Source organism: Microbacterium sp. 70-16 (assembly GCF_001898315.1).
Classification (GTDB): domain Bacteria; phylum Actinomycetota; class Actinomycetes; order Actinomycetales; family Microbacteriaceae; genus Microbacterium.
This window is the reverse complement of sequence record NZ_MKTQ01000010.1, coordinates 57672-114090: the sequence shown is the minus strand read 5'-3', so window position 1 is coordinate 114090 and position 56419 is coordinate 57672. Positions and strand designations below refer to the sequence as shown.

General features: G+C 69.9%; 55 protein-coding genes (2 of these 55 only partly in view). 21 read left to right on the top strand and 34 right to left on the bottom strand.

From position 1 onward, the window contains the following. Nucleotides 1-30 carry the 3' portion of a sensor histidine kinase gene (locus tag BGO46_RS03415; protein WP_292673334.1) on the top strand. 1269 nt of this gene lie to the left of the window's left edge, so only the last 30 of its 1299 coding nucleotides appear in the window; the start codon falls outside the window, past its left edge; its stop codon occupies nt 28-30. Beyond that, nucleotides 27-764, top strand: a complete 738-nt coding sequence (locus tag BGO46_RS03410; RefSeq protein WP_292673336.1) for a response regulator transcription factor — start codon at nt 27-29, stop codon at nt 762-764. The genes BGO46_RS03415 and BGO46_RS03410 overlap by 4 nt, the downstream gene beginning before the upstream one ends. A gap of 27 nt (nt 765-791) precedes the next feature. On the opposite strand, the gene BGO46_RS03405 is transcribed toward BGO46_RS03410, so the two are convergent. Continuing rightward, entirely contained in the window at nt 792-1361 is a 570-nt protein-coding gene (locus BGO46_RS03405; RefSeq protein WP_292673339.1) for an NADPH-dependent FMN reductase, read from the bottom strand. 224 nt (nt 1362-1585) lie between these two features. Between BGO46_RS03405 and BGO46_RS03400 the strand changes: the two genes are divergently transcribed. Further along, on the top strand, nt 1586-2470 hold the full coding sequence (locus BGO46_RS03400) for an ATP-binding cassette domain-containing protein (protein WP_292673342.1): 885 nt from the start codon (nt 1586-1588) through the stop codon (nt 2468-2470). A gap of 23 nt (nt 2471-2493) precedes the next feature. Next, a complete protein-coding gene (locus BGO46_RS03395) occupies nt 2494-3594 on the top strand; it encodes an ABC transporter permease (RefSeq protein WP_292673559.1) in 1101 nt (366 codons plus the stop codon). Nucleotides 3595-3672: 78 nt separating this feature from the next. Here BGO46_RS03395 and rraA read toward each other — a convergent pair whose 3' ends face one another. Then, complete coding sequence (rraA, locus tag BGO46_RS03390) at nt 3673-4143, bottom strand: ribonuclease E activity regulator RraA (protein WP_292673344.1); 471 nt, start codon at nt 4141-4143, stop codon at nt 3673-3675. Nucleotides 4144-4307: 164 nt separating this feature from the next. On the opposite strand from rraA, the gene BGO46_RS03385 reads away from it, so the two are divergent. Continuing rightward, nucleotides 4308-4889 carry a nitroreductase family protein gene (locus tag BGO46_RS03385; RefSeq protein WP_292673346.1) on the top strand — a complete coding sequence of 194 codons (582 nt, stop codon included), beginning with the start codon at nt 4308-4310 and terminating at the stop codon, nt 4887-4889. Between the two features lie 24 nt (nt 4890-4913). On the opposite strand, the gene BGO46_RS03380 is transcribed toward BGO46_RS03385, so the two are convergent. Then, a complete protein-coding gene (locus tag BGO46_RS03380) occupies nt 4914-5414 on the bottom strand; it encodes a winged helix-turn-helix domain-containing protein (RefSeq protein ID WP_292673348.1) in 501 nt (166 codons plus the stop codon). A gap of 55 nt (nt 5415-5469) precedes the next feature. Here BGO46_RS03380 and BGO46_RS03375 point away from each other — a divergent pair, with 55 nt between their 5' ends. Next, complete coding sequence (locus BGO46_RS03375; protein WP_292673350.1) at nt 5470-6828, top strand: MFS transporter; 1359 nt, start codon at nt 5470-5472, stop codon at nt 6826-6828. 72 nt (nt 6829-6900) lie between these two features. Here BGO46_RS03375 and BGO46_RS03370 read toward each other — a convergent pair whose 3' ends face one another. From BGO46_RS03370 to BGO46_RS03350, 5 genes are all read right to left on the bottom strand, one after another. Next, on the bottom strand, nt 6901-9150 hold the full coding sequence (locus BGO46_RS03370; protein ID WP_292673352.1) for an AAA family ATPase: 2250 nt from the start codon (nt 9148-9150) through the stop codon (nt 6901-6903). 110 nt (nt 9151-9260) lie between these two features. Continuing rightward, the gene (locus BGO46_RS03365; protein ID WP_292673355.1) at nt 9261-10229 is read right to left on the bottom strand and encodes a helix-turn-helix domain-containing protein; all 969 of its coding nucleotides are present in this window, start codon (nt 10227-10229) and stop codon (nt 9261-9263) included. Nucleotides 10230-10664: 435 nt separating this feature from the next. Beyond that, complete coding sequence (locus BGO46_RS03360) at nt 10665-11780, bottom strand: glycosyltransferase (RefSeq protein ID WP_292673358.1); 1116 nt, start codon at nt 11778-11780, stop codon at nt 10665-10667. Nucleotides 11781-11787: 7 nt separating this feature from the next. Then, nucleotides 11788-12990, bottom strand: coding sequence for a glycosyltransferase (locus tag BGO46_RS03355; RefSeq protein WP_292673361.1), 1203 nt, complete (start codon nt 12988-12990; stop codon nt 11788-11790). 656 nt (nt 12991-13646) lie between these two features. Continuing rightward, entirely contained in the window at nt 13647-14867 is a 1221-nt protein-coding gene (locus tag BGO46_RS03350) for an endonuclease/exonuclease/phosphatase family protein (protein WP_292673365.1), read from the bottom strand. Between the two features lie 35 nt (nt 14868-14902). Here BGO46_RS03350 and BGO46_RS03345 point away from each other — a divergent pair, with 35 nt between their 5' ends. Further along, on the top strand, nt 14903-15508 hold the full coding sequence (locus BGO46_RS03345; RefSeq protein ID WP_292673368.1) for a hypothetical protein: 606 nt from the start codon (nt 14903-14905) through the stop codon (nt 15506-15508). A gap of 31 nt (nt 15509-15539) precedes the next feature. Here BGO46_RS03345 and BGO46_RS03340 read toward each other — a convergent pair whose 3' ends face one another. Next, a complete protein-coding gene (locus tag BGO46_RS03340; RefSeq protein WP_292673370.1) occupies nt 15540-16622 on the bottom strand; it encodes an AI-2E family transporter in 1083 nt (360 codons plus the stop codon). Nucleotides 16623-16675: 53 nt separating this feature from the next. Between BGO46_RS03340 and BGO46_RS03335 the strand changes: the two genes are divergently transcribed. The 3 genes from BGO46_RS03335 to BGO46_RS03325 all read left to right on the top strand — a co-directional run bounded on the left by BGO46_RS03335 (nt 16676) and on the right by BGO46_RS03325 (nt 18574). Next, complete coding sequence (locus BGO46_RS03335) at nt 16676-16834, top strand: hypothetical protein (protein ID WP_292673372.1); 159 nt, start codon at nt 16676-16678, stop codon at nt 16832-16834. Then, on the top strand, nt 16831-17055 hold the full coding sequence (locus BGO46_RS03330) for a hypothetical protein (RefSeq protein WP_292673375.1): 225 nt from the start codon (nt 16831-16833) through the stop codon (nt 17053-17055). Before BGO46_RS03335 ends, BGO46_RS03330 begins: the two co-directional genes overlap by 4 nt. Before the next feature lie 160 nt (nt 17056-17215). Next, a complete protein-coding gene (locus BGO46_RS03325) occupies nt 17216-18574 on the top strand; it encodes a DUF2252 domain-containing protein (protein ID WP_292673377.1) in 1359 nt (452 codons plus the stop codon). 55 nt (nt 18575-18629) lie between these two features. Here the strand turns inward: BGO46_RS03325 and rbsD are convergent, their stop codons facing one another. The 4 genes from rbsD to BGO46_RS03305 all read right to left on the bottom strand — a co-directional run bounded on the left by rbsD (nt 18630) and on the right by BGO46_RS03305 (nt 23258). After that, complete coding sequence (gene rbsD, locus BGO46_RS03320; protein WP_292673379.1) at nt 18630-19034, bottom strand: D-ribose pyranase; 405 nt, start codon at nt 19032-19034, stop codon at nt 18630-18632. Nucleotides 19035-19036: 2 nt separating this feature from the next. Beyond that, nucleotides 19037-20668: a fucose isomerase gene (locus tag BGO46_RS03315; protein WP_292673381.1), complete on the bottom strand. Its 1632-nt coding sequence runs from the start codon at nt 20666-20668 to the stop codon at nt 19037-19039. Continuing rightward, nucleotides 20665-22173, bottom strand: coding sequence for an FGGY-family carbohydrate kinase (locus BGO46_RS03310; protein WP_292673383.1), 1509 nt, complete (start codon nt 22171-22173; stop codon nt 20665-20667). The genes BGO46_RS03315 and BGO46_RS03310 overlap by 4 nt, the downstream gene beginning before the upstream one ends. Before the next feature lie 110 nt (nt 22174-22283). Further along, nucleotides 22284-23258: a LacI family DNA-binding transcriptional regulator gene (locus BGO46_RS03305; RefSeq protein ID WP_292673385.1), complete on the bottom strand. Its 975-nt coding sequence runs from the start codon at nt 23256-23258 to the stop codon at nt 22284-22286. Between the two features lie 80 nt (nt 23259-23338). Here BGO46_RS03305 and BGO46_RS03300 point away from each other — a divergent pair, with 80 nt between their 5' ends. After that, nucleotides 23339-24133: a DeoR/GlpR family DNA-binding transcription regulator gene (locus tag BGO46_RS03300; protein ID WP_292673387.1), complete on the top strand. Its 795-nt coding sequence runs from the start codon at nt 23339-23341 to the stop codon at nt 24131-24133. A 14-nt stretch (nt 24134-24147) separates the two neighbouring features. On the opposite strand, the gene BGO46_RS03295 is transcribed toward BGO46_RS03300, so the two are convergent. The 16 genes from BGO46_RS03295 to dnaK all read right to left on the bottom strand — a co-directional run bounded on the left by BGO46_RS03295 (nt 24148) and on the right by dnaK (nt 41429). Next, entirely contained in the window at nt 24148-25107 is a 960-nt protein-coding gene (locus BGO46_RS03295) for a ketose-bisphosphate aldolase (protein ID WP_292673389.1), read from the bottom strand. A 7-nt stretch (nt 25108-25114) separates the two neighbouring features. Next, entirely contained in the window at nt 25115-25768 is a 654-nt protein-coding gene (locus BGO46_RS03290; RefSeq protein WP_292673392.1) for a class II aldolase/adducin family protein, read from the bottom strand. Next, nucleotides 25765-27270: an FGGY family carbohydrate kinase gene (locus tag BGO46_RS03285; RefSeq protein ID WP_292673394.1), complete on the bottom strand. Its 1506-nt coding sequence runs from the start codon at nt 27268-27270 to the stop codon at nt 25765-25767. Before BGO46_RS03285 ends, BGO46_RS03290 begins: the two co-directional genes overlap by 4 nt. Further along, nucleotides 27267-28163: a carbohydrate ABC transporter permease gene (locus tag BGO46_RS03280; protein WP_292673397.1), complete on the bottom strand. Its 897-nt coding sequence runs from the start codon at nt 28161-28163 to the stop codon at nt 27267-27269. The genes BGO46_RS03285 and BGO46_RS03280 overlap by 4 nt, the downstream gene beginning before the upstream one ends. Next, nucleotides 28160-29050 (bottom strand): sugar ABC transporter permease, encoded by an 891-nt coding sequence (locus BGO46_RS03275; RefSeq protein ID WP_292673400.1) that lies wholly within the window; start codon nt 29048-29050, stop codon nt 28160-28162. Before BGO46_RS03275 ends, BGO46_RS03280 begins: the two co-directional genes overlap by 4 nt. Nucleotides 29051-29109: 59 nt before the next feature. Further along, nucleotides 29110-30426, bottom strand: a complete 1317-nt coding sequence (locus BGO46_RS03270) for an extracellular solute-binding protein (protein ID WP_292673403.1) — start codon at nt 30424-30426, stop codon at nt 29110-29112. Nucleotides 30427-30798: 372 nt separating this feature from the next. Beyond that, entirely contained in the window at nt 30799-32316 is a 1518-nt protein-coding gene (locus BGO46_RS03265; protein ID WP_292673406.1) for an FAD-dependent oxidoreductase, read from the bottom strand. An 80-nt stretch (nt 32317-32396) separates the two neighbouring features. Then, entirely contained in the window at nt 32397-33689 is a 1293-nt protein-coding gene (locus BGO46_RS03260; protein WP_292673408.1) for an extracellular solute-binding protein, read from the bottom strand. A 40-nt stretch (nt 33690-33729) separates the two neighbouring features. Continuing rightward, nucleotides 33730-34617 (bottom strand): carbohydrate ABC transporter permease, encoded by an 888-nt coding sequence (locus tag BGO46_RS03255; RefSeq protein WP_292673411.1) that lies wholly within the window; start codon nt 34615-34617, stop codon nt 33730-33732. Next, on the bottom strand, nt 34610-35572 hold the full coding sequence (locus BGO46_RS03250; protein WP_292673413.1) for a sugar ABC transporter permease: 963 nt from the start codon (nt 35570-35572) through the stop codon (nt 34610-34612). Before BGO46_RS03250 ends, BGO46_RS03255 begins: the two co-directional genes overlap by 8 nt. A gap of 19 nt (nt 35573-35591) precedes the next feature. After that, nucleotides 35592-36485, bottom strand: a complete 894-nt coding sequence (locus tag BGO46_RS03245; protein ID WP_292673416.1) for a dihydrodipicolinate synthase family protein — start codon at nt 36483-36485, stop codon at nt 35592-35594. Further along, on the bottom strand, nt 36482-37192 hold the full coding sequence (locus BGO46_RS03240) for a GntR family transcriptional regulator (RefSeq protein WP_292673418.1): 711 nt from the start codon (nt 37190-37192) through the stop codon (nt 36482-36484). Before BGO46_RS03240 ends, BGO46_RS03245 begins: the two co-directional genes overlap by 4 nt. A gap of 239 nt (nt 37193-37431) precedes the next feature. Beyond that, entirely contained in the window at nt 37432-37863 is a 432-nt protein-coding gene (locus tag BGO46_RS03235) for a MerR family transcriptional regulator (protein ID WP_292673420.1), read from the bottom strand. Between the two features lie 104 nt (nt 37864-37967). Next, nucleotides 37968-38948, bottom strand: coding sequence for a DnaJ C-terminal domain-containing protein (locus tag BGO46_RS03230; protein WP_292673422.1), 981 nt, complete (start codon nt 38946-38948; stop codon nt 37968-37970). Between the two features lie 15 nt (nt 38949-38963). Further along, nucleotides 38964-39560 carry a nucleotide exchange factor GrpE gene (locus BGO46_RS03225; RefSeq protein WP_292673424.1) on the bottom strand — a complete coding sequence of 199 codons (597 nt, stop codon included), beginning with the start codon at nt 39558-39560 and terminating at the stop codon, nt 38964-38966. 6 nt (nt 39561-39566) lie between these two features. Then, complete coding sequence (dnaK, locus tag BGO46_RS03220; protein WP_292673427.1) at nt 39567-41429, bottom strand: molecular chaperone DnaK; 1863 nt, start codon at nt 41427-41429, stop codon at nt 39567-39569. 196 nt (nt 41430-41625) lie between these two features. Between dnaK and BGO46_RS03215 the strand changes: the two genes are divergently transcribed. Next, nucleotides 41626-41916, top strand: coding sequence for a SelT/SelW/SelH family protein (locus BGO46_RS03215; RefSeq protein ID WP_292673429.1), 291 nt, complete (start codon nt 41626-41628; stop codon nt 41914-41916). A 212-nt stretch (nt 41917-42128) separates the two neighbouring features. Here the strand turns inward: BGO46_RS03215 and BGO46_RS03210 are convergent, their stop codons facing one another. The 4 genes from BGO46_RS03210 to BGO46_RS03195 all read right to left on the bottom strand — a co-directional run bounded on the left by BGO46_RS03210 (nt 42129) and on the right by BGO46_RS03195 (nt 45746). Next, nucleotides 42129-43949 carry a DEAD/DEAH box helicase gene (locus tag BGO46_RS03210; protein ID WP_292673431.1) on the bottom strand — a complete coding sequence of 607 codons (1821 nt, stop codon included), beginning with the start codon at nt 43947-43949 and terminating at the stop codon, nt 42129-42131. Nucleotides 43950-43974: 25 nt separating this feature from the next. Next, a complete protein-coding gene (locus BGO46_RS03205; protein ID WP_292673434.1) occupies nt 43975-45240 on the bottom strand; it encodes a cation:proton antiporter in 1266 nt (421 codons plus the stop codon). A gap of 17 nt (nt 45241-45257) precedes the next feature. Further along, on the bottom strand, nt 45258-45482 hold the full coding sequence (locus BGO46_RS03200) for a TrkA C-terminal domain-containing protein (protein ID WP_298044687.1): 225 nt from the start codon (nt 45480-45482) through the stop codon (nt 45258-45260). Nucleotides 45483-45548: 66 nt separating this feature from the next. Then, a complete protein-coding gene (locus tag BGO46_RS03195) occupies nt 45549-45746 on the bottom strand; it encodes a hypothetical protein (RefSeq protein ID WP_298044684.1) in 198 nt (65 codons plus the stop codon). A gap of 146 nt (nt 45747-45892) precedes the next feature. On the opposite strand from BGO46_RS03195, the gene BGO46_RS03190 reads away from it, so the two are divergent. Beyond that, a complete protein-coding gene (locus tag BGO46_RS03190; protein WP_292673439.1) occupies nt 45893-47302 on the top strand; it encodes an MFS transporter in 1410 nt (469 codons plus the stop codon). Between the two features lie 574 nt (nt 47303-47876). On the opposite strand, the gene BGO46_RS03185 is transcribed toward BGO46_RS03190, so the two are convergent. Beyond that, nucleotides 47877-48551, bottom strand: a complete 675-nt coding sequence (locus BGO46_RS03185; RefSeq protein WP_292673442.1) for a MarR family winged helix-turn-helix transcriptional regulator — start codon at nt 48549-48551, stop codon at nt 47877-47879. 142 nt (nt 48552-48693) lie between these two features. On the opposite strand from BGO46_RS03185, the gene BGO46_RS03180 reads away from it, so the two are divergent. The 8 genes from BGO46_RS03180 to cobA all read left to right on the top strand — a co-directional run. Then, entirely contained in the window at nt 48694-49473 is a 780-nt protein-coding gene (locus tag BGO46_RS03180) for a hypothetical protein (RefSeq protein WP_292673445.1), read from the top strand. Nucleotides 49474-49675: 202 nt separating this feature from the next. Then, nucleotides 49676-51409 carry a nitrite/sulfite reductase gene (locus BGO46_RS03175; protein WP_292673447.1) on the top strand — a complete coding sequence of 578 codons (1734 nt, stop codon included), beginning with the start codon at nt 49676-49678 and terminating at the stop codon, nt 51407-51409. Next, nucleotides 51406-52149: a phosphoadenylyl-sulfate reductase gene (locus tag BGO46_RS03170; protein ID WP_292673449.1), complete on the top strand. Its 744-nt coding sequence runs from the start codon at nt 51406-51408 to the stop codon at nt 52147-52149. Before BGO46_RS03175 ends, BGO46_RS03170 begins: the two co-directional genes overlap by 4 nt. Beyond that, nucleotides 52146-53060: a sulfate adenylyltransferase subunit CysD gene (cysD, locus tag BGO46_RS03165; RefSeq protein ID WP_292673451.1), complete on the top strand. Its 915-nt coding sequence runs from the start codon at nt 52146-52148 to the stop codon at nt 53058-53060. Before BGO46_RS03170 ends, cysD begins: the two co-directional genes overlap by 4 nt. Beyond that, nucleotides 53061-54410: a GTP-binding protein gene (locus BGO46_RS03160; protein WP_292673453.1), complete on the top strand. Its 1350-nt coding sequence runs from the start codon at nt 53061-53063 to the stop codon at nt 54408-54410. A 47-nt stretch (nt 54411-54457) separates the two neighbouring features. Beyond that, a complete protein-coding gene (locus BGO46_RS03155) occupies nt 54458-55309 on the top strand; it encodes an ABC transporter ATP-binding protein (protein ID WP_292673454.1) in 852 nt (283 codons plus the stop codon). Beyond that, nucleotides 55302-56195: an ABC transporter permease gene (locus tag BGO46_RS03150; protein WP_292673457.1), complete on the top strand. Its 894-nt coding sequence runs from the start codon at nt 55302-55304 to the stop codon at nt 56193-56195. The genes BGO46_RS03155 and BGO46_RS03150 overlap by 8 nt, the downstream gene beginning before the upstream one ends. Before the next feature lie 59 nt (nt 56196-56254). Further along, nucleotides 56255-56419: the start of a uroporphyrinogen-III C-methyltransferase gene (cobA, locus tag BGO46_RS03145; protein ID WP_292673459.1), read on the top strand. 738 nt of this gene lie beyond the right edge of the window; only the first 165 of its 903 coding nucleotides appear in the window; its start codon is at nt 56255-56257; its stop codon lies off the right edge, out of view.

Below are 56419 nucleotides of genomic sequence, written 5' to 3'. Positions count from 1 at the left end.
GCCGGCGTCGAAATCGGGGCGCAGGCATGATCGCGCCACTGCGGGTGCTGCTGGTCGATGACCACGCCGTCATGCGGGCGGGGTTCCGGATGATCCTCGAGGCAGAGGGCGACATCGACGTCGTCGGTGAAGCGACGACGGGCGTCGAGGCGGTGACTGCGGCATCCGCCCTGTTGCCCGACGTGATCTGCATGGACGTGCAGATGCCCGACATGGACGGCCTCGAGGCGACGCGGCGCATCGTCGCCGATCCGGAGGTCTCAGCCAGCGTCGTGGTCGTGACCACGTTCGACCGCGACGACTACCTGTTCCAGGCGCTGGCGGCGGGTGCCAGCGGGTTCCTGCTGAAGAACGCGGGGCCGGAAGACCTCGTCACCGCCGTCCGCGTCGCGGCGGCGGGTGACGCGCTGCTCGCGCCGGCGGTCACCAAGCGCGTCATCGAGCGGTTCACGCGCGCGGACGGCGTGCCCGCGGGCGGAGCGGCGGGCGGCACGGCGCCCGGCGCGGGCGCGGTGCCGGTGCCGGCGGCGGGCGAGGCGCCACGCCACGGGGCATCCACCCCGCCGATCGGCGTCGAGCTGACCGACCGCGAGCGCGACGTGCTGGGCCTGCTCGCCGACGCTCGCAGCAACGCCGAGATCGCGGCGGCCCTGTTCATCGGCGAGGCGACCGTGAAGACGCACGTGTCGAACCTGTTGCAGAAGCTCGGCGTGCGCGATCGCGTCGCCGCCGTCGTCTACGCGCACCGCCACGGGCTGGGCTGAGCCCGTGGCGATGCGTGAGACGCAGCCTCAGGCCGCGACACTCTCCGTGACGTAGCGGTCGATCAGCACCAGGAACGCGTCGAGGTACGAGCGCAGGAACGCGGCCGTCTCCTCATTGGTGACCTCGCCGTCCTCGGTGAACAGGCCGGGCAGCGACTGGATGTAGCCCTCGGGCTGACCGAGCGTCGGCGCGTTGTAGTGGCTCAGGATCGCCTTCAGATGCTGCTGCGCGGCGGCCGTCGCGATGCCGCCGCCGGAGGTGCCGATGACCGCGGTCGGCTTGCCGTCGAAGGATGCCTGGCCCCACGGGCGCGCCGACCAGTCGAGCGCGTTCTTGAGCACACCGGGGATCGAGCGGCTGTACTCGGGCGTCACGATGATGACACCGTCGACATCGGCGATCGCCTGCTTGAAGTCGCGCGCCACCTGCGGGTAGTCGGCGTCGTAGTCGGGCGAGTATAGCGGCAGGTCCTTGATCGGGATCTCGACGAGGGTGGCGTCCTCGGGCGCCAGGCGTGCCAGCGCGAGGGCGAGGCGACGGTTGATCGAGCTCGACGAGATGCTGCCGACGATGTAGCCGATGGTGCGTCCGGTCATGGTTCCTCCAGTGGTTTTGGGTTTGCGGGGCGCCCTCGACGAGGAGGCCCAGAAGGAAAAAGCGCAGGATGCCTGGGTCTATTCCGCCGCATGTACTTGCGGTCCGCCGCCCTCCCCCGTTCGGCGCCCGCGATCTCCCCCCTCGGGGGGAAGACGCACCCACGCCACTCGCCTAGCGTCGAAGCAGCACCGGACAGTTCCGGACGACTCCACAGGAGGAACGCATGCTCGAACTGAGCGGTATCACCAAGAGTTACGGCGCCGCGCGCGTGCTCGACGAGGTCGGGTTCCAGGTCGCCTCGGGGCGCCTGACCGGTTTCGTCGGCGGCAACGGCGCCGGCAAGACCACGACGATGCGGATCATCCTCGGCGTCCTCGCCCGCGACAGCGGAACCGTCACCCTCGACGGCGCACCCGTCACGGCATCCGATCGGCGCCGTTTCGGCTACATGCCCGAAGAGCGCGGCCTGTACCCCAAGATGCGGGTGCTCGAGCAGATCGTGTACCTCGCGCGGCTGCACGGGTTCGGCAAGGCCGAAGCGACCGCGCGAGCCGAAGCGCTGCTGGTCGAGCTCGGCCTCGGCGAGCGCCTGCAGGAAAACGTCGAGACGCTGTCGCTCGGCAACCAGCAGCGTGCGCAGATCGCGGCGGCGCTCGTGCATGACCCGCGCGTGTTGATCCTCGACGAGCCGTTCTCGGGCCTCGATCCGCTCGCTGTCGACGTCGTCGCGAGCGTGCTGCAGCGTCGCGCCGCCGACGGCGCAGCTGTGCTGTTCTCGTCGCATCAGCTCGACGTCGTCGAGCGGCTGTGCGATGACCTCGTCATCATCGCGGGCGGCACGATCCGCGCCACGGGATCACGCGACGAACTGCGCGCCGAGCACGCGCAGCGGCGGTTCGAGCTCATCTCCGGCGGGGATGCCGGGTGGCTGCGCGACGAGCAGGGCGTGACGGTCGTCGAGTTCGACGGCGGGTACGCCCTGTTCGACGTCGACAGCGACGAGGTCGCCCAGCGGGTGCTGCGCCGCGCGGTCGCCGCCGGCGACGTCGCGAGCTTCGCCCCGCAGCATCCTTCGCTCGCCCAGATCTTCAAGGAGGTCATCCAGTGACCACGTCCGCCACCCCCTCCGTCATGCCTTCCGCCACTCCCTCCGTCACGCCCTCGTTCGCGCAGAGCGTCTGGCTCGTCGCCGAGCGCGAGGTCGGATCGAAACTGCGCAGCAAGGCCTTCCTCATCTCGACGGGCATCCTGTTCGTCATCGCCCTCATCTCGGTCGTGTGGGGCGGTTTCGCCGCACAGACGAGCGACGCGATCCCCGTCGCGGTGACGGCAGACACGGCATCCGCCGTCGCCGGCAACGACCTCATCGACGCAACGCAGGTCGCCTCCGCCGACGCCGCGCGCGATCTCGTCCGCTCGGGCGACGTCGATGCCGCCCTCGTGCCGAGCGACGCGCAGCCGTTCGGCTACACGGTCGTTGGCGAAGACGGCGTCCCGTCCACGCTGCTGAGCCTGCTGAGCGTCACCCCGACCGTCGAACTGCTGAACCCGGATGCCACCGACGGCATGCTCCGCTACTTCGTCGCGCTCGGATTCGGGCTCGTCTTCTTCATGGCGGCGCTCACGTTCGGCTCGACGATCGCTCAATCGGTCGTCGAAGAGAAGGCGACCCGCGTCGTCGAGCTGCTGATCTCGGCGATTCCGGTGCGGGCGCTGCTTGCCGGCAAGGTCATCGGCAACACGATCCTCGCGATGGGACAGATCATCGGACTCGCCGCGATCGCGATCATCGGCTTCACCGTGACAGGGCAGAGCGACCTGCTGGCAGGGCTCGGTGCGCCGCTCGCGTGGTTCGCGGTGTTCTTCCTGTTCGGGTTCGTGCTCCTGGCATCCCTCTTCGCCGCCGCAGGAGCCATGGTGTCGCGGCAGGAGGACATCGGCTCGACGACGACGCCTCTGACGCTGCTCGTGATGGCGCCGTACTTCTTGGTGATCTTCTTCAACGACAACGACCTGGTGATGTCGATCATGTCGTACGTGCCGTTCTCGGCCCCCGTCGCGATGCCGGTGCGGATCTTCCTCGGTGGGGCGCAGTGGTGGGAGCCGTTGCTGTCACTCGTGGTCATGCTCGCGACCTGCGCCGTGGCGATCTGGGTCGGCGCGAAGATCTACGAGAACTCGATCCTGCGCATGGGCGCCCGCGTCAAGCTCGCCGAGGCGCTGTCGGCCTGACCGTCTCGCTTTCGAGGAGCGCACATGGCTCCGTTTCGGCGCGGAACGCGACCATTTGCGTGCGCTCCTCGAACGGCGTCAGCGCTCGACGAGCACACCGTCGGCGTCGGCCCACACGTGCGCGCCGGGGCGGAAGACGACGCCCGCGATCTCGACCGGCACGTCGAGCTCGCCGACGCCGTCCTTCGCGCTCTTGCGCGGGTTCGAGCCGAGGGCCTTCACGCCGAGCGGCAGCTGCCCGATCGCGACGCGATCGCGGATCGCGCCGTGCACGATGATGCCCGACCACCCGTTCGCGACCGCGGATGCCGCGATCAGGTCGCCCACCAGGGCCGATTCGAGCGAGCCGCCGCCGTCGACGACGAGCACGGCGCCGTCACCGGGGGTCGCGAGCGTCGCCTTGACGAGGGCGTTGTCGCGATGGCACCGGACTGTGCGGATCGGCCCGTCGAAGGCGACGTGGCCGCCGATGTCGTGCAGCTGCAGCGCGAGCGAGTCGAGCTCGTCGCCGCGCTCGTCGTACAGGTCGGCCGTGAGGATCGTCGTCATGACGCCACGCTAATGCGCCGATCGCCGGCTCAAACAGGCATCCACGCAGGAACTTCGTGTGACCTTCTGTGAACGGCAACTCATCGGGAACACAGCCGCGCGGCGTAGCGTTTCAGCGATCGGGACGACGGCGTCCCTCGTGAAAGAAGTCTGAAGGAGACGCCATGAGCCTTGTTGCTGTGCACCCCGCCGAAACGAATGCCCCGATTCTCGACGTGCTCGCCGAGCGCTGGAGCACCCGCATCTTCGACCCCACAACCCCGATCGACGAAGACGCCCTCGCGAGCGCCCTCGAGGCGGCCCGCTGGGCGCCGTCGGCCAGCAACACCCAGCCGTGGCGCTTCGTCGTGGCTCGCCGCGGAACGGCCGCGCACGAGACGATCGTCGCGTCGCTCATGGGCTTCAACCAGGCCTGGGCCGCCGATGCCGCCGCGCTCGTCGTGTTCGCCACCGCCGCGTCGCTGGACGGAAAGCCGCTGCCGTGGGCGGCGTATGACACCGGCCAGGCTGCCGCGCACTTCACCGTGCAGGCGCACGCGTCGGGCCTGCACACGCACCAGATGGGCGGCTTCCACCGCGACGCGATCGGTGAGGCCTTCGGCTTCGGCGACGACCTCAGCGCCGTGACCGTGATGGCCGTGGGCGCGCTCGGCGACTTCGACGCGGCTCCCGAGGCCCTGCGTGAGCGCGAGCTCGCGCCGCGCACCCGCCGCCCGATCTCGGACTCGCTCATCCTGAACGTCTGACCGCGCCGGCTGCGCGCATGCCGGTTACCGCGCCGCGGGCGGGTTCAGGTCGGGGTGCGTGATCACGACGAGCGAGTAGGGGTCGCCATCGGCATCCGGCGTCTTGTCCTTGTACTCGACGAGCAGGTCACGCAGGCGCTGATCGAGCTCCGCCTTGTGCTCGGCGTTCAGGCGCAGGCCGAGCCAGCCGAGCAGCACCGCGTCGGGATCGGCGAGCGCGACCTGCTGGCGCACCGTCTCCATCAGGACCGGAATCTGGTCGTCCATCGACGCGTTCCACGACCGCCCCGTCGCGAGGTAGGGCACCTCGCGCGCACCCTGGGCGCCGCTGCGCTCCGGCTGCGCCTCGAGGAAGCCCGCGTCGACGAGCATCCGCACGTGGTGCAGCGTCGTGCCGGGGTTGACTCCCAGCAGGTCGGCGAGTTCCTTGTTCGTGCGGGCGTCAAAGCGGCACAGCCGCAGGATCCGCATGCGCAGCGGCGAGCTGAGGGCGCGGGATGCGGAACGGGTCGACGCGTCGTCCATGCGGGCATCCTAGCCGACTGATTGACATTCTCAATCTATTTGTCATACTGATTGTGTGTCTCAATCAGTCGACGTGACGGATGCCCCGGTGCAGCGCTCGCTGTGGCGCGACGGCAACTTCCTCACGCTGTGGACCGGGCAGGCGTTCAGCCACTTCGGCGCCCAGGTGTTCGAGCTCGCGCTGCCGACCCTCGCCGTGCTGCTTCTGCACGCGACCGAAGCGCAGGTCGGCTATCTGAACGCGGCGGCGATGGCGGCGTTCCTCGTCGTGGGTCTGCCGGCCGGAGCCTGGATCGACCGCATGCGCAAGCGGCACGTCATGATCTGGGCGGATGCCGTGCGCGCGCTCGCCCTCGCCACGATCCCCCTTCTGCACCTGTTCGGCCACCTGGAGATGTGGCATCTCTACCTCGTCGCGCTCGTCGTCGGCGTCGCGACCGTGTTCTTCGACGTCTCGTACCAGAGCATCGTGCCGTCGCTCGTGCGCACCGATCAGATCGCCGAGGCGAACGGCAAGCTCGAGTCGACCAACCAGATCGCGGGCCTGGCCGGCCCCGCCGTCGGCGGCGGGCTCGTCTCGCTCGTGACGGCGCCGCTGGCGATCGTCGTCACGGCGTGCACGTACGTCATCTCGATGGTGGCGCTGCTCCTCACCCGCGATCACGAGCAGCTGCGCGCGCCCGAAGACCACGCGCCGCTGCACCGCGAGATCGGCGAGGGCCTGCAGTGGGTGTTCGGCAATGCACTGCTGCGCCGCATCGTCGCGACGACCGCGATCTCGAACCTGTGCTCGACGCTCGTGTTCACGCTCATGCCGATCTTCTACCTGCGCATCCTCGGGTTCACTCCCGCCGTGATGGGCCTGCTGTTCTCGCTCGGCGCCGTCGGCGGGCTGCTCGGAGCGATGGCGACGCCGCGCATCGTCGCGCGCATCGGCGAGGCGCGCACGATCCCGATCAGCGCGCTGGCGTTCTCGATCGCGATGGTGCCGCTGCCGCTCGCGGCCGTGCTGCCCCAGCCAGCGGCGTTCGCCATGCTGGTCGTGCAGGCGTTCGCGATGAGTTTCGGTGTGCTGGTCTACAACATCACGCAGGTGACCTTCCGCCAGCGGATCACCCCGTCGCGGCTGCTCGGGCGCATGAACGCCTCGATCCGGTTCTGCGTGTGGGGCGTGATGCCGCTGTCGGCCCTGGCCGCGGGATGGCTCGGCACCGCGCTCGGCACGGTGCCGGCCCTGTGGATCGGCTCGCTCGGCGGCCTGGTGTCGGCTCTGCCCGTCGCGCTCGGCCCGTTCTGGCGCCTGCGCGAACTGCCCGCCGCCGAGGCGGCAGGCGGAGAGCCGGCGACAAAAGGGCCGCCCGCCGGAGAGCCGGCGGCCGAAGCACCCGCGCCACCCTCGCCACCCGGCGCATAACTCAGGCAGAACCAGTCCTGGTGGCCCGAATCGGCCTCCAGACACCGATTAGTTATGCGACCTGGCGGCGGATCAGTCGTCGAGCAGTTCGGCTTCGATGACGTCTTCGGTGTCGGAACCGCCCGACCCCGAGGCCGAGCCCACGCCCGAATCCGTGCCTGCCGTGCCCGGGGCGGCGCCTGCGCTCGTGAGCACGAGCCCCGACCCGTCGGCGGCGACGTCGACCTTCACGAGGTCGCCGTCGCGCACACCGCCCGCCAGCAGCGCCATCGCGAGCCGGTCCTGGATTTCGCTCTGGATGAGCCGGCGCAGCGGCCGCGCCCCGAAGATCGGGTCGTACCCGCGCTCGGCGAGCCAGGCCCGGGCATCCGGCGTGACGGCGAGGGTGAGCCGGCGATCGCGGAGGCGCCGCTGCAGCGCGTCGACCGAGAGCTCGACGATCTGCGCGAGGTCGTCTTCGCTGAGCGCGGAGAACATCACGACGTCGTCGAGCCGGTTGAGGAACTCGGGCCGGAACGCCTGGCGGACGAGCGCCATGACCTGCTCGCGCTTCTGCTCGGGCGACAGGATCGGGTCGATCAGGATCGGCGAGCCGAGGTTCGAGGTCAAGATCAGGATCGTGTTCGTGAAGTCGACCGTGCGGCCCTGGCCGTCGGTGAGGCGGCCATCGTCGAGCACCTGCAAGAGGATGTCGAACACTTCTGGGTGCGCCTTCTCGACCTCGTCAAGAAGCACGACCGAGTACGGGCGCCGGCGCACGGCCTCGGTCAGCTGACCACCCTGCTCGTACCCGATGTACCCGGGAGGGGCCCCGACGAGCCGGGCGACGGAATGCTTCTCGCCGTACTCACTCATGTCGATGCGCACCATCGCGCGCTCGTCGTCGAAGAGGAAATCGGCGAGCGCCTTGGCGAGCTCGGTCTTGCCGACGCCGGTCGGGCCGAGGAAGAGGAACGAACCGGTCGGCCGGTTCGGGTCGCTGATGCCCGCGCGCGAGCGCCGCACCGCATCGGACACGGCCTTCACGGCATCCTTCTGACCGATCAAGCGCTTGCCGAGCTCGGCCTCGAGGTGCACGAGCTTCTCGCTCTCGCCCTGCAGGAGCCGTCCCACGGGGATCCCCGTCCATGCCGCGATGACCGCCGCGATATCCTCTTCGGTCACCTGGTCGCCCACCATACGGTCACCCTCGGCGGCTTCGGCGTTCTCGGCCTGTGCTACCTGCCGCTCGAGCGCCGGGATCTCGGCGTAGTAGAGGCGGGATGCCTTCTCGAGGTTGCCTTCGCGCTGCGCCCGTTCCGCTTCAACGCGTGCCTGGTCGAGCCGCGTCTTGAGGTCGCCGACGGCGTTGAGCGACGCGCGCTCGCGCTCCCACCGCGCCTGCAGCTCATCGAGCCGAGCCTGCTCCGCTTTCAGCGTCTCGCGCAGCGTCGCGAGGCGTTCCTTCGACGCGGCATCCTTCTCGCGCTTCAGTGCCAGCTCTTCGAGCTTCAACCGGTCGACGTGGCGTCGCAGCTCGTCGATCTCGAGCGGCGCGGAATCGATCTCCATGCGCAGTCGCGACGCGGCCTCATCGATCAGGTCGATGGCCTTGTCGGGCAGTTGCCGCGACGGGATGTACCGGTGCGAGAGGGATGCCGCGGCCACGAGCGCGCCGTCGGCGATCGCGACCTTGTGGTGCGCCTCGTACCGCTCCTTGAGTCCGCGCAGGATCGCGATCGTGTCCTCGACGCTCGGCTCACCGACGTACACCTGCTGGAAGCGGCGCTCGAGCGCGGCATCCTTCTCGATGAACTCGCGGTACTCGTCGAGCGTCGTCGCGCCGATGAGGCGCAGCTCACCGCGCGCGAGCATCGGCTTGAGCATGTTGGATGCCGCGACCGACCCTTCACCACCGCCCGCGCCCATCAGCACGTGGAGTTCGTCGATGAAGGTGATGATCTGCCCGTCCGACTCAGTGATCTCCTTGAGGACGCTCTTCAGGCGCTCTTCGAACTGGCCGCGGTACATCGCACCGGCGACGAGCGCGGAGATGTCGAGCGAGACGAGCTCCTTGTCCTTGAGAGACTCGGCGACGTCGCCCGCGACGATGCGCTGGGCGAGTCCTTCGACGACGGCGGTCTTGCCGACGCCGGGCTCGCCGATGAGGACGGGGTTGTTCTTCGTGCGGCGGGTGAGCACCTGGCTGACCCGCCGGATTTCGCTGTCACGCCCGATGACCGGGTCGAGCTTTCCCTGCCGGGCGCGGTCGGTGAGGTTGATCCCGAACTGTTCGAGGGCGCTCTGCTGGTCCTCCTGCCCGGGTGCGGGTTGTGCGTTCATCGTGTCTCCTGAAGTCCGCGGATCTCAAAGTTGAGTCCGTATGGCTCAACTTTACCACGCAGTCGATCGCTGGGCGACAGAGCGCAGCGACCCAGACGAAACGCAACCGATCAGGATGCCAGGGCGTCGGCGGGGCAGGCGAAGCGGGCGCGGTAGGCCGTGGGGGTGGTGCCGAGCGCGCGGGCGAAGTTCTGGCGCAGCACCGCGGCCGAGCCGAACCCGCACTCGTAGGAGATGGCATCCAGCCCGAGATCGGTCTGCTCCAGCAGCCGCTGCGCGTGGATGATGCGCTGCCGGCCCAGCCACGCGGCGGGCGTCGTGCCGAAGTCGGCCTTGAAACGGCGGGCGAACGTGCGCGGCGACATGTGGGCGCGCGCGGCCAGCTGGTCGACCGAGAGGTCGAGCCGCAGGTTCTCGAGCATCCAGTCGGTGACCGGCGCGAGCGACAGGGAGGTGGTCACGGGCAGCGGCTTGTCGATGAACTGCGCCTGGCCGCCGTCGCGCTGCGGAGGCACGACCATGCGCCGAGCGATCTTGTTGGCGAGCTCTGCCCCGAGCTCGATGCGCAGCAGGTGCAGACAGGCATCGATGCCCGCGGCGGTGCCGGCGCTCGTGATGATGCGGCCGTCCTGCACGTAGAGCACGTTGGGATCGACAGCGATGCCGGGATACATCGCCGTCATCGTGTCGGCGTAGCGCCAGTGGGTCGTGGCGCGGCGCCCGTCGAGCACGCCCGCGGCGGCGGCGACGAACGAGCCGCTGCACACCGTCAGCACCCACGCACCGCGCGCGACGGCGCGGCGGATGACCTCGAGCACCCGCTCGTCGACGTGCGGCCAGGACTCGCGTGGGATCGGAGCGACCACGACGAGGTCGGCCTCATCGGCGAAGGTCAGGTCGGCATCCACGTTGATCGTGAAGCCCAGGTTGCTCGGCACGGCGCCCGGATCGGGCGTCACGATGCGGAACTCGAAGTTCGGGATGCCGTCGTCGGAGCGGTCGAGGCCGAACGCTTCGCAGGCGAGCCCGAACTCGAACGGGGCGAATCCGGGCTGGACGAGGCACGCGACGGTCTGCATGGCAGAAATCCTACCCCTATGCGCAGTTCTGCCACTAGTGGCTGGATCACATGCTGCGTAGCGTTTCTGCCATGTTCCTCTTCATCACTCTCGTGGCCCTGGCGGTCGCCGGCATCGTCGGGACGCTCCGCGCCCTGCCGACCGACGGCTACCGCCAGCTCCCCACCGACCCGACCCGCCTCCCCTGACCTGTCGCCCGGTCACCGCCACGGCACCCGGCCAGCAAGCCGCTGGCCCGGCATCCGGTGATCCCGCGACGTTCGCCCGGCGCAACGCGCGGGTGTCGTACCGCGCGCTCGCACTTCGCGGCGGGCGAACGTCGCTGCCCGTCGTTCGCCCGGCGCAACGCGCGCGGCACAGCACCCGCCCGCGACACATCGCGACGGCGGAGCGCGACCACCCCGAGCCGCACCAGGGACGAACGCACCGAACGCGTCAGGAGCGACGCGCCAGCGACTCGACCGCGTCGAGCAGGATGCCGGCCGAGCGCGACCAGTCGAACCGGGCGATGTGCTCCCGGCCGGCGGCCACCACGCCCGCCAGCCGATCCGGATCGTCGAGCGAGCGCACGGCGGCGGCGAACGCCGCGGCATCCGTGCCAGCGGCATACAGCGCACCGCCGCCCGCCACCTCGCGGAAGATCGGCATGTCGGTCACGACCGCCGGCGCCCCCAGCGCCAGGGCCTCCGCGACCGGCAGGCCATACCCCTCGTCGAGGGATGCCGTCACCAACACCGCACGGTCTGCCAGCAGCGCCGCGTACTCGGGGTCGGTCACGCCGCCGTGGAACACGACCGAGGCTCCCTCCGGCAGCGGCGCCTCGGCCAGCAGGGCCTCGAGCTCGGCGCGGCGGGACGGGGAGATGCGCGAGAGCAGGTGGAGCGTGCGCCCCGGCAGGTCGCGCATGGCGCGCAGCAGAGTCTCGACGTTCTTGTAGGGCATGAACGACCCCATGTATACGAGGTTCTGCGCCCCGGGCACGACCATGGCATCCGCCGGCAGCAGCTCGGCCAGTCGCTGGGGCGCGTTGGGGATCACGACGACGGGCCTCTTCGTCAGCCGAACGCGTGCGAACTCGGCCGCCGAGGTGTCGCTGACGGTGGCCACGACGTCGGCGGCGTTCAGCGTGAGCCGCTGCGGCAGGTACGAGAGGTGGAACAGCCGCCAGCCGAGCCGCACGAACCACGGCAGATCGCGCGGCGGCGTGCGGTGGCGGTAGTAGATCGTGTCGTGCAACGTCAGGATCTGCCGGTAGCGGCGCCCGAACGTGCCGATCGTCTGCATCGGCGAGAACACGACATCCGGGCGATGCCGGTTCAGCTCCCGCGCCCGCAGCGGCTCACCGACGGCGGTGGGCGCGCCGATCGTGAGCGTCGCGGCGTCCGCGGGGAGGAACGCCCGCTGCCGGTCGTCGAAGACCAGGAACGCGACCTCGACCCCGCGCGCCGGAGCGAGCGCCGACACCGCGGCGGCGAGCTCGGCAGAGTACCGGCTGATGCCGTCGTGGAAGTCGGTACGGATATAACGGGCGTCGAAGAACAGGCGGGTCATCGCGCCGTCACAGGGGCTCGCCGCGGTACAGCTTCTCGAAGGTGTCGAGGGTCTTCTCGATGTCGTGGATGTCGACGCCATCGAGCGAGGCCTGCTGCATCCGCAGGTACTCCTGGGGCGATGCCGTGAGCACGCGGCGCAGCTTGTCGGCGAGGTCGTCGACGTCGCCCGGCTCGAACAGGTAGCCGTTCTCGCCGTCGTGCACGAGGTGCGGCAGCGCCACGGCGTTCGCGCCGACGACCGGCAGCCCGGATGCCATGGCCTCCATCGTCGCGATCGACTGCAGCTCGGCGATCGAGGCGATCGCGAACACGTCGGCGCGCGTGTAAGCGGCGCGCAGCTGCTCTTCGTCGACCCGGCCATGGAACGTCACGCGGTCTGTGAGCCCGAGCCGCTGCACCGTCTGCTCGAGGTTGCGGCGCTGGTCGCCGCCGCCGACGATGTCGAAGGTGATCTCGGGCAGCTCGGGCACGAGCCTGGCCACCGCCTCGAGGGTCGCCTCGACGTGCTTCTCGGTCGTCAGCCGACCGACGAACAGCACGCGGTGGTGCGAGCGCGGCGTGAGATCGGGCGTGTAGTTGCGCTTGTCGATGCCGCAGCTGATCGGGATGACGCCGTCGATGTCGATCGTGCGCTCGAGGAACTCCGCCGCCTTGCGCGTGGGCGTCGTGACCGCGCGCGACATGTCGAACGTGCGCTTGGCGTCGTCCCAGGCCAGCTTGATCGCGACCTTGTCGAGCAGGGGCGGCAGGGTCGTGAAGTCGATGATGTTCTCGGCCATGACGTGGTTGGTCGCCACGACCGGGATGCCGCGCTGGTGTGCGATGCGGGTGAGTCCGCGCCCGATGACGATATGCGACTGGCTGTGCACCACGTCGGGCTTCACCTCGTCGAGCACGCGGCGCGCGTAGTGCTTGCTGCGCCAGGGCCACACGAACCGGAGCCAGTCGTGCGGAGGCCAGCGCACCCCCGGGAGGCGGTGGACCGTGAGGTCCTGCCCCTCGATGTGCTCGGTGAACACGCCGTGGTTGCGATGTCCGACGCTCGGCGTGACGACGTGGACGTCGTGGCCGCGGGCGGCGAGTCCGGCCGAGAGCCGCTCGGCAAAACGAGCGGCGCCGTTCACGTCGGGAGCGAAGGTGTCAGCGGCCATGACGATCGTCAGCGGGCGACGGGGCGAGTCGTCGGCGGGCGTCGCGGATTCGGTCACGTGGTGCGGGGCCAATCTGTGCGGCGGGCGGCGGGACGCGGTCGCGTGCGCGCCGGTGAGAGTCTACCCGAGGGGTCCCGGGGAACACGGGTGGCCTTCGGCAACCCTGACAGGTGAGGCGACAACCGGCCCGTACCCCGCTCCCACGCGCCTGGGCCGAGTCAGACCACACCCGCCGAACCGGCGCACCCCAATCAGTGTCATGCACCGACGCGACCACACTCCCGTGATGATCGACCACCACACTGGTCACCCCCGACAGCCCGTTACCCGTGCGGTAGGCGACCGTCCGCCCCGCGAACGAATACCACCTCGTCGCCTGCAGCGCCGACACAGATGTCGAAGACACCTCCATCCCACCCGGCAGGAACACCGTCACCTTCGACGACCCCTCAAACCGCACCAACCGGTCACCACCCGCGTCGAACACACTCGACACCGTCGACCCCGACACCGTCGACGAGACCAGCTCCCCCTCCGCATCCCACACAAACGACGACACCGCCGACCCCTGCACCCGACCCGTCCGGTTGCCCGCCGCATCCCACACGAACGACACCCCCGCCTCACCGGCCACCTGCTGGCGTCGGTTCAGCCTGCGATTGGCACGAACCCTGGCCGACCGCCGGCGACGGCGAGGCTGCCCGGTACGACGACTAGCGCACCAGGAGCTTCACGAGCACCGGGTGGTGATCGGATCCCAGCGGTGCCACGTACTTTCCGCTCGCCATCTTGCCGGCGTTCTGCCAGCTGTAGACGATCGCTCGCGACGGGCGCACGAGCACCTTGTCGACGTGGTCCCCCCACTTCACGCCGATGACCGGGGTCAGCAGGCGCGACGGGTTGGCGCTGTTCTGATGCTGTCGACTCAGAGCCCGCGCCTGATCGTAGGCGTCATACCATCCGGCTTTCTCGAGCACGGCCATCGTGTCGTCGTTCGTGTGGGACTTGTTGGTGTTGAAGTCGCCGAGCAGGATGACGGGTGCCTTCGTCCAGTCGGTGAGCGTGCCGTGCGACTTCTTCAGCTTTGCCAGCGTCGAGGTCACGTACGCCGCGAGCCGTCCCGCCTCATACTCGCGTTGCGCGACCTGCGCCGCCGACGTCCCGACGACCAAGTGGGCATCCACGACGAGCACATATGCTCCCGAGCGGTGCTTGAGAGCCGCCCAGGCGAGCCCCTTGCCCGGAGCGGCCTTCGACCGCGCGAAAGTCGCGCTCCCGCTGGTCGCACCGCTCGCGTTCTTCTTCACGAGCGTGAACTGACCCGAACGCACGAGGATGTCGTTCTGACCGTTGACCACGAAGCCGTAACCCGTGGGAGCGGTCGTGTAGCGCGACGCCTCCTGCAGACCGACCAGATCGGGGGCGAGCTCGACGATCCGGGCGTTGATCGTCTTGGTGCGGGTGGCGATCGAGGCGCAGACGTTCGAGCAGACGTTCCAGCTGAGCGCCTGATAGCTGACGGCGCCGACCGGGGCGGTCGCCTCGGCGAGCATCGTTCCGTGCCCGACCCTGGCCGAGCGCGGCCCGGCGCCGGCAGCAGACACGGCTCGCACCTGCACGTAGTAGTCGCGCCCCTTCGCCAGACCGCTGAGAGTCGCCTTCGAGCCGGTCACCGTCATCGTCGGCTTCGTCATCGTGGGCATCCCGTCGTACGAGGTGGACGTGAAGACCTCGTACTTCGTCGCACCCGCGATATCGGCCCAGTCGACCGTCAGCGTGGCACCGGTCGACGTGAGCGATGCCGAGACGAAGCTCACCAGGCCGACCTGGGCAGGGCGCGCGGGCGCCGCCGTCGAGGTGTCGACGGGAGTCACGGTGAGCAGGGCGGCGGCCAGAAGCACGGCAACGGCCCCCCGGGGGGAGAGGAGGCGCATGGAGGGATGATAGCAATGGAACGTACGCTGGAGAAATGGCACGACTGCAGGCCGAGGCAGACCGCACCCGGTGGGTGCCGGTCACCGAGTCGTTCGGCTTCGGCGGGCGGCGGGCCCGCAAGAAGGCCATCCGGATGCTGCTCACGCAGGCGGGCTCGGCGCTCGGCGGGGCGGCGGCTCCGGGCACACGACCCGGCGGCGGTGTCACCGCCTGGGCGGTGAGCCAGGCCGCGCCCTGGCTCATGCGAAAGGCCGCCGGGCGCGTGCTGGTGTGGGTGTGGAAGGAAGACCCCGAGCTTCTGGTGGTCATGGCGCAGGTGCAGCAGGCGACCCCGCAGCTGCGCACCGCGCGCGCGATGATGCCGATGGAGTACGACGACACCGAGCCGTTCCGGGGCACCTACCTGGGGGTCGGCGAACGGCTCGTCATGCCGCTGCCGACCGACCCGGGCTCGCCGCCGTTCGCGACCTGGACATGGGACACGGGCACCCACATCGTCTCGGTGACGGCGGTGTGCTCCGACCGCGAGCGTTTCGGCACCGTCATCGGGGCCGTCGACGACCTCGCCCGCTCGCTGCGGCTGATCGAGGACCTGCCCCTGGGCGACTCGCCCGACGTGCTCCGCATCGAACCGCGCTGATCGCCCGCCGCGACGCCGTGCGCGTGCGCATCTAGCGCGGCGGGCGAGCCGTCGAGTCGCCCGACAGCCAGCGCAGCCACCACGACTGCGGGTCACCCTCGAGCACGAGGGCCCGCACGAGCAGGGTGAGCGGGATCGACAGGATCGCCCCGAGCGGCCCGATGACGAAGGTCCAGAAGATGACCGAGAAGAAGCTCAGGGTCAGGCTCAGATCGACGGCGTCGCTGACGAACTTCGGCTGGATCATCACCTGCAGCGTCACGTTCACGACGCAGTAGATCGCGATCACCGCGAGCATGAGCGGCCAGCCGCCCACCACGAGCGCCAGCAGCGCCGGCGGGACCAGGCCGACGACGAAGCCGATGTTCGGGATGAAGTTGGTCACGAACGCGAGGATCGCCCACACGATCGGCGCCGGCACCTGCAGCGCCCACAGCGCGAGGCCGTCGACGACGGCGACGACCGCCCCGAACGACGCGTTGACGACGTAGTACCGGCGCACGCCGCGATTGAACGCCAGGAACCGGCCGACGGTCGGACGCACGACCGCACCGAACGTGCGCTCGGCCCGGGCGTAGCGGGCTCCGTCGGCGGCCATGAAGATGACGTAGGCGAGCACGAAGAAGAAGGCGGTCAGGATGCCGAGGACAGCCCCGCCCAGCGAGGCGGCGTGGTCGAGCAGGGCCGAGGGGTCCAGCACCGACGCCGCGGCATCCGTGGCCTCCTCCTCGAGACCGAGCCCCTGCAGCCAGGCGACGAGCCCCTGCGCGGTCGTGGCCAGCTCGTCGGCGGAGTCGCGCACCAGCCGCACGAACTCGACGCCGGCGTAGTACAGCAGCAGGGCCAGACCTGCCAGCACGACGTACGCGACAGCGATCACGGCCGTCGTGGCGGCCCAGCCCGGCCAGCGGCGACGCTCGAGGGGATGGCGCACGGGGTGGCAGATGATGACGATGACCGCGGCCAGGGCCACCGGCCCGACGATCTCCCGCGCGAACGACAATCCCGCCAGCACGACGACCAAGGCGGCGAGCCCCAGGAGGATCCGCAGGGTCGGGGAGAGGGCCGGCGCCGGCGGCATCGCCTGCGGCGGGTGGGATCGGTCTCGGCGCACGACGTCAGGCTATCGCCCGCGCTAGCCTCGCCTCAGCGTCGGAGGAGAGACGGATGGACTTCAGCCAGTTCCTGGTCATCGGCGCCAGCGCCTGGGACATCCTGTTCGCCGCGCTGTCGGTCGTCGCCGGCTGGGTCGTCGCGCACTTCTCCGCGGCGGACTCGCCGTCGACACGCTGCTGTCGCGGATGGCGGAAGCCGCGGTGGGCGTGAGCGGCGTGCTCGGCACGCCCCCGCCGCGTGCCCTCCCGATCACGATCGGGCCTGACCGCATCACGATGCGGCTGCAGTACTGGCATCCGCCGCTGGACGGCGTGACGGTGACGGCCGCGGTGGTGCGGGCCGTGTCGGTCGCGATCGAGGGGGCCGACTGGCACGGCACCGTCAGCAGCACGCCGGGAGAGCCGCCCCTCGTGCCGCCCGACGCCATCTGAGCGGGCGATCTGAGCGGGTGGCGGCCGGAGCGCGTGCCGAAAGCAGGCTCGATCGGGCTCTCGCGGCTCGCGACGGCCCGGATCGTGCGGTTCAGCCTGCTTCCGGCACGGCCGGCGCCCCCACCCCTGCGGGCGGGGCCGCCGCTGCCATGATGGGCGCATGACCGCAGACCCCTGGCGCACGCCGTCCTCGCGCGCCGACCAGGCCGCGGCGGGCAGGGCTGCGCGCCGCACCACTGCACGCCGAGAGCTGTCGCGACTGGAGACCGCCGGCCGCGATCCGCTGGGAATCCTCGACGCCCAGAACGCGACGCGGGTGCCGGAGCTGGTGCCGCTGCGGCGCGAGCGGATGTCGGCGAGTCCCTTCGCCTTCTATCGCGGCACCGCCGCGCTCATGGCCGCCGACCTCGCCCGCACCGCCGACACCGGCATCCACGTCGCATCGTGCGGCGACGCCCACGTCGCGAACTTCGGCCTGTACGCCTCGCCGCAGCGCACCCTCGTGTTCGACCTCAACGACTTCGACGAGGCGGCGTGGGCGCCGTGGGAGTGGGATCTCAAGCGGCTCGTCACGAGCGTCGTGATCGCCGGGCAGGAGACCGGGCGCGACGAAGCCGTCGTGCGCGACGCCGTGCTGGAGGCGGTGCGCACGTACGCGAGGTCGGTGGCGTCGTACGTGCAGCGCAGTCCCGTGAGCCGCTACTTCGAGCACTTCGACGCCGCCGGCAGCCTCGCGATGCGCGACAAGGCGGGGCGGAGGGTCGTACGCGAGGCGATCCGCCAGGCCGAGCGGCGCACCGGCGAGCGCGCGGCGCGCAAGCTCACCGAACGGGGTGACGACGGTCGGCTCCGCTTCGTCGAGCAGCCACCGGCCATGGCGCACCTCGATGCGGCCACCGCGGCGCGCGTCGAGCGGGCGGTGTCCGACTACCGGCAGACCGCTCAGGTCGACATCCGCCTGCTGCTGGAGCACTATGTCGTGTCCGACACGGTGCTGCGCGCCGTAGGCGTGGGCAGCGTCGGCACGCGGTGCTATGTGACCGTGCTGCAGGACGGCGACGGACACGCGCTGCTGCTGCAGACCAAGCAGGCCGGGCGGTCGGTGCTGGTCGAGCACGGCGGATGCCGGCAGCCTCCGGGGGTCACGGCCCTCGTCGCGCCCCGTGGCGAGGGCGCGCGCGTCGTGGCGCTGCAGCGCATCCTGCAGGGGGTCTCGGATCCGTTCCTGGGGTCGTTCCGCGGCGAGACCGGCGACTACTACGTGCGCCAGTTCCGCGACATGAAGGGCGGCTTCGACGTCGAGTCGCTCGAAGACGGACCCTTCGGCCTGTACGCCCAGGCGTGCGCGACGACGCTGGCGCGCGCTCACAGCCAGTCGCCCAACGCGGCCGCGATCACCGGCTACATCGGCCGGGGTGCGGCGGTCGCCGAGGCCCTCCTGGAGTGGGCCTACGCCTACGCGACGCTCTCGCGGGCCGACTACGACGCCTTCATCGCCGCCCCCTCCGGTGGGGCCTGACCCGGAGGGTCCTGCGGTCGGGAGTCCTCCTGCGCCGCGGCGACGACAGGGAGCATCAGTAGGGCACGCCGGCGTGCAGGATGACGTTCGCGTACGGGCTGAACTCCCCCGAGCGGACGAACGCCCGGGCGGGTCGCATCCGCTCCTTGAACGTCACGTGCGGCACGAGCTCCAGCTCGACGCCGATCGCGGCGAGGCGCGACGACAGCAGCGCGAACACCTCCGGGTTCTGCTCGGCCATCTCGCTCGTGGCCGTCGCCCCCTCGACCGCGAGCTCGCCCAGCACCGTGTCGAGCACGTCGATGAAAGAGGGCATGCCCGGCCGGAAGGCGAGGTCGATGCGCTCGCTTCCGACCGGGATGGGCAGTCCGGCATCGCTGACGACGATCACGTCGGTGTGGCCGGTCTCGCTGATGACCCGTGACAGCCCGGGATGCAGGGTGGTGGCTGAGGAGCGCATCGTCAGAGGGCGACGTCGCCGACGAGGTTGACCCGGATGCCGATGCGGTCGAACATCGCCGCCTTGGCGACGAGCGCGCGGTCGGCGGTGTCGGCGTCGGGCGCGTAGACGAGCTGCGCGTGGTTGGCCTTGTGGCGGGCCATGAACTGGTCGCGGCTCACCCCGTGCAGCACCACGTGGGCGATCGGCCATTCGGGGTTGGTGGCGTCCTTGCGACGCTGCGTCTCCTCGGCGGGCAGCTCCACGATCGTCGCGCGGAAGATGTCGGCCTGCAGGATGCCGTCGGCGATGAACACGCGCGACAGCACGATCTCGCCGGGCTTGCTGACGCCGTTGATCGTCGCGCCGCCGGCGGGGAAGAACACGTGGCCCTGCCGCCATCCCTCTGCCTTGTCCCAGCCGCCCAGGTGGGACGCGGGAACCGAGCCGGAGATCTCGTACACCCAGACGAAGTCGTCACCGAACTGCTCGCCCCAGCGCACGTCGTGCAGCGTGTTGTCGGGCACGAGTCCCATCGCCGTCCACACCCGGTCGGTCACGAGCGCGTCGACGGCGACCCCCTCGTCGGCCTCGTTGAAGTGCGGGAAGGCACGGCCCGCGTGCAGCTCCCGCGAACCGTCCCGCGAGAGCACGGGCGGACGCTCGGTGGAGTTCAGGATGCCCTCGGCCAGGTCGGAGGCCGGCACCAGGTCCTTGAGTCCCTGCTGGTACTGAATGCCGACGGCATCCAACCCGAAGTCGTCGGCGATGCGCAGCGCCGCGATGTACATCTTCAGCTGCCACTGCACCTGTTCGCGCGTCAGCTCGGTGGTCGCGTCGTCGCCGTAGAGGAAGCGCATGCCGCGGCCTGTCAGCCAGTCGTAGGCCGCGTCGGCCTCGGCGTCGGTGACGTTGAGCATCTCGGCGTAGAGGGCGGACTGCGACAGCCGCTCCTTATAGATGCCGGTGCGGTTGAGCAGCTCGTCGTCGAAGATCGCGTTGTACATGCCCATGCAGCCCTCGTCGAAGACCCCGATGATGGCCTTGTCGGCCAGCAGCTGGTCGCCCAGTGCCCGGCCGAGCTCCACCTCGGGACTGTCGGGCAGCACCGGCAGCGGCCGCACGTGCGAGGCGTCGTGGGTGATGCGTCCGCTCTCGGTCCACTCGCGGATGCCGTCACGGAACCAGTCGTCGCTGAAGTCGACCGACCAGATCGTGGCGTAGTCCTTGCCCATCTTCGTGAGTCCGGCGTTCAGGCCCAGCAGTCCCACGAGGCCCGGCCAGTCGCCGGCGAAGTTCGCGACCGTGAGGATGGGACCCTGATGGGTGCGAAGCCCCGCCAGCACGTGGTGCGAGTACTGCCAGACGGCCTCGGCGACGATGAGCGGGGCATCGGTGGGGATGCTCTTGAAGATCTCGAGGCCCATGCGCTGGCTCGAGATGAAGCCGTGACCGGTGACGGGATCGACATCGTTGGCGCGGACGACCTGCCAGCCGAGCCCGGCCAGCACGGCCGTGACGCCGGCTTCGAGCTCGACCTGGGTGGGCCAGCCGGCGACGTTGGCCGACTCGCGCAGGTCGCCCGAGGCGATCAGGTACGCGGTGTTCGGCGCGGCGGCCGGCCGCGAGGCAGGGGCGGGAAGGGTGTATGTCATGGTGTCTCCTCGGGGGTGCGCTGGCTCCGTGCCAGGGCGTGGGCGATATCTCGGGTGGCGGGGTAGAGCCGCAGGTAGAGGTCGTAGAGCTCGTCGTAGCGGGCCGAACGCGACGGCTCCGGCTCGATCACCGTCTCGACGGGGTTCCACTCCTCGATGAGCGGCGGACTCCCTTCGGACACGGCGCCCGCAGCCAGGAACGCCGCGCCGTAGCTGGCCCCGATGGTCGTCGACGGCACCTGCTGCACGAGCCCGGTCACATCGGAGACGATCTGAAGCCAGAGCCTGCCCTGCGTGCCTCCGCCGACCGCGACGATCCGGTCGATCTGAGCGCCGGCGGCGCGCATCGTCTCGACGTTGTGGCGGACCCCGAACGCGGTCGCCTCCAGCGCCGCACGATAGAGGTCGCCCCGGGTGTGGCTGAGGGTGAGGCCGGCGAGCACCCCCCGCGCGTCGGGATCGAGGATGGGGGTGCGCTCTCCCGACAGATAGGGCAACATCAGCAGACCGCGCGCGCCCGGACCGGAGGACTCTGCCTCGGTGAGCAGGCTCGGATAGTCCGACGCCGTGAGGTCCTTGAGCCAGGCCGTGAGGGCGCCCGACGTCGCGAGGCCGCCCGCGAGGTTTCGCGTTCCGGGGAAAGCCCCGACGGTCATCCACATCGACGGCGTCCGCAGCGTCTGTGCACCCGTGGCGATGAGGAACATGGTCGTGCCGTACATCAGCATGAGGTCGCCCAGCCCGTGGGCTCCGACGCTCACCGCCTCGGTCCACGCGTCGATCGTCCCGGCGATCACGGGCGTTCCCACGGGGATGCCGGTGGCCGCCGAGGCGCCGGCCGTCACCGTCCCGGCGATCTCCCCCGCCCACCGCAGCGCCGGGGGCTCGAGCCCTGCGGCGAACCGGTCCCACCACGGCAGGTGCCAGCTCTCGCGCTCGACGTCATACAGCGGGGTGCACTGGCTCGCCGACTGGTGGTCGAGCACATAGGCGCCGGTGAGCTGGAAGGCGAGCCAGGACGCCGGCATGAACAGCCGCCGGGCCCGCGCGTACGCCTCGGGCTCGTTCTCGGCGGTCCAGACGATCTTGGGACCGGCGGCCTGGGAGGTCAGGGTCGATCCGGCGACGCGCGTGATCTCCCGCACGCCCAGGGATGCCGTCATCCGCTCGACCTGTTCGGTCGCCCGCGTGTCGACGCCGTAGAGGATCGCGGGGCGCACGGGCTCACCTGCCTCGTCGACGAGAAGGACGCAGGGACCCATGCCGCTGACACCGACGGCGACGACGACCGGGTCGTGCCGGACGGCTTCGGCGAGCAGCCGCCGGGAGAGGTCGACGAACTCGTCCCACCAGAGACGCCCGTCCATCTCGACCCAGCCGGGGTTCGGACGCCTGACGTCGTGGGCGATGGTCGCGGTCGCCAGGAGGACGCCGTGCGGATCGACCAGCACACCCTTGCTGCTGGACGTGCCTATGTCGACGGCGAGCGTGCAGCGCGTGGTCATTGCTCCTCCTCGAACCGATCGGTCGCTCTTCGTCCACCCTACACGAAATCGATTTCACGAACAATGTGCGCGCACGGCACAAGCCGGCCCCCGTGGGGTCGATGAGAGTCTCAGCGCACGGCAGGCTGAAGCTCGCCGCGCAGGACGACGGTGCGCGGCGGCTGCGTGTCTCCGCCGATGCGCTCGAGCAGCATCCGCGCGGCGGTCGCCCCCATGTGCCGCGCCGGCAGCTGGACCACCGACACCGCCGACGGCGCCAGCGTCGTGAAGGGCAGCGACCCGACGACGGCGACCCCGAACGACGACGGCGTCCTGCCCGACTCGGCGAGCTGCTGCATCACCCCGACGCCCAGGAGATTGTTCCCCGCCACGATCGCGTCGGGGGGCTCGGCGCGCGCCAACAGTCCAGCCGCCGCCTCGCGACCGCCGTCGACGCGGAAGGTCGAGTGGAGCAGCAGCTCGTCCGGCGCATCCAGCCCTGCGTCCCGCAGCGCCTCGCGCCAGCCGCGCGCCCGCTCCCGCGCGGTCTCGACCTCGGCGGGCCCGGTGACGCAGGCGATGCGACGGAACCCCGCGCGGATGAGATCCTCCGTCGCGAGATGTCCCGCATCGCGGTTGGCCACCGTGACCGCGTCGACGTCGGCTGCGAGAAGCCTGTCGATCGCCACGACCGAGTGGCCGGCCTCGAGCACGCTCGTCACATCGCTGTCGGCGCTCGCGCCCGCGATGAGCACACCCGCCATACGATCCGACACCGCGATCTGCAGGTAGGTCGCCTCCTTGTCGAGTCGCGCATCCGAGTTGCACAGCACGACCGAGAACCCGGCATCCTGCGCCACGTCCTCGACGCCGCGCGCGACCTCGGTGAAGTACGGGTTCTCGATGTCGGGGATGACGAGGGCGATGACCTCGGTGCGCAGGGTGCGCAGCGACCGCGCCGCCCGGTTGGGCGTGAAGGCGAGTCGCTCCGCAGCCGCGCGCACGGCCGCCACCTTGTCGGCCGAGACGGCGACGCCGTTGAAGACGCGCGACACCGTCGCCGGGGAGACCCCGGCGGCCTTTGCGACGTCGTAGATGGTAGCCATCGTGGATCACCCTACCGACTTGGATGGAATCGATTGCACGAACTCGGCCGCGCCGCCGAACGGCCGAGTACGCTGTCGTCATGCCCGAGTGGTCCCCCTCCGTCCCCGCTGCGGTGCGCCGAGAGCACGTCGTCTCGATCATCGAGCGGCAGGGATTCGCCCGCGTGGCCGAGCTCAGCCGGCTGCTCAGCATCTCCGAGGTCACGGTGCGCTCCGACCTCGACTATCTGGCGGAGGCCAACGTCATCCAGCGCGTCCACGGCGGAGCCATCGCCGGCATCCGCTCGACGGCACAGGTTCCCGACTACGAGCTGGCCCTCACGCGCGCCATCACCGAGAAGCGTCGCATCGGCAATGCGGCGGCGGCCCTCGTCGAGAGCGAGATGGCGGTGCTCCTCGATGCGGGCACGACCACGCTCGCGATCGCCCGCGCGCTGCTGGCCCGCGACGATCTTCGCGGCGTCGTCGTGTTCACCAACTCGCTGACCATCGGACTCGAACTCGGCGTCGCCGAGAGCAGCCTCACGGTCGTGGTCACCGGCGGCACCGTGCGCCACAAGCAGCGCTCCCTCGTCGACCCGCTGGGCGACATGTTCGTCGGATCGGTGCACGGCGACCTGTGCTTCATCGGATGCAACGGCGTCTCCGCCGCCGGGTTCACGAACTCCAGCCTCCCCGACGTCACCATGAAGCGGCGCTTCCTCGACGCGGCCGAGCGACGGGTGATCGTCGCCGACAGCTCGAAGATCGGCAAGAGCCAGGTCATCCGCATCGCGCCGCTCTCGCGGGCCGACCTGCTCATCACCGGCAGTGAGGCCCCCGAGGCCCAACTCGAGCCGCTGCGCGAGTCGGGCCTCGCGATCGAGACCGCCTGACGGCCGCGGCCCGCTCAGGCGGCGCCGGCAGACCCGAACTCGCGCATACGGCGCGCGACCATGTCGCGGAAGGCGATGAGGGCCACGCCGAGCTGCTCGCCGGGTTCGACGAGATCCGGGCGGGTGCTCAGGAGCTCCCGCAGGGCCGCCGTCCACGCGAGGTGCGAGTCGGTTCCCTGGTTGATCTTGCGGATGCCGGTCGAGATCGCATCGCCCTTCTGCTCCGGCGATATCCCGTACGACGGACGCACCCTCCCCCCGTGGGCGTTGATGGTGGCCACCGCCTCGGACGGCACCGACGACGAGCCGTGCAGCACGAGGAAGGTCTGCGGCAGTCGCTCCTTGATCTGCGCGATGAGCGGGATGCGCAGGCGCTGCCCTCCCTCGGCATCCGTGAACTTGACCGAGCCGTGGCTGGTTCCCACCGCCACCGCCAGCGCGTCGACGCCGGTCGCGGCCACGAACTGCTCCGCCTGGTCGGGATCGGCGAACACGATCTCCTCCGTGGTGCCGGAAACACCCGCCTCCGCTCCGCCGATCGTGCCGAGCTCTCCCTCGACGCTCACCCCCCGGGGGTGCGCGAGGGCGACCACGCGGGAGGTGAGCGCGACGTTGGCCTCGAAGGTCGACGGCTCGTCGGTGGCCGGGTCGCGACTGGCGTCGATCATGACGCTCGAGAACCCGGCCTCGATCGCGCGGGCGCAGTCGTCGTACGAACGCCCGTGGTCGAGGTGGAGCGCCACCGGGACGGTCGGGTAGTCGTCGATCAGGCGCCGCAGACGCGCCCACCAGCGGGCCTCGTCGTCGTAGGCGCTCATGCCGGCGATCGACTGGACGATGACGGGCGATCGCTCCGCCTCGGCGGCGTCGAGCACCGCGATGGCCTGATCGAGGCTGGAGACGTTGAACGCGCCGACGGCGTAGCCGCCGGACTCCGCCCGCTCCAGGAGCTCGCGCAATGTGTGCAGGGTCATCGACGCCTCAGAGCGAGTGGGTGATGCCGAGCTTTTCGTACTCGAGCACGATCGGCGAGTCGGTGAGGCCGGCGGCATAGGCCTGGACCTTGGCCGCGGACTCGACCGCCACCGAGGTCTTGAAGGCGTCGCGCAGGTTCGGACCGACCGTGAGCAGGCCGTGATTGGCCCACACGACGGCATTGAGGTCTCCCATGACGTCGCACATGTGCTCGCCGAACTCGGTGTTGTTGCTGAGCTCGAACGGCATGATCGGCACATCGCCCTTGGTGTAGATGACCATGTTCACGAGCGTGCCGAGGATCGGCCTGCCCACGACTCCCCATACGTTCGAGAACACCGGCTCGGAGTGGACGATCGCGTTCACATCGGGGCGGCGCTTGTAGACGGCCATGTGCACGGTGACCTCGCTCGAGGGCAGCAGCGGGCCCTCGACGACCTCACTCGCGCCGTTGACCAGCACGATGTCCTCGGGCGACATCTTGTCGTACTCCAGATCGGTCGGTGTGATCAGGAAGCGGTCCTCGACACCCGGCACGCGGATCGAGATGTTCCCCTGCGTGTTGAAGTTGAGGCCGTACTCCATCGACCGGAGGCAGTACTCGTGGATCTGCCTCTTGGCGGCCGCCAGATCGAATCCGGTCTCGGTGGTCGTGCTCATCGCGTGTTCTCCTGTTCGTGCGAGGTCTGGGTCTGGGATTGGGCGAGTCGGTGTGCCAGCGCGCGCGTGCTGTCGTAGAGCTCGCGATAGGCGCTGCGCTGCTGCGCGTACCACTCGGCATGCTGCGGCGCCGGTTCGCTGAGTCCGTCGTCGGCACCGTCGACCGGCCGGAGCGGCTCGGCGTCGAGGCCGATCCCGCGCGCGGCGAGAATGGCGGCGCCGCGCGCGGAGCTGTCCGCGCCGGCCGGGCGCAGCGCCACACCGGCCGCGTCGGCACGGCACTCGAGGGCCCGCGCGTTGCGCGCACCCGATCCGGTGACGCTGAGGGCCCCGGCGGCGATCCCGCGCGCGGCGAGCGCGTCGAGGATCTTCGCGAACTCGAAGCCGGACGCCTCGACGACCGCGCGTGCGAGCTGCGGCACCGTGGTCTCGAGCGTCAGGCCGTGGATGACCCCGCGCGCGTCCGGGTCGTTGTCGAGCGTGCCCGATCCCGCGAGGTAGGGCAGCACCAGCAGGGCGGGCGGCTCATCGGCGAGCGCGCCGAAGACCTCCGGCACGGCGCGGCCCACGGTCTGGGCGAACCACTCCAGGGCCCAGCCTCCCGCTGCCGTGCCGGCGAGAGTCACCCACAGCGCGTCGTCGACGGGATAGCTGGCGAACCCCGTCTCCTCCAGCCCCTCCGGGCGTGACGCCGAGCCGACGGTGACACAGTCGCTCGATCCGAAGGAGATGACCGAGCGGTCGCCGGGCCGGCCTCCGCCGCCCAGGTAGGCGGCGGCCTGATCGTGGGCGCCTGCCACGACCGCCACCCCCGGCACAAGCCCGAGCCGATCCGCCGCGGCCGGCGTGAGACCGCCGAGCCGCGTGCCCCCGGCCACCACGGCCGGAAGCGACTCGAGCGTGAGCCACGGGGCGACTCGGGCGAGCTCGTCGATGATCTCGGTGCTCCACACGCGCGTATCGACGTCGAACAGTCCCGTGCGCGCCGCCTGGCTGTGATCGATGACCGCGGTGCCGGTCCACCGCTGCGCCAGCAGGTCGCCCATGCAGCGGAAGCCGGCGGCACCGTCCCAGTTCGCCGAGGCGGCGATCTTGAAGCCCGAGAACATCCCGTGCAGCGGCTGCGCGGTGATTCGGGTGAACCGGGCGGCCCCGAGGCGCTCGCCCAGGCGGCGGGCGACAGGTTCGCCGCGCGTGTCCATGCTGACCGCCACCGGCGCGAGGGGCGAGCCGGTGACGTCGACGGGAACGACCGCCTCTCCCAGCACGCTGAAGCCCAGCGCCCGAGGAGCTTTGCCGACGAGCCGCGCACGCTCCGCCACGGCCGCCACGGCGTGCTCGGCGGCGGCGATCACCTCGGCGGCATCCAGTTCGACGGTGCCCGTCGCGGGGCGGTGCAACGTCAGCGGACGGCTCTCCGCGGCGATCGCCGCGCCGTCGCTCAGCGAGAACGCCACCGCGCGCACGCCGCTCGTGCCGAGGTCCAGTCCGATCACGCTCATTTGATCGCCCCCGAGAGCCCGTTCACCAGGTACTTCTGGATGAACACGAAGAGGGCGACGACCGGGATCGAGATGAGCACGAGGATGGCGAACAGCGCGCCGGGCTGACTCAGATACATGCCGCGATAGGCGAGCGGCACGAGAGTCAGCGGCTTGAGCTCGTTGTCGCCGAGGGTCACCAGCGGCAGCAGGAAGTCGTTCCAGCTCATCATCGTCTGCCAGATCGCGACGACGGCGAGCGCGGGCTTTCCGAGCGGCAGATACACGCGCCAGAAGATCTGCCACGCGCTCGCACCGTCCAGGCGCGCGGCCTCATAGGTCTCCAGGGGGATCGCGAGGTACGACGTACGGATGATGATGACCGCGAACGGGAGGCCGAGCGCCGTGTAGACGAGTACGAGACCGAGCAGGTTGTTGTAGAGCTGCATGGACTGGAGGATGCGGAAGGTCGCGACCACGATGCTCGACATCGGCAGGATGAGCGCGAGGATCAGCGCGCCGAAGATGAGCGCCTTCAACGGCACGCGCAGGCGCGCCAGGGCGAAGGCCGCCATCGAGCCGAGCAGGCACACCAGCACGACCGAGGGCACGGTGATCAGCACGCTGTTGAGCAGGTGCAGCAGGATCGGGTTCTGCTCCCAGATGTTGACGTAGTTCTTGAAGCTGAAGACCTCGGGGAGGATGCCGAAGAACGACGTCGACGGGTTCTCGGGCGGCATGAGCGAGAGACCCACGACCATGATGATCGGCACGGTCCAGATCAGGGCGAGGGGGATCAGGACGAAGTGGAGCCATCCCACGCGGTGGCCGGGAGCGCCCCTGCGTGGACGATGTCCCGCGCGGGCGGCGACGATCGACTCGGTCGTCGGGTGGGTCTGGGTCGTCGCGGTCATTTCTCGTCTCCCGTGATGAATCCGGAACCGAAGACCCGCACCATCGACAGCGAGCTGACGACCGCGATGACCAGCAGCACGACGCTGATCGCCGACGCGTAACCCACGTTCTGCAAGCGGAACGCCTCCTGGAAGGCGAAGGTGGGGAGCATCTCCGACGCGTGGTTGGGGCCGCCCTCGGTGAGCACGTAGACGAGCTCGAAGGTCTTGAGCGAGCCGATGATGCCCAGCAGCACGAGCGAGAGCGTCGTGCTCTTGAGCAGCGGGAAGGTGATCCGCACCATCGTCTGGAAGCCGCTCGCCCCATCGATGCGTGCGGCCTCGGTGAGGCTCGGGTCGATCAGCTGGAGGCCCGCGAGGTAGAAGAGCATCGAGAAGCCCGTCCACATCCACACGTTCACGAAGATGACGGCGAAGATCGCCGTGTCGGGGTTGGCCAGGTAGTCGCCGCCGAGGAAGGTGAGCCCCGTCGCCTTGCCCACCTCGACGAGCACTCCGTTGAACGGATCCATGATCCGCTGCCAGACGATGCCCACCACGACCGGTGAGAGGATCGCGGGGATGAAGAAGATCGCCCGGTACACCGTGCTTCCCCGCAGATGCTGATTGAGGGCGACCGCGAGCAGGAACCCGATGACCGCTTGCGGGATGATCGTCAGCACGATCCAGAACGCCGAGTTGCGCAGCGTGATGAGGAAGGTCGGATCCTGGAACAGGTCCAGGTAGTTCTGGATGCCGACCGCGGTGCCCGCGTTGACGCCGTCCCAGTCGAGCGTGCTCGCCTGGATGTTGTAGACGATCGGGTACACCACGAACGTGCAGAACAGCAGGATGGTCGGAGCCAGGAATCCGATCCCGGTCAGCCGTTCGCGTGTCAGCGCTTTCATGTCCACCTCCGGGGGACGACCGGCGAGTCCGGCCGTCCCCCCATGTTCGATCCGATCGGTCAGCCGAGCGAGTCCTGAACCGCCTGGACAGAGGCCGCAGCTTCTTCAGGGGTGGTCCCGCCGGTGGCGAGCGCCGAGAGCGCGTCGGCGACGGCCTGATCGATGTCGGGCGATTCGAAGTAGCGCGAGTACTGGACCTGCGGCAGCCACTCGTCGACGAAGAGGTTCCAGATCTCCTCCTGACGATCGCTCGTGAAGACCTCCGGCGACAGACCGGTCACGGCGGGCACGTCGTTCATCGTGTTCACGAGCTTCTGGGCGCCGGAGCCGGCGATGAAGTCGGTGAGCACCTTGCAGGCGAGCTCGGGGTTGGCGGTGTTCTTCGCGATGCCGAGGCTCACGTCGATACCGCCGACGAACTGCGACTCGGCAGCCCCGCCGGGGATGGTCGGGAACAGGAACGGCCGGTAGCCGGACATGCCCTCGGACAGCGGCGGGATGTCGGTCTTGGTGGGGTCGGACTGCTGGATCCACCACGCGCCGAGCGGGATCATGGCCGCGTTGCCGGCCTCGAACTGGTTCACCGCCGACGGGTAGGCGTCGAGGCCGATGGCCCCTTCCTGCGCGATGCCGTCGGTGAACAGCTTCTGCCAGTACTCGAACCCCTTGACGATCTGGGGGTCGGTCCACGACGCCGTGCCGCCCTCCGCCTCGTACACGAGGCCCGGGGCGACGTTGTTCACGATCTGGAGGAAGACGACGTTGCGCAGCCACGAGTCCTTCGCGGGGAGCAGGAACGGTGCGAAGTCGTTGCCCGACATCGCATCCACGGAGGCCTCCAGCTCCTCCCACGTCGTGGGGATCTCCTGGCCCTGCTCGTCGAAGATCTGGGTGTTGGCCCACAGGTTGACGGTCTGGGTGAGGATCGGCAGCGAGTAGAAGTTCTCGTCGCCCTCGGGGTTGCCCATGCGCGACTGCTCGATGCCGATCGGGTAGAACTTGCTCTGCCAGTCGTCGCCCCAGGTGTCGGCGGCGCACTCCTGCAGCGGCATCAGGTAGTCGCGGTACTGCTGGGTCAGCGCCCCCGGCTGCAGGCCCACGATGTCGGGCATCGTGTTGGAGGCGGCCCGGCTCTGCAGGTCGACGATGTATTCGGGGTAGTTGAAGATCGTGGCATCGATCGTGCCCTCGTTCTCCGCCTCGAACGCCTCGATCATCTGCTTCGTGGTCTGCTCGATCGGGCTCCACGAGCGGAACGTCACCGTGTCGCTCGATCCGTTCGCCGAGTTGGTCGGTGCAGCGCCGCCCGCGCAGGCGGCCAGGCTCAGCGCGACGACGGCCGTACCGGCAGCGGCTGCGCTTCTCTTGAGCTTCATTGCTGTGAACTCCTCACGTCTCTGTAAGTGCTCGGTGGTCACCGGGACTGGATTCGAGTTTAGATTTCTTGCGCTTTCGCCGCGATAAATCCGGGCCAATCGGTTGAAACTCTTCTGTATTCTGTGTTTTCCATACTTCGAGCTTGTGATTTCGCAAGTTCATCGAGCCCTCCCTGCGCCCAGGGACGCAGAAACGCCGCTTGCTCATTCGCAAGCGGCGTTTGCGCGTCCGAGGGCCTCACGCCCGTGGGAGTCCGCGTTAGCATCGTCCCGACACCGGACAGGGTGTCGCGCGGACCCGATGGTCCGCACCCCGGGGTGCATCCGCCACGACTCGGCGTTGGGTACGGCGGATGCCCCCGGGTCCCACGATCACAGTCGCGGTGCTGTTCCGGCGAGCGCACCCGGGAAGTAGAGCCCGGTGATCCGGCCCTCGGCGAGAGCCTTCTCGTTCGCCGCCGCCGCGGCCTCGCGCTCGCGCTCGGCCTTGGCGGGATCACGACGCAGCGAGGCGTTCTGCTCCCGCAGCACCTTCTCGACGGCGGCGTAGGGCACCTCGCGCGGCTGCTCGCCCCGCAGGGCGGCCTGGCTGGCCAGCACGCCGGCCGCGTGGCCGATGCCCATCGCGCCGCCCTGGGTGCGCAGCGAGCCGTGCGCCTCGTGCGTCGCCGAGATGGCGCGACCGGCCATCACCAGACCGTTCAGGCGCACCGGGATCAGCGTCCGCATCGGGATGTCGTACGAGTCCTTCGGGTCGGTCCACACGCCGCCGGCGCCGTTCTCACCGTAGCCCTCCTTGCCCTTGAGGTTGTGGATGTCGATCGGGAAGTAGCCGCGCGCGATGACGTCGTCGAACTTCCGTCCCTCGTAGACGTCCTCCCCCGTGATGACGTACTCACCGGTGATGTGACGCGACTCGCGGATGCCCACCTGGGTGCCCGTGCCGGCCAGATACGCGTTCTCGAAGCCCGGGATGTGCTTGACGAGGTACGCCGAGAGACTCATGACCTGCTTGCGGCCGTCGATCTCGCCTTCGGTCAGCGACTCCGCCGAACGGCCGTCAAGACCCGCGATGCGCGTCGAGTTGAAGTGGACGAGCCCCGGATGGGTCGTCGTGAGGAACAGGATGGAGTTGCGGCCGAGGTAGAGCTCGCCGCTGTCGAGACCGCGGCCGATCTCGTCGAGGAAGCCCTGGCCGACGAAGTGCTCCTGCTGGAGCTCTTCGCTGAACGGCTGCAGCGCGACCATCTCCGACGCCCATTCGAAGGCGTCCAGATGAGTGTCCATGTACTGCTTGAGCCGCGCCGTGTCGACGTTGGCCATGTCGAACATGAGAGTTCCCGGCTGCGAGACCCCCTGCTCGTTGCCGACCGTGTGCTCGGCGCCCGCGAGAGCCGCCACATCGCCGTCGCCCGTGGCGTCGACGATCGTCTTGGCGGTGTACACGCGCTTGCCCGACTTGTTGGCAACCTCCACGCCCGTCACGGTGTCGCCGTCGACGACGACGTCCGAGACGAAGGAGTGGAACAGGATGTCGACCCCCGCCTCCTGCAGCATCTGGATCGCGGTCCACTTGTAGTGCTCACGGTCGTAGAACCCGAGATAGGCGCCCGAGCCGTGGGGGTTCGTGCAGCGCAGGTGTCCGGTCGAGCCACCGGCCCGCCGCATGCGATCGACGAACTCCTCGGGAATGCCCGCGATGACCCGCTCGTCGCCGAAGTGCATCGGCGAGATCGGACCCAGCCAGCCCGACGTTGCCATCCCTCCGATGAAGCCGTACTTCTCGATGATCAGGGTCTTGGCCCCGGCGCGTCCGGCCGCGATGGCGGCCATGTTCCCGGAGGGGCCACCGCCGCAGACGATGACGTCGTAGTCGGTGGTGTCGGTCACTGGTGTCCTTCTTTCGTGGGTGATGGATGGTTCGTGCGGGGGGGGGGAGGCGGGGCCGGGTGACCCCGCCTCCCCGGGTGTCACTGCGCGTTGTAGGTCGAGGCCACGCCCGAGAGCGTCTCGGCGGGATCAGCGCCCTGGAACACGATCTGCTGCGCTCCGGTGACGAGGCTGTCGGACAGCTCCGAGAAGTTCTCCGACACCGGGTTCGGGCGGCCGTACTCCCGGATGTAGTCGAGCCAGGAGTTCAGCTCGTCGGCGTTGTCGAGAGAGGTCACGGCATCCGACTCGTAGACGCTCGAGAGCACGGGCAGCACGCCGGCGGCGGCGAACTTCTCCTGCGACGTGGCCGAGGTGTAGAACTTGATGAAGTCCCACGCCGCGTCCGTGTTCGAGGCGTTGGCGCCGATGGTCAGCGTCTGGCCCGCGACTGGCGTCTCGAGCGGGGTCGACGGGTCGTTCGACGGGATCGCCACCGTCTTGAGGTTCTCGCCGATGCCCTCGCCCGAGCGGGCGGCGGCGACGCGGTACGAGCCCTCGATGGCCATCGCGATCGTGCCGGCCTTGACGCCGTTGATCACCTCGTCGGCACCCATGCTGAGCACCTCGTCACCGAAGGCGCCCTGCTCCTTCCAGTCGACGAAGGTCTGCATGCTGGCGACGCCGGCCGCGTCGTCGAAGACGGCCTGGCCGTCGGCGTCGAGGATCTCGCCGCCGTTGCCCCACGTGAACGGGATGAACTTCTCCATGAAGTCGGCGCCGAGGCCGGAGTTGGAGAAGCCCACGCCGAGCCCGGTGACGCCCGTCTCCTGCAGGGCCGCAGCGACCTCACCGACCTCGTCGAGGGTCGTCGGCACCTCCAGGCCCGCGGCCTCGAGCAGATCCGCCCGGTACCACAGCAGCCAGGCGCGGATCTCCCACGGCATCGCCATGATCTCGCCGTCGAAGGTGACGCCGTCGATCGGGAACAGGAAGTCGTCGCCGAGCTCGTCGAGCACGGGCTGGGCGTACTCGGTGATGGGCTGGACCGTGCCGGCTGCGACGTGCATCGGCAGCTGGTTCGAATAGACGTTGAGCAGATCGGGACCCTGACCGCTCGCGGTGGCCTTGATGACCTCCGCGTCGATCTTGGCGTAGTTGATCGAGCGCACCGTGACGGTCGTGCCGTCGCTCTGGGCGTTGTACTCCTCGACGATCTCCTTCAGGGCCGTGCCACGCGGGTCGTCGGCGCTGTTGGGATCGAGGAACGTCCACAGCTCCAGTTCGGTGTCGCCGCTCGGGGCGGTGCTGCCGCTCGTGCAGCCCGCCGCCGACAGCGCGAGTGCGGATACGAGGATGACAGCCGCGGCGTTGCGGATGATGCCTCTTCTCATGGGTGGAACCTTTCTCGGTGAGTGCGGGACGTGACGGGTGTCAGCCCTTGGTGGCGCCGGCGGACAGACCGGCGACGATGCGTCGCTCCATGAGGACGAAGACGATGACGATGGGGATGATCGAGATCACGACGGCCGCGGTCAGCTGCCCCCAGACGATCCCGTACTGCGAGAGGTAGTTGTAGAGACCGACGGCGACCAGGCGCTTGTCGTCGGTCGAGATCATCGTCGAGGCGATGAGGAAGTCGTTCCACACGTAGACGAACGAGATCACCGCCGCCGCCGCGATGCCGGGAACCGCGAGCGGGAAGACGAGCTGCACCATGACGCGGAAGTGCGAGGCGCCGTCCACGCGTCCCGCCTCCTCGATGGAGTCCGGCACCGACTCGAAGAAGCCCTTGAGCATCCAGATCACGGTCGGGATCTGCCACGCGGTGTAGATGATGATCATCACCGCGTAGGTGTCGTAGAGGCCGAGGCTCACGGCCAGGAAGTACAGCGGCACCAGGATGGCGATCCCCGGGATCATGCTCGTCATCAGGATGAGGAACAGGCTGGTCGTCTTGCCGCGGAATCGGAAGCGCGCGGCGGCATAGGCGCCGAACACCGCGACGATGATCGTCGCGATCACCGTGAGCCCGGCGACCAGCAGGGTGTTGCCGAGGTAGAGCGGGATCTTGGACTCGAACAGCACGAGGCGGTAGTTCTCGAGCGTGAAGTCCTGCGGGATCCACCCCTGGTCGGAGAGGGTCGCGCTCTCCGACTTGAACGAGGTGCTGAGCCCCCACAGCAGCGGCAGCACCGCGAAGGCGGATGCCGCGACGAGGGCGACGTAGACCAGCGGATTCGTCCGCCGGCGACGGCGCCCGGCGGATCGAGCGGCACGCGGCGTGCGGCGGGAACGGGTCTCCGCGACGAGCTCAGTCATTGCGCTCACTCCTCAGCAGACGGATGTAGGCGGCGCCGAACAGGATGTTGAACGCGAACAGCACGACGCTGTACGCGGCGCCGAGCCCGAGGTTGAAGAACTCGAAGCTCTGCTTGAAGGCCGCCAGCGACAGGACGTTGGTGCCGTCGAGCGGACCGCCGCCGGTGAGCGTGTAGACGAGCGTCACCATGTTGAAGTAGAGCAGGGTGAGCTGGATCGCGACCACGAACAGCGTCGGCTTCATGAGGGGGAGTGTGACCTGCATGAAGCGACGGAACGGGCCGGCGCCGTCGACCTCGGCGGCCTCACGCAGCTCCTCGGGGATCGTCTGCAGCGAGGCCAGACAGAGGATCGTGGCGAGGGGATAGCTGATCCACACGTTCACGACGATCAGCAGGACCATCGCCAGGACGGGGTTGGCCAGGAAGTCGAGCCGGCCGAAGGGGAGGTCGCCGAGGCCCAGGGGCCCGTAGTCGGGGTTGACCAGCCATTTCCACAGCAGTGCGGCGACCGTCTGCGACACGACCCACGGCATGAGGATCAGGACGCGGAAGATGCGGCGGCCGCGGACCTGCTGGTTGAGAAGGTTCGCCAGGCCGAGGCTCAGGGGCACCGCGATCAGCAGCGAGCCGATGACGTAGACGAACGAGCGGGCGATCTGCCCGAGTCCCTCGGCCGTCGTGAAGATCTGCAGGAAGTGGGCGAAGTCGTTGAACTCGCCGACCTCCATGTAGCGGGTGTCGTGCAGGCTCAGGTTGATCGCGTAGACGATCGGGAAGATCGACACGATCGCCACGACGATGATCGAGGGCAGGATGAGGCCCCACGACAGGCCGACGGGCGACCGGTCGCCGACGCCGCGTCCGCGACGCCGCGCCCGGCGGGCAGCCACCCCCGGCCCGTCATCGGGCGAGGGCTCCTCGAGCTGCGGTGCGGGATGGACTGCGATGGCCATCGTGATTCTCCTCGGGGCGTCAGGCGACGCGGGTGGTGTGGTCGGGTGAGACCTCGGCGAGCACGCGCGCGATGTCGGCGAGCCTGCTCGGCTCGGGGGCGTCGATCGCCATGCGGCACACAGCCGTGTCGATGAGGCCCTGGTCGCGCTGCGAGATCTTCAGCGCCGCGATGTTCGGCCCGAGGACGGGCACGATCCCGTTGATGATCTCGGCCAGCCGCTCCTGCTCCGACTCGTCGCCGGCGCCGATGGCATCGGCCAGGGCCACGAACGGTGCGGGAAGCGAGGACGAGACCCCCGACACGATGCCGTCGCCGCCGGCGGCGACCACTTCGCGCAGCAGGCCGTCGTTGCCCGACAGGACGATCCGCGGGGTGGACAGCGCGCCGATGAGCTCCGCCACATAGTCGGTGCCGGCGATGGAGATCTTCGCCCCGGCCAGGTCGAACTCTTCGATCACCCGAGCGGCCTCGGCGGCCGGCAGCTGCACCCCGGTGCGATCGGGGAACAGGTAGAGGAAGATGTCGGCATCCGGCGCCTCGGCGCGCGCGGCCGAGATCTGCTCGCGGACACCGTCGACCGTGCTCGGCATGTAGAAGGGCGTCAGCACCGAGATCTTGGTGATTCCGAGTGCTCGGGCATCGGCGGCCAGGACCCCTGTGTGATACGGGGATGCGGCGCCGACGTGCGCGACCACGCGCTCGGGTCCGGCGACCGACACGGCTGCCGCCAGCAGGTCGTGCCGCTCGGCAAGGGTGAGGGCGGCGAACTCCGCCGTCGTGCCGTTGACGAACACGGCATCCACTCCTCCCGCGAGCGCGTGCGCGAACAGTCGCGTCGTGGCGCGAAGGTCGAGGCCACCGTCCTCGGAGAACGCGGTGGTCACCGCGCTGTAGACGATGGGACGGGTCATGATGTCTCCTCTCCGAGACCGTTGGTCAGGGTCAGCCGGGCGAAAGCGGTCATCAGTCGCGAGCGCGACCCGAGCAGATGCTCCTGCAGGCTCACGGTCGCCCGGTCGAGCTCACCCGCGCGCATCTGCGCGTGGATCTCGACGTGCGACTCGTACGAGGGCCCGAGATCGATGTCCTCGGCCGTCGTCATCTCCAGCAGCACTCCGAAGGTCGGGGCGTACTGGCTCCAGATCTGACGCAGGCGGCTGTGGTCTGCGACGTCGTAGAAGCTTGCGTGGAAGGCCATGTCGGCGTGGGCGAAGGCGAGGTGGTCGCCCGAGGCAGCGGCCACGCGCATGTCGTCCAGCGAGGGCTGTGCGAGGTCCCACGGAGCCGACGGCGAGAGGGCGGCGACCCGCAGCGCCTGCAGCTCGATCGCCTCGCGCAGCGAGTAGAGCTCGTCGATGTCCTTCGTCGTGAGGCCGCGGACGAAGACTCCCCGGCGACGGCTCTCGACCAGTCCTTCGGACTCGAGCTGGGCCAGCGCATCGCGGATCGGCCCGCGGCTCACCTGGAACGTGGCCGACAGCTGCGCCTCTACGAGGTGGGTGCCGGCGGGCAGCTTGCCCGTCACGATGAGCACCCGCAGCTGCTCGAGCACCTGCTCTCCCAGCACCTGCTGTCGAGGGGCGAGAACCCTCCCTGCCAGCGATTCGAAATCGGCCACCCGAACTCCTTTGTGAGCTACCTCTGGTTTGCCGTCATCGATTGACGGTTAACCGTAGACAGAGTGACACAACGTGAAATCGATGTCAAGAGATTTCTGGAGTCGATCCTCCCGGAGCGCCCGCGCTCCCCGACAACAGGAGGACTCCGCAGAGCAGGAGAACTCCGCAGAACAGGGCGATCCGCGTCGGATCGTCCTGTTCTCGGGAGATCTCCTGTGCTGCGCCGATGCGGAGCGGGTCAGTCCTCGTCGACCTGCGGCCGCCAGACGACCACCTCGGTGGCGCGGCGGACGCGCGTGCCGTGGCGCAGCGTCACGACCGAGCCGCTCGCGCCGGCCGCGAAGACGCGGGCGCCGCGGCGCTGCTCGACCTCGTCGCGCACCCGCTGCTCCAGGTCGCCGACCTGGCGGCGCAGCGCCCGCACCTGGTTCTCGAGCTCGATGATGCGCGCGATGGCGGGCAGGCTGATGCCCTCGGCCGACAGCGCCGCGACCTCGCGCAGCTGCTTCACGTGGTGCAGCGAGTAGCGCCGCGAGCCGCCCTGCGTGCGTCCCGGCACGACGAGCCCGAGGCGGTCGTACTGCCGCAGGGTCTGCGGATGCATCCCCGACAGCTCGGCCGCTGCGGCGATCGCGAAGATCGGGGTCTCCTCATCGACCTCGTCAGCCATGTCGTCTCACCTCACATCCCTCTACACCGCGCGAACCGACATCCCCACCGCGAACCACCCGCGCAGGCGCGTCGGTTCGGCGGAGGGATGTCGGTTCGCCACGATCACTCGCTCGCCCTGCTCATCAGGTCGGCGCGGGGGTTCTCCTTGGGCTCCAGCTCGTGGAACCGCTCCAGCGCCTCGCGGGCGCGGTCGTCGAGGTGCGCGGGCACCGCGACCTGGACCTCGGCGAGCAGGTCGCCCGTGCCCTTGGCCGACTCGACGCCGCGGCCCTTGACCCGCAGCACCCGCCCGGAGGGCGTGCCGGGCGCGACCCGCAGCTTCACCGGATCTCCGCCCAGGGTGGGCACCTCGATCGTCGCGCCCAGCGCCGCCTCGGTAAAGGTCACCGGCACCGTGACGCGGAGGTTGAGCCCCTCGCGGGTGAACACGGGATGCGGTCGCACCGTGATCGAGACGACCACATCGCCCGCCTCGCCGCCGTCGGGCGACGGGCGGCCGCGACCGCGCAGGCGGATCTTCTGCCCGTCGGCGACGCCCGCCGGGATCTTGACCTTGAACGGCTTGCCGTCCTCGCCCTGGAGGGTGATGGTCTCGCCCTTCACGGCGGTCTGGAAGTCGAGCGTCGTGCGCGCCGTCACATCGGCCCCGCGCTGCGGACCACCGAACCCGCGGAACCCTCCGCTCGACTGGCCGAACCGGCCCGAGCCGAACCGGCCACCGGACTGCTCGCCGAACATCGCGAACAGGTCGTCGAAGTCGGCCTGCTGCGTGCCGCCGCGGCCGAACCGGCTGAAGACGTCCTCGAAACCACCGCCGGCGCCGGGCGCCTGGAAGCGGGCGCTTCCGGCCCCCATCGCCCGGATCTGGTCGTACTCCTCGCGCTGCTCCTTGTCGCTGAGCACCGAGTACGCCTCGCTGATCTCCTTGAACTTGGCCTCGGCGGCGGGATCCCCCTGCGTCGAGTCGGGGTGGTAGGTGCGTGCCAGCTTGCGGTAGCTCTTCTTCAGCTCCGCCTCGGACACGTCCTTGCCGACGCCGAGGACCTTGTAGAAGTCCTTGTCGAACCAGTCCTGACTGGCCATATCCCCTCCCCCCGCCTACTCGGCCGGCACCGCGACGACGACCTTCGCGGGACGCAGCTCGATCGCGCCCAGACGGTAGCCGACCTCGACGACCTCGAGGATCGTCGGCACCTCGGTGCCGGGGGTCGGCGCCTGGAAGATCGCCTCGTGCTGCTGCGGGTCGAACGCGTCGCCCGCGGCGCCGTAGGTCTCCACGCCCAGCCGGGCCACGACCCCGCGGAGCTTCTCGGCGATCGCGGCCAGGGGCGAGCCCTCGGCGAGATCGCCGTGCTTCTCGGCGCGGTCGAGGTCGTCGAGCACGGGCAGCAGCCCCTTGGCCACCGCGCCCTTGGCGCGCTCGATCTCGACCTCGCGCTGCTCCTCGGTGCGGCGGCGGTAGTTGGCGTACTCGGCCTGCAGCCGCTTGAGGTCGAGCAGCAGGTCGTGCTCCTCCTCCGGGGCCTCGGCGACGGCCGCCTCGTCGGACTGCGCCGTGCCGAGGATGTCCTCGACCGTCAGCGCGTCGGCGTCGGCATCCTCCTGCGAGTCGGGGCCGGAGACCTGTGCCTCCGACCCCTCCTCACCGAGGACCTCGTCGCCGTCGTCCGGCTCTTCGAAGTCCTTCTTCGTCATGGAGTCCTACTTCTTCTCGTCCTCGTCGTCGACGACCTCGGCGTCCACGACATCCTCCTCCGAGGATGCCGCATCCGGCGCCTGCTCGCCCGCACCGGCATCCGGCGCCTGCGCGGCCTGCGCCGAGGCGTAGATCGCCTCGCCCAGCTTGCCCTGCGACGCGTTCAGCTTGTCGAAGGCGTCCTTGACGGTGTCGTCGTTGTCGCCGGCGAGCGCCGTCTTGAGCGCGTCGACGTCGGCCTGGACCTCGGTCTTCACGTCGTCGGGCAGCTTGTCCTCGTTGTCCTTGATGAGCTTCTCGATCGAGTACGAGAGGGTCTCGGCCTGGTTGCGGATCTCGGCGGCCTCGCGACGCTTCTTGTCGTCGGCGGCGTGCTCCTCGGCCTCGCGGACCATGCGCTCGATGTCGTCCTTGGGCAGCGACGAGCCGCCCGTGATCGTCATCGACTGCTCCTTGCCGGTGCCCTTGTCCTTGGCCGACACGTGCACGATGCCGTTGGCGTCGATGTCGAAGGTGACCTCGATCTGCGGGATGCCGCGGGGCGCCGGGGCGATGCCCTGCAGCTCGAACGTGCCGAGCGGCTTGTTGTCGCGCGTGAAGTCGCGCTCGCCCTGGAACACCTGGATCGCGACCGACGGCTGGTTGTCGTCGGCGGTCGTGAACGTCTCGCTGCGCTTGGTCGGGATGGCCGTGTTGCGCTCGATGAGCTTGGTCATGATGCCGCCCTTGGTCTCGATGCCGAGGCTCAGGGGGGTGACGTCGATGAGGAGGACGTCCTTGCGCTCGCCCTTGAGGACGCCGGCCTGCAGGGCGGCGCCGACGGCGACCACCTCGTCGGGGTTGACGCCCTTGTTGGGCTCCTTGCCGGTCTCCTTCTTCACCAGCTCGCTCACGGCGGGCATGCGGGTGGAGCCGCCGACCAGCACGACGTGGTCGATGTCGTCGACCTTGATGCCGGCCTCGCGGATGACATCGGCGAACGGCTTCTTGGTGCGGTCGAGGAGGTCCTTGGTGAGGTCCTCGAACTTGGCGCGCGTGAGCGTCTCCGACAGCGACACGGGACCCGAGTCGGTCAGCGACAGGTAGGGCAGGTTGATGCTCGTCGAGTTCGACGACGACAGCTCCTTCTTCGCCTGCTCCGCGGCCTCCTTGAGGCGCTGCAGGGCGATCTTGTCGCCCGAGACGTCGACGCCGGTCGTGTCCTTGAACTGCTTGATGAGGTAGTCGACCACGCGCTGGTCCCAGTCGTCGCCGCCGAGGCGGTTGTCGCCCGCCGTGGAGCGCACCTGGATGGTCGAGAAGTCGTCGTCCTTGCCCACCTCGAGGAGGGACACGTCGAACGTTCCGCCACCGAGGTCGAAGACGAGGATGAGCTCGTCCTCCTTGCCCTTGTCGAGGCCGTAGGCGAGCGCGGCAGCGGTCGGCTCGTTGATGATGCGCAGGACGTTGAGGCCCGCGATCTCGCCGGCCTCCTTCGTGGCCTGGCGCTCGGCGTCGTTGAAGTACGCGGGCACGGTGATGACGGCATCCGTCACGGTGTCGCCCAGGTACTGCTCCGCGTCGCGCTTCAGCTTCTGCAGGATGCGCGCCGAGATCTCCTGCGGCGTGTACTGCTTGCCGTCGATCGGCGGCGTCTTCCAGTCGGTGCCCATGTGGCGCTTGACGGAGGAGATCGTGCGGTCGACGTTGGTCACAGCCTGGCGCTTGGCGGTCTCGCCGACGAGCACCTCGCCGTCCTTCGTGAACGCGACGACCGAAGGGGTCGTGCGGAAGCCCTCGGCGTTGGCGATGACCTTCGGCTCGCCGCCCTCGAGGACGGAGACGACGGAGTTCGTCGTACCGAGGTCGATACCCACTGCACGTGCCATGTGTGTTTCCTTTCGTGAAACGGCTTTGAGAAGTCTGCGAGGTTGAGTCGTAGCGGCTCAACTTGTGATGGATGTCACGTTACCGGCATCCCCCTCGCGCTGTCAAATGAACTTGATATGACTCATATCAAGTTTTCAGGTCGCGCGAGCGTGCCCTGCGCGAATGCGTGTAACACGCCGCGGGTAGCGTGGGCTCATGAGCCACGGCATCCGCATCATCTACTGCACTCAGTGCGCCTGGATGCTCCGCGCCGCGTGGGTCGCGCAGGAGATGCTGTCGACTTTTCAGGAAGAGTTGCGCGGCGGCGGCGCGACGCTCGTGCCTGGCACGGGCGGCATCTTCGAGGTCTACGCCGACGACGAGCGCGTGTGGTCACGCAAGGAAGACGGCGGGTTCCCCGACATCGTCGCGCTCAAGCGCCGCGTGCGCGACGTCATCGCCCCCGGCCGCGACCTCGGCCACGCCGACCGCGCCGCGCAGCACTGACCTGTCGCAACGCTCTGGTCGCGCGGCGCGCCCAGTCGCGCGCGCGACGCGCCCAGTTTGGGGTCGCCAGTGGTCGCCTCGCGGGGGCCGACCCGACCACACGCGACCCCAAACCTGGGCGGAGGCGACCACACGCGACCCCAAACCGGGGGGGAAGGATGCCCCGGGCAGGCCGGGCCGGGCACGCGCGGGTCGAACCCGGCCGCGCCGGGTCAGTCGTCGTAACGCCGGCGGGGGAGGTCGCCCCGGTCACCGCGGTCGGGGCGCTTCGCGGAGCGCTGGAAGCGGTCGGGCTTGATCTCGATGAGGCGGCCCGAGATGCGCGTGCCCTCGAGGCGCTTGAGGGTGTCGCGCGGCAGGTCGGCGGGCAGTTCGACCAGCGAGAAGTCGGGGCGGATCTGGATCGCGCCGAAGTCCTCGCGGCGCAAGCCTCCCTCGTTGGCGAGCGCGCCGACGATCTGGCGCGGCTCGACCTTGTGGCGGCGTCCGACCTCGATGCGGTAGGTCGCGGTCGGTCCGCTCGACCGGCGGCGGTCGCCACGGTCCGAGCCACGGTCGCCGCGGTCCGAGCCCCGGTCACCGCGATCGCCGCGGCCCGAGTCCCGATCCGAGCCCCGGTCACCACGATCCCCCCGCCCGCGGTCGTCGCGGTCGAAGCGGTCACGACGCGGCGGCTCGTCGGCCTCGGCATCCAGCAGCAGCGGAGTATCGCCCTGCGCGACGAGCGCGAGTGCCGCCGCGACGTCACCCTCGGGAACGTCGTGGTGGGTGACGTAGTGGGTGATGATGTCGCGGAAGCGGGCGATGCGATCGGCATCCTCGAGTGCCGCCGTGATCGCGTCGTCGAAGCGGGTGAGGCGCGTCGCGTTGACGTCCTCGACGCTCGGCAGGCTCATCTCGGTGAGCGGCTGGCGGGTCGCCTTCTCGATCGAGGTCAGCATGCGCCGCTCGCGCGGCGTGACGAAGCTGATCGCGTCACCCGTGCGCCCCGCGCGACCCGTGCGGCCGATGCGGTGCACGTACGATTCGGTGTCGATCGGCAGGTCGAAATTGACGACGTGGCTGATGCGCTCGACGTCGAGTCCGCGGGCTGCGACATCGGTCGCGACGAGGATGTCGAGCTTGCCCGCCTTCAGCTGATTGACGGTGCGCTCGCGCTGCGCCTGTGCGACATCACCGTTGATCGCGGCGGCTGCGTACCCGCGGGCACGCAGCTTCTCGGCGAGGGTTTCGGTCTCGTTCTTCGTGCGGGTGAAGACGATCATCCCCTCGAAGTTCTCGACCTCGAGGATGCGCGTGAGGGCATCCACCTTCTGCGGATACGACACGACGAGGTACCGCTGCGTGATGTTCGCCGACGTCGTGGTCTTCGCCTTGACGTTGATCTCGTCGGGGTCCTTCAGGTACGTGCCCGCGAGGCGGCGGATCTGCGGCGGCATGGTCGCCGAGAACAGGGCCACCTGCTTGTCGTCGGGCGTCTCGGCGAGGATCGTCTCGACGTCTTCGGCGAAGCCCATCTTGAGCATCTCGTCGGCTTCGTCCAGCACGAGGAAGCGCAGTTCGGTCAGGTCGAGCGTGCCCTTGTCGAGGTGGTCCATGATGCGACCGGGGGTGCCGACGACGACGTGCACGCCGCGGCGCAGCGCCGACAGCTGCTGGCCATAGCCCTGTCCGCCGTAGACCGGCAGCACGTGCACGCCCCGCAGGTGCCCGGCGTAGGACTCGAACGCCTCGCACACCTGCAGCGCGAGCTCACGCGTCGGGGCGAGCACGAGCGCCTGCGGCGTCTTCTGCGACAGGTCGAGCTGCGAGAGGATCGGCAGCGCGAAGGCGGCCGTCTTGCCCGTGCCGGTCTGCGCCGTACCGAGCACGTCACGCCCCGCGAGCAGCGGCGGGATCGTGGCGGCCTGGATCGCCGACGGCGTCTCGTAGCCCACGTCGCGCACCGCGCGCAGCACGGCGTCGTCGAGGCCGAGATCGGCGAAGGTGAGCGAGTCCGCCCGGTCTGTTTCGGGCGCGGCCTCAGTTGTCATGCCCCCACGCTAGTCGCGCGGGCCGCTACTCATGCGTTCCGTCGTGCATACCGGTGGATGCCGCGTCAGAGGATGCCACGCCAGGCGAGGCATCCCCCGCCGTTCGCTGACGTTCGCGCCGGGCCGCCTGGCGTCCCTTCGCCCACCGCGTGAACGCCTTCGAGTCGGGGATGCGCGCCAGGAACGGCCCCGCGACGATCGTCATCAGCACGTACGCGGCGGCGAGCGCCGCGAGCGACCGGTCGACGCCCGCGCCGACCGCGAGCCCCGCGATCACGATGGAGAACTCGCCGCGCGGCGTCAGCGCGAACCCGGCACGCCAGCGCCCGGCTTCGGCGATGCCGGCCTTGCGCGCGGCAAGGTATCCCGTCAGCACCTTCGTTGCCATCGTGATGACGGCGAGCACGAGCGCCGGCAGCAGCATCGGCACGAGGTGCGACGGGTCGGTCGACAGTCCGAAGTAGAGGAAGAAGACGGCGGCGAACAGGTCGCGCAGCGGAGTCAGCATCCGCTCGGCGGCGACGGCGGTCTTGCCCTGGATCGCGATGCCGACCAGGAACGCGCCGACCGCGGCCGACACCTTGACCTCGGAGGCGAGGCCCGCGACGAGCACCGTGACGCCGAGCACGGCGAGCAGCAGCGCTTCGGCGTTGCGCGTCCACAGCATCCGCGAGAACCACCGCCCGTGCCGCAGGGCGAGGTAGAGGATGACGAGGACGGATGCCAGGGCCACGACGACCGTCACGGTCGCCGCCCCGAAGTCGAGCCCCACCAGCAGCGCCGTGAGCACGGGCAGGTAGAAGGCCATCGCGAGATCTTCGATCACGAGGATCGACAGGATTGTCGGCGTCTCGCGGTTGGTGAGGCGGCCGAGCTCGTGCAGCACCTTCGCGATGACGCCCGATGACGACACCCACGTGATGCCGCCCAGTACGAGCGCCGCGACCGGACCCCACCCCATGACGAGCGCGAAGATGATGCCGGGGACGGCGTTGAGCGCCATGTCGAGCAGGCCCGCCCGCGACGAGGTGCGCAGGTTGCCGATCAGCTCGCGGGCGTTGTACTCGAGCCCCAGCATCAGCAGCAGCAGGATGACGCCGATCTCGGCGCCGACGGCGATGAAGCCCTCGGCATGATCGATCGGGATCAGCCCGCCCTCGCCGAGGGCGAGTCCACCGAGCAGGATGAACGGGATCGGCGAGATGCCGATGCGCCCCGCGATGCGGCTCAGGATCGCGATGCCGAGCAGGAGCGCGCCGATCTCGATGAGGTCGAGCGCTCCGTGATCCATGCGGGGTGGGCTCCGATTCAGTCGCCGGCGATGATGTGCACGAGTCGGTCGAGGCCCTCACGCGTGCCGACGGCGACGAGGGTGTCGCCGGCGTCGATCGGGTCGGCCGGCTCGGGAGCGGGCACGACGCCGGTGTCGCGGACGATCGCGACAATCGAGCAGCGGGTCAGGGTGCGCGCGCGGGTGTCACCGAGCGTGCGCCCCACGTACGGCGAGTCGGCGCGCACGGGGATCTGTTCCATGGACAGGCCCGCGATCTGTTCGCGCAGGCCTGCCATCTGGGTGAGCAGGAGCGACCCGCCGAGCACTTACGACAGGGCCGTCGCCTCATCGTCGCTGAGCTGGATCGTCTCTTCGGCGCGATCGGGATCGTCCTCGTCTGACAGCGCGAGCTCGCGTCCCCCGTCGCGGAAGTTGATGATCGACAGCCGACGTCCACCCCGCGTGAGGATGTCGTGGCGAACGCCGATGCCCGGAAGCTCGGCGCGTTCGACGTGCACTGGCATGCGTACATCATGGCACCGGGCCGTCGATAGCATGAGCACGCGTCGCGATGAGGCGACGCCGGATGCCTGTGTGGCATCCCCTCGTGAAACCCGCACGGGCCCGCCGGGACCGACTGCTCACCCGCTGTTCACCAAAAGGATCCAGCATGACGGACATGTCGCATCCCGATACGCCCTCACCTGACGTCGCCTTCGGCGCGACGGCCGCCCAGCCCATCCCGCGCAAGCGCGTCGTCTCGTGGGCGATGTGGGACTGGGCGATGCAGCCGTTCAACACGGTCATCCTGACCTTCGTCTGGGTCGCCCTGTACCTGACCTCGCGCGAGTTCCTCGACCCCGCCGTGCGCGAGTCGGGCCTTCTCGCCGACGGCACGTACATGAGCTGCAACGAGAGGGCGAACCTCGCGACCGCCTATTGCCAGGGGCTCACCGACCTGTCGGAGTGGTGGGGCTGGGCGAACTTCGTCGCCGGCATCCTGATTCTGCTGCTGGCGCCGGTGCTCGGTCAGCAGGCCGATGCGCGCGGCAGCAAGAAGAAGTGGATCATCGGTGCGACCCTCGCGATCGCGCTCATCCAGTTCTCGCTGTTCTTCGTCGAGGCCGACCCGAAGTTCTTCTGGTTCGGCGCGCTCGCGGTCGCGACCGGCGCCGTCGTCAGCGAGATCGGCAACGTCAGCTATTACGCGATGCTCTCCGAGGTGTCGACGCCAAAGACGGTCGGGCGGGTCTCGGGACTCGGCTGGGGCCTCGGCTACATCGGCGGCGTCGTCGCGCTGATCGTGTGCATCCCGGTGCTGTTCGGCCTCGGCCAGAGCAACCCGCTCGCGTACAAGCTGGTCGCGGTGATCTGCGGTGTGTGGACGCTCGTCTTCTCGATTCCGCTGTTCCGCAACGTACCCGAGTCGCCCGCGTACGGCGGCGCGGGCAAGACGGGCTTCTTCGCCTCATACGTCGTGCTCGCGAAGAACCTGAAGAAGCTGTTCGTGTCGAACCGGCCGACGTTCTGGTTCCTGGTCGCCTCGGCCGTCTATCGCGACGGACTCGCGGGCGTGTTCGCGTTCGGCGCCGTGCTGGCGGCGCAGGGCTTCGGATTCTCGTTCATCGAGGTCATCCTCTTCGGTCTTGCGGCGAACCTCGTCGCCGGTATTTCGACGATCTTCGCCGGCCGCCTCGACGATGCGATCGGTCCGCGCCGGCTGATTCTGATCGCGCTCACGGGGCTCGTCGCGATGGCGTTCGTGGTGTTCGTGCTGCGCGACTTCGGCACGATCGTCTTCTGGATCTGCGGCCTCGCGCTGTGCGCGTTCGTGGGCCCCGCCCAGGCAGCCAGTCGCGGATTGCTCACGCGCCTGACCCCGCCCAGCATGCAGGGCGAGATCTTCGGCCTCTACGCGACGACCGGCCGGGTGGCGTCGTTCCTGTCCCCGCTCGCGTGGTCGCTGTCGCTCGCCTGGTTCGGCGGCATCGTCTACGGCGTGCTCGGCATCGGGGTGGTCCTGCTGCTCGGGCTCGTGCTGCTGCTGCTCGTGAAGCTCCCGCCGCACGTCAGGGCGTAGCGGGGCGCGGGCGGGGCGCGTCGCGGGGGTTGCGCGCAGCGCGGGGGGCCGCCGCGCGAACTGCAAGGCCTCGCCGTGCGACACGCCGTGGCGGGGCGCCCGGGCACGGCGTGTCGGGCGCGATCCCTTGCAGTTGCGTGCGGCGCGGGGCATCCGGCGTTCATCCGTCCCGATTTGCGGCGTCGGTGCTAGCGAAGCGACACAAGCGGACGGATGAGCGCGGCCCGGCGGGCGGCGGCTGACGCTCATCCGTCCCGATCTGCGGCATCGCCGCTCGTCATACCGCAGAAGCGGCCGGACGGACGAGCGAGCACGGCGGCATCGCCGCTCGCCACGCGGCAGAAGCGGACGGGTGAGTGAGTTGCGGGCGACGGATGCCTCCGCCGCGGCGCGGGCGGCGCGCTGAGCGCGGGGCAGCCGCGCGAACTGCAAGGCCCCGCCGCGCGACACGCCGGGGCGGGGCGCCCGGGCACGGCGTGTCGCGCGCGATCCCTTGCAGTTGCGTGCGGCGGCGCGGGCGGGCGCCCCGGCAGCGCGGCGGCCCGGCGGGGCGCCGTGGGTGCGGGCGCGCGGGTCAGGCCTGCGGCCAGGCTCCGGCGAGCTTCGTCAGCAGGCGCGCGAGTTCGGCGCACTCGTCGGGGGTGAAGTCGGCGAGCGCTGTCTGCAGCTGCTCGCGACGCTGTCCGCGGAAGCCGCGCGCGAGGCGCTTTCCCTCGTCGGTGAGCGCGATGCGCGTGCGCCGGGCGTCGTCGGGGTCGGCCTCGCGCTGCACGAGCCCCAGCTCGACGGCCTGCTGGATCAGCCGTGACGCGCGCGGCTGATCCACTCCGATCGCGTCGCCGACTTCGCTGACGCTGAGCGGGTGGGATGCCGCGGCGAGCGCCTCGAGCAGCCGCAACCGCGCCGGGCCTCCGCCGAATCTCGCGTGCCGCCCGAACGGGTCGCCGCCGTGGTGCGCGCGGCCGTCGCGGCCGGCATCACCGCCGTGTCCGGCATGACCATCGTGACCGGCATGGCCGTCGTGTTCGTCGTGGCTGTGGCCGCCGCGTCCGTGTCCGCGCCCCGCCCACGGCGGTCCCCCGAAGCCCGCGAAGCCACCAGGACCGCCGGGACCGTCAGCACCACCGGGACCACCCAAGCCCCCAGGCCCGCCAAACGAACCGGGACCCGGCCCGAACGGCGGACGGCCGCGGCCGCGCAATTGGGCGAGCGCGGCGACGATCGCGTCGAGGTCGGAGGCATCCGTCATGCTTCCAATTTACATGCGACTTGACATGCATCTCATCTCCATGTCACACTACATATACATGTCATGCGACATGCACCTCAGGGTCCGAACTGCAGCGGGCCCCCCAACGGGCCGATCTGAAGGCCCACCGAAAGGACTTCTCATGGAGAACAACACGACTCACAACGACACCGCCCACCCCCTCGGCCTCTGGCTGCGCGCCGTCGATCACCTCATCGCACGCGAGTTCGCGACCGCCTTCGAGAACGAAGACGTCACGCGCCGCGAGTGGATGATCCTGAACGTGCTCGACGGCACGATCGAGGCACCGGAACTCGCGGCCCGCATCCAGCGCGGCGGCAAGCGCCTGCGCGCACTCGAAGACCGCGGCTGGATCACCGAGGAAGGCGGATCCTTCACCCTCACCGACGACGGCCGCGCCGCGAAGGCGCGCCTGAGCGAGGCGGCTGACGCCGTCCGCGTGAAGGTCGCCGGCGCCGTCAGCCCCGAGGACTTCGCGACGACCGTTGCCTCGCTCGAAGCCATCGCCCGCAGCCTCGGCTGGGACGAGAACGAGCAGATGCCCCGTGGCCGCCGGCATGGATTCGGGCGCCGCGGTTTCGGCCCCGGCTTCCACCACGGGTTCGGTCCCGGCTTCCACCACGGGTTCGGTCCCAGGTTCGTCCCCGGCGGCCACGGGTTCGAAGGCCACGAAGGCGACGGCCACGAAGGCCCCGCCGGCGACGGGCACGGCGCCCCGGAGTTCGGTCGCGACTGTGGCCACGGCCACGCCGGACACTACGGTCACGGCCACCCCGGCCACGCCGGACACCGCGCCCACGGCGGCCACCCCGGTCACCGCGGTGGTCACGACGCCGAGCAGGCGTACGAGCGCGGCTTCGACGCCGGGTTCGCGCGCGGCGCGGCATCCCACACCGCCTGACCACAACGGCACCCAACGGGAGGTTCGCGATCACCGCGACCCTCCCGTTCGCCCGTCCATGCACATCCGGCGCGCCCGCGCGGCAGTGTGACGCACCGTTACGCCGTTTGACGCAACGTGTCACACACCGTTTTCTCCGGCGCGGCACGTGATTACCCTCCTGGAAGGTTCGGCCGAACCGTGCCCCCACAGCGAGGACATCATGACCACGAGCGACATCGAGACGCGCGCCCCCCGAGCGCCGCGCGCGGCGGCGCGCCCGCCGCACCCGTCGTCGAAGCCCAACGGGCAGTGGAAGGTCGACGGCCCCGCCCCGCTCAACGGCAATGAGGAGTGGAAGCAGGTCGACGACGGCCTGGCCGTTCGCGAGCGCATCGAGAACGTGTACGCGAAGGGTGGCTTCCAGAGCATCGACCCCACCGACCTGCGCGGCCGTTTCCGCGTGTGGGGCCTGTACACGCAGCGTCGGCCCGGAATCGACGGCGGCCGCACCGCCACTCTGCCCCCCGAAGAACTCGAAGACGAGTACTTCATGTTCCGCATCCGCATCGACGGCGGGCAGCTGACCACCGAGCAGCTGCGGGTCATCGGCGGCATCTCGACGGAGTTCGGCCGTGATGTCGCCGACATCACCGACCGACAGAATGTGCAGCTGCACTGGATCCGCATCGAGGATGTCCCCGAGATCTGGCGCCGCTTGGAGGCCGTCGGCCTGCAGACCACCGAAGCGTGCGGCGACGTGCCGCGCACGTTCCTCGCATCGGCCGTCGCCGGCATCGCCGAAGACGAGCTGATCGATCCCACTCCGCAGCTGCGCGAGATCGTGGACCGCTACATCGGCGACCCGTCGTTCTCGAACCTGCCCCGCAAGTACAAGACCGCCATCACCGGTCACCCGAGCCTCGACGTCGTGCACGAGATCAACGACTGCTCGTTCGTCGCGGTCGAGCACCCCGAGCTGGGCGTCGGCTACGACCTGTGGGTGGGCGGCGCGCTCGCGGCGATCCCGCGCCTGGGCGAACGGCTCGGCGCATTCGTCACCCCCGACCGGGTGGCCGAGGTGTGGGTGGGGGTCACCAGCATCTTCCGCGACTACGGCTACCGGCGGCTGCGCAATCGCGCGCGCATGAAGTTCCTGCTCGCCGACTGGGGCCCCGAGAAGCTGCGCCACGTGCTCGAGACCGAGTACCTGTCGGCGCCGCTGCCGGACGGCCCCGCCCCCGCCGATCCGGTCGGCGCACCCGACCACGTCGGCGTGCACCGCCAGAAGGACGGCAACTTCTACATCGGCGCGGCCACCACCGTCGGGCGTCTGTCGGGCACGACGCTCACGAAGCTCGCCGACCTCGCCGAGGCGAACGGCTCGCGGCGGGTGCGGCCCACGGTCTTCCAGAAGATCCTCGTGCTCGACGTGCCCGAAGACCGGGTGGATGCCGTCGTCGTGGGCCTCGACGAACTCGGGCTGCCGTCGCGTCCGAGTCTGTTCCGCCGAGGCACCATCGCGTGCACCGGCATCGAGTTCTGCAAGCTCGCGATCGTCGAGACCAAGGCCAACGCCGCGCGTGCGATCGACGAGCTCGAAGTGCGTCTTGCCGCCCTGGAACCGCAGATCGGCAGGCCCATCTCGCTGCACGTCAACGGATGCCCGAACTCGTGCGCCCGCATCCAGACGGCCGACATCGGGCTCAAGGGCCAGCTCGTCACGATCGACGGCGAGCAGGTGCCCGGCTACCAGGTGCACCTCGGCGGCGGACTCGCCCACGAGGGCAGCCCCGAAGCGGGCCTCGGGCGCACCGTGCGCGGACTGAAAGTCGCCGCCGACGGCATCGCCGACTATGTCGAGCGAGTCGTCATCCGCTACCTCGCCGACCGCGAGGGCGCCGACGAGACGTTCGCCGAGTGGGCACACCGCGCAGAAGAGGAGGCACTGCAGTGACCGTCTCACTCGCACCCCGCGTCGCCGTCAAGCGCACGCGCGAAGAGCTCAAGGCCCTCGCCGAGCGCGGCAACGAAGAGCTCGGCAGCCTGACCGACCACGAGGCATCCGCCGCCGACGTCGTCGCGTGGGTCGCCCGCAACTTCGGGGCGGATGCCGCGGCCGTCGCCTGCTCGATGGCCGATGCCGCTCTGCCGCACCTCGTCGCCGAGCAGCTGCCGGGCGTCGACGTGCTGTTCCTCGACACCGGCTACCACTTCACCGAGACGTACGCGACGCGCGACGAGGTGCAGCGCGCGCTCGACGTGCGCATCGTCGACGTCACACCGGCGCAGACCGTCGCAGAGCAGGATGCCGCGTTCGGCGCGAAGCTCTACGAGCGTGACGCCGCGCAGTGCTGCGCGCTGCGCAAGGTCGCTCCCCTGCAGGACGCGCTCGGCGGCTACGAGCTGTGGTTCACGGGCGTCCGCCGCGACGAAGCCCCCACCCGCACGAACACGCCGCTCGTGACGTGGGACGAGCGCAACGGACTCGTCAAGGTCAACCCGGTCGCCGCGTGGAGCTTCGACGACGTGCTGTCGTACGCCGCCGCGCACAAGGCGCCGGTGAACCTGCTGGTCGGGTTCGGCTACCCCTCGATCGGCTGCGAGCCGTGCACCAAGCCGGTCGCCGCCGGTGAAGACCCCCGATCCGGCCGCTGGGCCGGGTCATCGAAGACGGAATGCGGGTTGCACGTATGACGATCACGGTCCCCTCCACGAAACTGTCGACGCTCGACCTGCTTGAGGCCGAGGCGATCCACGTCATCCGCGAGGTGGTCGCCGAGTTCGAGCGCCCCGTGCTGCTGTTCTCGGGCGGCAAGGACTCCGTCGTCGTGCTGCACCTCGCGACGAAGGCGTTCGCGCCCGGCAAGGTGCCGTTCCCCGTTCTGCACGTCGACACCGGCCACAACTTCCCCGAGGTGATCGCGTTCCGCGACGAGACGGTCGAGCGCCTCGGCATCCGCCTGGACGTCGCCCGCGTGCAGGACTACATCGACGACGGCCGGCTGCACGAGCGCGCCGACGGCACGCGCAACCCGCTGCAGACGGTGCCGCTGCTCGACGCGATCGCCGCGGGCCGCCACGACGCGGTCTTCGGCGGCGCCCGCCGTGACGAAGACAAGGCACGCGCCAAAGAGCGCATCATCTCGCTGCGCGACGAGTTCGGCCAGTGGGATCCGCGCAACCAGCGTCCCGAACTGTGGAGCCTGTACAACGGCCGGCACACCCCCGGCCAGCACGTGCGCGCCTTCCCCATCTCGAACTGGACCGAGCTCGACGTGTGGCGCTACATCGAGCGCGAGGGCATCGCCCTGCCGCCGCTGTACTTCGCGCACGAGCGCGAGGTGTATTCCCGCGACGGCATGTGGCGCCCGGTCGGCCCGTTCTCGCCGCCGCGCGAGAGCGAGCAGGTCGAGGTGCGCACCGTCCGCTACCGCACGGTGGGCGACATGAGTTGCACGGGAGCGGTCGAATCGGATGCCGCGGACCTCGCCGCGATCGTCGCCGAGGTCGCCGTCTCGACCATCACCGAGCGCGGGGCGACCCGTGCCGACGACCGCCTCAGCGAGGCGGCCATGGAAGACCGCAAGAAGGACGGGTACTTCTAAATGTCACTCGATACTCAGAGCGTCTCGCCCCGCTTCGCCCGCGAGGCGACGGCGAGCGAGCAGCCCACGCTGTTCCGCTTCGCGACAGCGGGATCGGTCGACGACGGCAAGTCGACGCTCGTCGGCCGACTGCTGCACGACTCGAAGGCGATCCTCGCCGACCAGCTCGAGCAGGTCGCCCGCACGTCGGCCGACCGCGGCTTCGCGCACGGCGAGTTCGACTTCGCCCTGCTGACCGACGGCCTGCGCGCCGAGCGCGAGCAGGGCATCACGATCGACGTCGCCTACCGCTACTTCGCGACGGGCGCTCGGTCGTTCATCCTCGCCGACTGCCCCGGACACGTGCAGTACACGCGCAACATGGTCACCGGCGCGACGACGGCCGACGCGGTCGTCGTTCTCGTCGACGCCCGCAAGGGCGTCGTGGAGCAGACCCGCCGTCACCTCGCCGTCGTCGCGCTGCTGCGCGTGCCGCACGTGATCCTCGCGGTCAACAAGATCGATCTCACCGGATTCGATGCGGATGCCTTCGCCGCCGTCGCCGCGGATGCCCGCGCCGTCTCGGCCGAGCTCGGCATCGAAGACCTGCACGTGCTGCCGGTGTCGGCGCTCGAGGGCGACAACATCGTCGACCGCTCGGCGCGCACGCCCTGGTACGACGGCCCGGCGCTGCTGGAACTGCTCGAGACGCTGCCGGCTGCAGACGAGGCCGAGCGGAGGCTCGAGCCGCTGCGCCTGCCGGTGCAGCTCGTCCTGCGCCCGCAGGGCGGGCTCGCCCCCGACCTCGACGCCGACACGGCTGAGAGTCTGCGCGACTATCGCGCGGTCGCCGGCCGCATCTCCAGCGGTGTCGTGCGCGTCGGCGACCGCGTCGAGATCTTCCCCTCGGGACTGTCGACGCAGGTCACGGGCATCCGCTCGGCTGGTGTCGAGGTCGATGAGGCGACGGCTCCCGAGTCGGTGTCGCTCGAGTTCGCGGACGACCTCGACGTCGCGCGCGGTGCGCTCGTCGTCGCGGCAGGGTCGCTGCCCGAGGTGCGGCGCGAGTTCGACGCCGAGCTGTTCCAGCTCGACGCGCGGACGCTGACCCCTGGCATCCGCGTGCTCGTCAAGCACGGCACCGCGACTGTGCAGGCGATCGTCGCGCAGATCGAGTCGCGCTACGACCTCGACACGCTCACGCACGAGCCCGCGCGCGAACTGCAGACCAACGACATCGGCCGCGTGCGGCTGCGCCTCGCGGCCGACCTGCCGCTCGAGCCGTACCGAACGAGCCGTCACGAGGGTTCGTTCCTGGTGATCCACCCGTCCGACGGCGCCACGCTCGCCGCCGGCATCGTGCGCGGCTGAGCCTGCCGAAGCCTGAGCCCGCCCTCCACCCTTCAGATCGGACCCCGATGACCGCCCCCACGCCCCTCACCCGCGCGACCGCCGCGGATGAGGGGCGTGTGCCGGCGAACGGGCTCGGCCCGAGCTTCGATCTGACCGCGCCGGCGCTTCCGGCGCCCGCACCCGCGCCGCCCGCCGTGCGCGTCGACCACGTGAGCCAGCGCTACGGCAACGGCCCGCTCGTGCTCGACGACATCAGCCTCGACATCGCTCCCGGCGAGTTCGTGTGCGTGCTCGGCGCGTCGGGGTGCGGCAAGTCGACGCTGCTGAACCTCATCGCGGGCCTCGACCGCCCCATCGCGGGGTCGATCACGACGCCGCGCCAGGGGGCGGCCGTCATGTTCCAGGAGTCCGCACTGCTGCCCTGGCTCACCGCGCGCCGCAACGTCGAACTCGCGCTGCGGCTGCGCGGGGTGCCGCGCCGCGAGCGCGAGGCGCGCGCGCGTGAGCTGCTCGACCTCGTCGGGCTGGCGGATGCCGCGGACAAGCGCCCGCACGAACTGTCGGGCGGCATGCGCCAGCGCGTCGCACTCGCACGCGCCCTCGCGCAGGAGCGACCCGTGCTGCTGATGGACGAGCCGTTCGCCGCACTCGACGCGATCACCCGCGATCTGCTGCACGAAGAGCTCGAGCGCGTCTGGCGGGCGACGGGGTGCACCGTCGTGTTCGTCACGCACAACGTGCGCGAAGCGGCGCGACTGGGCCAGCGCGTCGTCATGCTGTCGAGCCGCCCCGGGCGCGTGGCGCGCGAGTGGCGCATCACGCGCACCGAGGGTCGCCGCATCGAGTCGCCCGAGGTCGTCGCACTCGCGCGCGAGATCACCCGGCACCTGCGAGAGGAGATCCGCCGCAATGCCTGAGCTCACCGCAACCCGTCGCACCGACGACCTGCGCAGCCTCGAGGCGGGCCTCGACCGGTTGCAGACCGACGTCGCCCCCGCGCCCGTGGGGCGGGGCCGACGCTTCGTCGAGACCGTCATGCCGCCGACGCTGTTCGTCGGGGCGCTGCTGGTCGTCTGGATCGTCGCCGTGCAGGTGTTCGGCCTGGGGCCCGAGACCCTTCCGCCGCCGTCCGAGGTGTTCGGATCCCTCGGCGCGGCGTGGGCATCGGGCATCCTGCCGCTGGCCGTCGCGACGAGCCTCGGTCGCGCGTTCGTCGGCTTCTCGATCGCCGTCGTCGTCGGAACGGCGCTCGGTCTGCTGCTGGCCGAGATTCATCCGCTGCGGCGCGCGATCGGTCCGGTCGTGTCGGGGCTGATGGTGCTGCCGTCGGTCGCGTGGGTGCCCGCGGCGACGCTGTGGTTCGGGCTCACCGACACGCTGGTCTTCTTCGTCGTGCTCATGGGTGGCGTGCCGTCGATCGTCAACGGACTCATCGCCGGCGTCGACCAGGTGCCGCCGCAGCTGCGGCGAGTGGGCAAGGTGCTGGGCGCGTCGCGGTGGCAGCTCGCGACCGCCGTGATCCTGCCGGCCGCACTGCCGGGGTACCTCGCCGGGCTCAAGCAGGGGTGGGCGTTCTCGTGGCGCGGCGTGCTGGCCGCCGAGATCATCGCGGTCGGCGGATCCCTCGGCACCGGCATCGGCGCGCTGCTGCAGGACAGTCGCGCCGCCGAGAACCTCGCGGGCGTGCTCGCCGCGATCCTCGTGATCCTTGTGATCGGCATCGCTGTCGAGCTGGCGCTGCTGGCCCCCATCGAACGCGCCGTGCTGCGCCGCCGCGGCCTCCAGCCCGGGGGCACCCGATGACCCCCCGCGACGTTTCGTCGCGCTCCGCTCGCGGGGCGACCGGAGAGTCCCCCCGGTCGTTGAGCGAGGAGCGCAGCGACGAGACGAAACGTCGCACGCCGTCAGGTCGGGACGTTTCGTCTCGCTCCGCTCGCTCAACGACCGAGGCGGCGACGGCCACCGGCAAGGTGTGGCTCGTCGGGGCCGGGCCGGGCGATGCGGGGCTGATCACCCTCAAGGGGCTG

Excerpts from the sequence above, each read along its gene's own strand:
- BGO46_RS03410 (WP_292673336.1), top strand. The coding sequence starts at position 27 with ATGATCGCGCCACTGCGGGTGCTGCTGGTCGATGACCACGCCGTCATG.
- BGO46_RS03405 (WP_292673339.1), bottom strand. The coding sequence starts at position 1,361 with ATGACCGGACGCACCATCGGCTACATCGTCGGCAGCATCTCGTCGAGC.
- BGO46_RS03400 (WP_292673342.1), top strand. The coding sequence starts at position 1,586 with ATGCTCGAACTGAGCGGTATCACCAAGAGTTACGGCGCCGCGCGCGTG.
- BGO46_RS03395 (WP_292673559.1), top strand. The coding sequence starts at position 2,494 with ATGCCTTCCGCCACTCCCTCCGTCACGCCCTCGTTCGCGCAGAGCGTC.
- rraA (WP_292673344.1), bottom strand. The coding sequence starts at position 4,143 with ATGACGACGATCCTCACGGCCGACCTGTACGACGAGCGCGGCGACGAG.
- BGO46_RS03385 (WP_292673346.1), top strand. The coding sequence starts at position 4,308 with ATGAGCCTTGTTGCTGTGCACCCCGCCGAAACGAATGCCCCGATTCTC.
- BGO46_RS03380 (WP_292673348.1), bottom strand. The coding sequence starts at position 5,414 with ATGGACGACGCGTCGACCCGTTCCGCATCCCGCGCCCTCAGCTCGCCG.
- BGO46_RS03370 (WP_292673352.1), bottom strand. The coding sequence starts at position 9,150 with ATGAACGCACAACCCGCACCCGGGCAGGAGGACCAGCAGAGCGCCCTC.
- BGO46_RS03365 (WP_292673355.1), bottom strand. The coding sequence starts at position 10,229 with ATGCAGACCGTCGCGTGCCTCGTCCAGCCCGGATTCGCCCCGTTCGAG.
- BGO46_RS03360 (WP_292673358.1), bottom strand. The coding sequence starts at position 11,780 with ATGACCCGCCTGTTCTTCGACGCCCGTTATATCCGTACCGACTTCCAC.
- BGO46_RS03350 (WP_292673365.1), bottom strand. The coding sequence starts at position 14,867 with ATGCGCCTCCTCTCCCCCCGGGGGGCCGTTGCCGTGCTTCTGGCCGCC.
- BGO46_RS03345 (WP_292673368.1), top strand. The coding sequence starts at position 14,903 with ATGGCACGACTGCAGGCCGAGGCAGACCGCACCCGGTGGGTGCCGGTC.
- BGO46_RS03335 (WP_292673372.1), top strand. The coding sequence starts at position 16,676 with ATGGACTTCAGCCAGTTCCTGGTCATCGGCGCCAGCGCCTGGGACATC.
- BGO46_RS03325 (WP_292673377.1), top strand. The coding sequence starts at position 17,216 with ATGACCGCAGACCCCTGGCGCACGCCGTCCTCGCGCGCCGACCAGGCC.
- rbsD (WP_292673379.1), bottom strand. The coding sequence starts at position 19,034 with ATGCGCTCCTCAGCCACCACCCTGCATCCCGGGCTGTCACGGGTCATC.
- BGO46_RS03315 (WP_292673381.1), bottom strand. The coding sequence starts at position 20,668 with ATGACATACACCCTTCCCGCCCCTGCCTCGCGGCCGGCCGCCGCGCCG.
- BGO46_RS03310 (WP_292673383.1), bottom strand. The coding sequence starts at position 22,173 with ATGACCACGCGCTGCACGCTCGCCGTCGACATAGGCACGTCCAGCAGC.
- BGO46_RS03305 (WP_292673385.1), bottom strand. The coding sequence starts at position 23,258 with ATGGCTACCATCTACGACGTCGCAAAGGCCGCCGGGGTCTCCCCGGCG.
- BGO46_RS03300 (WP_292673387.1), top strand. The coding sequence starts at position 23,339 with ATGCCCGAGTGGTCCCCCTCCGTCCCCGCTGCGGTGCGCCGAGAGCAC.
- BGO46_RS03295 (WP_292673389.1), bottom strand. The coding sequence starts at position 25,107 with ATGACCCTGCACACATTGCGCGAGCTCCTGGAGCGGGCGGAGTCCGGC.
- BGO46_RS03290 (WP_292673392.1), bottom strand. The coding sequence starts at position 25,768 with ATGAGCACGACCACCGAGACCGGATTCGATCTGGCGGCCGCCAAGAGG.
- BGO46_RS03285 (WP_292673394.1), bottom strand. The coding sequence starts at position 27,270 with ATGAGCGTGATCGGACTGGACCTCGGCACGAGCGGCGTGCGCGCGGTG.
- BGO46_RS03280 (WP_292673397.1), bottom strand. The coding sequence starts at position 28,163 with ATGACCGCGACGACCCAGACCCACCCGACGACCGAGTCGATCGTCGCC.
- BGO46_RS03275 (WP_292673400.1), bottom strand. The coding sequence starts at position 29,050 with ATGAAAGCGCTGACACGCGAACGGCTGACCGGGATCGGATTCCTGGCT.
- BGO46_RS03270 (WP_292673403.1), bottom strand. The coding sequence starts at position 30,426 with ATGAAGCTCAAGAGAAGCGCAGCCGCTGCCGGTACGGCCGTCGTCGCG.
- BGO46_RS03260 (WP_292673408.1), bottom strand. The coding sequence starts at position 33,689 with ATGAGAAGAGGCATCATCCGCAACGCCGCGGCTGTCATCCTCGTATCC.
- BGO46_RS03255 (WP_292673411.1), bottom strand. The coding sequence starts at position 34,617 with ATGACTGAGCTCGTCGCGGAGACCCGTTCCCGCCGCACGCCGCGTGCC.
- BGO46_RS03250 (WP_292673413.1), bottom strand. The coding sequence starts at position 35,572 with ATGGCCATCGCAGTCCATCCCGCACCGCAGCTCGAGGAGCCCTCGCCC.
- BGO46_RS03245 (WP_292673416.1), bottom strand. The coding sequence starts at position 36,485 with ATGACCCGTCCCATCGTCTACAGCGCGGTGACCACCGCGTTCTCCGAG.
- BGO46_RS03235 (WP_292673420.1), bottom strand. The coding sequence starts at position 37,863 with ATGGCTGACGAGGTCGATGAGGAGACCCCGATCTTCGCGATCGCCGCA.
- BGO46_RS03230 (WP_292673422.1), bottom strand. The coding sequence starts at position 38,948 with ATGGCCAGTCAGGACTGGTTCGACAAGGACTTCTACAAGGTCCTCGGC.
- BGO46_RS03225 (WP_292673424.1), bottom strand. The coding sequence starts at position 39,560 with ATGACGAAGAAGGACTTCGAAGAGCCGGACGACGGCGACGAGGTCCTC.
- dnaK (WP_292673427.1), bottom strand. The coding sequence starts at position 41,429 with ATGGCACGTGCAGTGGGTATCGACCTCGGTACGACGAACTCCGTCGTC.
- BGO46_RS03215 (WP_292673429.1), top strand. The coding sequence starts at position 41,626 with ATGAGCCACGGCATCCGCATCATCTACTGCACTCAGTGCGCCTGGATG.
- BGO46_RS03210 (WP_292673431.1), bottom strand. The coding sequence starts at position 43,949 with ATGACAACTGAGGCCGCGCCCGAAACAGACCGGGCGGACTCGCTCACC.
- BGO46_RS03205 (WP_292673434.1), bottom strand. The coding sequence starts at position 45,240 with ATGGATCACGGAGCGCTCGACCTCATCGAGATCGGCGCGCTCCTGCTC.
- BGO46_RS03200 (WP_298044687.1), bottom strand. The coding sequence starts at position 45,482 with ATGGAACAGATCCCCGTGCGCGCCGACTCGCCGTACGTGGGGCGCACG.
- BGO46_RS03195 (WP_298044684.1), bottom strand. The coding sequence starts at position 45,746 with ATGCCAGTGCACGTCGAACGCGCCGAGCTTCCGGGCATCGGCGTTCGC.
- BGO46_RS03190 (WP_292673439.1), top strand. The coding sequence starts at position 45,893 with ATGACGGACATGTCGCATCCCGATACGCCCTCACCTGACGTCGCCTTC.
- BGO46_RS03185 (WP_292673442.1), bottom strand. The coding sequence starts at position 48,551 with ATGACGGATGCCTCCGACCTCGACGCGATCGTCGCCGCGCTCGCCCAA.
- BGO46_RS03180 (WP_292673445.1), top strand. The coding sequence starts at position 48,694 with ATGGAGAACAACACGACTCACAACGACACCGCCCACCCCCTCGGCCTC.
- BGO46_RS03175 (WP_292673447.1), top strand. The coding sequence starts at position 49,676 with ATGACCACGAGCGACATCGAGACGCGCGCCCCCCGAGCGCCGCGCGCG.
- cysD (WP_292673451.1), top strand. The coding sequence starts at position 52,146 with ATGACGATCACGGTCCCCTCCACGAAACTGTCGACGCTCGACCTGCTT.
- BGO46_RS03160 (WP_292673453.1), top strand. The coding sequence starts at position 53,061 with ATGTCACTCGATACTCAGAGCGTCTCGCCCCGCTTCGCCCGCGAGGCG.
- BGO46_RS03155 (WP_292673454.1), top strand. The coding sequence starts at position 54,458 with ATGACCGCCCCCACGCCCCTCACCCGCGCGACCGCCGCGGATGAGGGG.
- BGO46_RS03150 (WP_292673457.1), top strand. The coding sequence starts at position 55,302 with ATGCCTGAGCTCACCGCAACCCGTCGCACCGACGACCTGCGCAGCCTC.